The organism is Janthinobacterium sp. UMAB-60 (assembly GCF_900095235.1).
GTDB lineage: Bacteria > Pseudomonadota > Gammaproteobacteria > Burkholderiales > Burkholderiaceae_D > Janthinobacterium.
Genome location: NZ_LT607482.1, coordinates 406,141 through 463,811, shown reverse-complemented (window position 1 = coordinate 463,811; position 57,671 = coordinate 406,141). Strand labels below are relative to the sequence as shown.

Below are 57,671 nucleotides of genomic sequence, written 5' to 3'. Positions count from 1 at the left end.
TCGAAGGCGTGATGGAAGTGCGCGCCTCGGCCGGCGACAATTTTTTGGGCGGCGAAGACTTCGTCACGGTGCTGGTCGACGCCTTTTTGGACGGCAGCGGCTTGCGCGACGCGGCCGGCAGCCGTTTATTCGACCCGCGCCAGCAGCAGTTGCTGCGCGATGAAGCCGAACGCGTCAAGCGCCTGCTGTCGGAGCAGCCATCCGTGCGCATGGCCACGCGCTACCAGGACAAGGAATACAGCTGGGAGATCAGCGAAGACAGACTGGCGCAGTTGTGCGAACCGCTGCTGGCGCGCCTGCGCCTGCCCGTGGAACGGGCGCTGCGCGACGCCACCATTCGCGCCGCGGAACTCGATGAAGTGGTGCTGGCCGGCGGCGCCACGCGCATGCCGCTGGTGCGCAAACTGGTTTCGCGCATGTTCGGCCGCTTCCCCGCCATCCACCTGGACCCGGACGAAGCCGTGGCGCTGGGCGCCGCCGTGCAGGCGGGCCTGAAGATGCGCGACGCGGCCCTCGACGAAGTGGTCATGACGGACGTGGCGCCGTATTCGCTGGGCATTTCGATTTCGCGCCAGGTCGGCGCGAACCAGTATGAGGGCGGGCATTACCTGCCCATCATCGAGCGCAACTCCGTGGTGCCCGTCTCGCGCACGGAAAACATCACCACCATCCACGACAACCAGAAGGAAATCAACGTGGCGATCTTCCAGGGCGAGTCGCGCCTGGTGGCCGACAACGTCTTCCTCGGCAAGATCAGCTTCCCGATCCCCGCGAAAAAAGCGGGTGAGATCGGCATCGACGTGCGCTTCACCTACGACGTCAGCGGCGTGCTGGAAGCGGAAGTGACGGTACTGGCCACGCAGGAACGCCACAAGATGATCATCAGCGACAATGCGGGCGTGATGACGCCGGAACAGATCGAGCAGCGCTTTGCGGAACTGGCCGACCTGAAGATCCACCCGCGCGAACAGATGGAAAACCGCACCCTGGTCACGCGCGCCGACCGCCTGTATGAACAGTCGCTGGGCGACGTGCGCCAGTACCTGGCGGCGCACACGGCCAATTTCCAGGCCGCGCTGGAAACGCAGGACCCGAACACCATCCGCAAGGCGCGTCAGGCGCTCGACGAAGTGTTGCGTCAGGTCGAGAGCGAGAGCTTCCTGTAAATGGACGGCGGCATGCACAACGGACAGCGCAGCCTGTGGGCAATCCTGGGCACAGAGCCGACGGGCGACGAACGCGCCCTCAAGCGCGCGTACGCGAAGCGCCTGAAGGTGACGCGTCCCGAAGACGATCCGGCCGCCTTCCAGGAGCTGCGCGAAGCGTATGAGTACGCGCTGCGCCATGCGCACCTGTTTGCCGAGGAACTGCCGGAAGCGCAAACGGCCGAAGCACCAGAAGCGCGGCCCATGGAACCGGCCGACCTGTGGGGCGTCATCGACGAACCCGCACAGGAGCCGTCCGCAGAACTGTGGGGCGTCATAGCCCAGGAGCCCGCAGCGCCGCCGGAACTATGGGGCGTGGTCGCCGTCGATCCCGTCCAGGAAGCGGCCAGCCTGTGGCAGGCATTCCTGGAGCAGTCGCGACGCCGCAACGGGGCCGCCCTGCTGCCCGGCTTCCTCGAGCGCGAAGAATTGCTGAACCTCGACGTGCGCGAGGAATTCGAGCTGTGCGCGCTGCGCTATTGCGCCGGCGCCGGCTATGACCAGTCGCTGCGCCAGGCCCTGTTCGAGCAGCTGGGCTGGGACCGCGATTTTTCCTACCTGGCGCGCAGCCACGCGGATCTGGTGCGCAGCGCCGTGCAGCGCTACCGGGCCGACCGCTCGTTCGCCCATTTCAGCGACAACCGCGACAGCTACCCGGGCCTGGACTGCATCATGTCGCAGCAGGCACCGTCGGCCTATGCGCGCCAGCTGTTCGACCAAAAATTCAACCTGCAGCTGCGCGAACTGCTGCAGACGATACGCTGGCAGCATGCTGAAATGCTGGCGTATAAACTCGATACGGATCTATTCGCGCAATGGGAGCAGGCGATCCTCTCCAAACGCTACTTCAAGCAGACGGCGCTCGCCTCGTTTGGCCTGGGATTCGTACTGCACTTCATGCTCGCGGGTGTGCTCGATGCGGCCGGCTTCAAGCTCGGCGACGCGGCCGCCTATGCCAGCCTGCTGGGATTCCAGGCACTAGCCTTTGCCCTGCTTGCCATGCACGCCCTGCGCTGGCCCGCACCGCTGTTCACGCAGCTGGAGTCGCTGCAGGAAACGCTGCAGGAAACGCTGCAGCGGCGCCTGCCCGTGCTGCAAGCGCGTCCCGGCCTGCTGCACCTGGCCTGGATCGCGCCATATGTGCTGCTGGCCTTGCTTCTATTCCTGCCAGCATGGCATGACAGCGTGCGCCTCATCACCTCGGCCGGTCTGTGCGCGTCGGCTCTGATCGCTTATGCGATGAACCGCCAGCTGATGAATGGCATGCTGATGGTCCTGACGGTGATCGCGTCGCTGTTCGTCGGCATGTTTTTGAGCGGCGCAGGCTCCGCCGCCCTCGCCATCGGCAATAGCGCGCCGCTGATGTTCTGCCTGATCATGCTAGCCCTGCGCACCGCCACCGGCCTGTATGGCGATTGCGGCTTCCCCGAGGCGCTCTTGCCCCGCCTGCGCGCGGCATGGCTGATCGGCTGCGCGGGCTTGCTGTCGCTACTGTATGTGCAGCAGCTGCCGGCCGCCCTCGTCGGCGCCGCGCTGTATGCCTGGTCGTGTGCCGGCTTGCTGTTTTCCCCCACCGATTTCAAATGGAAGACGATCTGGCCGGTGGTGCTGGTGCCGTCCCTCGCCAGCTTCGTGCTGGCCGGCCACGCCCCGTCCATCCGCGCCATGCCGATGATGCATAACAGCGTCGAGCTGGCCGTGGCCGTGCTGTATCTGACCTTGCGCTATATGTATCTGACGTACGGCAAGTCCTTTTCCAAGTCCAGGCTGTCATAATCAGCCCCACGAATTCAACCGCAACCACTTAACACCGAAACAAGCGCCATGTCCACACAAACCAATTTATTTGACGATGCCCAGCCTGAGCCTATCGAGCCGGATGAACCGGTATTCGACGGCGAAGCGCTGACCCTGTCCACCTTTGCCGAGCGCGCCTATCTCGATTACGCCATCTCCGTCGTCAAGGGCCGCGCCCTGCCCGACGTGTGCGACGGCCAGAAGCCCGTGCAGCGCCGCATCCTGTATGCGATGAATGAGCTGGGCTTGAATTCCACGGCGAAGCCGCGCAAATCGGCGGCCGTGGTCGGCGACGTGCTGGGTAAATTGCATCCGCACGGCGACCAGTCCGTGTACGACGCGCTGGTGCGCATGGCGCAGGATTTCTCGCTGCGCTACCCGCTGATCGATGGCCAGGGCAACTTCGGCTCGCGCGACGGCGACGGCGCCGCGGCCATGCGCTACACGGAAGCGCGTCTGACGCCGATCGCCAAGCTGCTGATGGATGAAATCGGCATGGGCACGGTGGATTTCCAGCCCAACTACGACGGTTCGACGGAAGAACCGAAGCTGCTGCCGGCGCGCCTGCCGATGGTGCTGCTGAACGGCGCCTCCGGCATCGCCGTGGGCCTGGCGACGGAAATCCCGTCGCACAATCTGGCGGAGGTGGCGAAAGCGGCTGTCGCCATGATCCGCGATCCGAAGATGACGCACGCCGAGCTGATGGCCATCATTCCCGGCCCCGACTTCCCCGGCGGCGGCCAGATCATCACGCCGCCATCGCAGATCGCCGACATGTATGCGAGCGGCCGTGGCAGCATGAAGGTGCGCGCGCGCTGGAAGATTGAGGAGCTGGCGCGCGGCCAATGGCAAGCCGTCGTGACGGAACTGCCGCCCGGCACCTCCTCGCAAAAGGTGCTGGAAGAAATCGAGGAGCTGACGAATCCGAAGATCAAGCTGGGCAAGAAGGCGCTGTCGCCGGACCAGGTGGCCCTGAAAGCGCTGATCCTCAATTCGCTCGACACCATCCGCGATGAATCGGGCCGCGCCGCGCCCGTGCGCCTGGTGTTCGAGCCGAAATCGAAGAACCAGGACCAGACGGAATTCATGCTGATGCTGCTGGCGCACACCTCGCTGGAATCGTCGACCTCGATCAACCTGGTGATGATAGGCGGCGATGGCCGTCCGCGCCAGAAAGGGCTGGGCGACATCCTGCGCGAGTGGATCGATTTCCGCTTCGAGACCGTCACGCGCCGCACCGGCTACAAACTGGGCAAGGTCAAGGACCGTATCCATATCCTGGAAGGGCGCGAAGCGATCCTGCTCAATATCGACAAGGTGATCCAGATCATCCGCAATTCGGATGAACCGAAGGCGGCCCTGATCGACGCATTCAAGTTGTCCGAGCGCCAGGCCGACGATATCCTGGAAATCCGCTTGCGCCAGCTGGCGCGCCTGGAAACGATCAAGATCCAGCAGGAGCTGGCCGAGCTGCGCAAGGAAGAAAAGTCGCTGCAAGATCTGCTCGACAACCCGGGCTCGATGAAGCGCGCCATCATCCGCGAAATCGAAGCGGACGCCAAGCAGTTCGGCGACGCGCGCCGCACCCTGATCGAGGAAGCGCAAAAAGCCGTGGCCGAACAGAAGGTGGTCGATGAACCGGTCACCGTCATCATTTCCGAAAAAGGCTGGGTGCGCGCGCGCACCGGCATCGGCCACGATGCGGCGCAATTCACCTTCAAGGCGGGCGACACGCTGCATGGCGCCTTCGAATGCCGCACGGTCGATACCTTGCTGGGCTTTGGCAACAACGGCAAGATTTACTCGGTTCCCGTCTCGGCGCTGCCCAACGCGCGCGGCGACGGCGTACCGATCACGACCTTGTGCGACCTGAGCGGCGGCACGCCGGGCAACGCCGTGCGCATCCTGCACTACTTTGCGGGCAATGGCGCCACCAATTTGCTGCTGGCGTCGAGCGCCGGCTACGGTTTCATCGCCAAGGCGGGCGACATGAGCAGCCGCCTGAAAGGCGGCAAGGCCTTCATCACCCTGGACGATGGCGACGTGCCTCTGGCGCCGAAAGTCATCCCCGAGGCGGCCAGCGCCCTGGCCTGCCTGACGGAAGGCGCGCGCCTGCTGGTGTTCGGCCTCGATGAAATGAAAACCCTGACCAAGGGCGGCACCGGCGTCAAGCTGATCGACCTCGATGCCAAGGACAAGCTGCTGGCCGTGCAGCCGATCACCCAGCGCGGCGTGGTGGTCTCGGGCATCGGCCGCGCGTCGAAGCCGCAGGATGCGTCGCTGGGCGCCACGGCCCTGACCGAGCATTTCGGCAAGCGCGCGAAGAAGGGCAAGGCGCTGGCGGCCAAGCTGAAACCGGTGTCCATGGCGGCCATCGGCTGATCGCCATCGATCCATACGAAAAGACAGGTTCGCCTGTCTTTTTTTTCGTCCGTCGCACCTGGCGGCAGGGCAAAATAATTTTACAGATAGGCGCCGTGCTCCCGTTATCCCTGCAGGCATGCCACCGGCATGCCGCACACGGACAGGAGAGCAGGTATGACAAACACCGTTTCAGGCAGGCCGCCATGCAGCGCCTGACCCCGGCCGAGCGGCTGGTGGCGGCCATGGCAGCCGAAGGCTTGCCGTATAAAAGCATCGCCAGGGAATTGGGCAAGTCGCCGGCCACCGTGCGCAACCAGCTGCATGCGATTTACCAGAAACTCGGCGTGGGCAACCGCACGGCGCTCGCCTGCAAACTGCGCGGCCAGCCTTAACGCCGCGCCAGGCGCAGCACGTCGGGCGTGGCTTCGACGATATCGATCACGTCCCGCGCCCCGCTGGCATCACCGAACGCATAGCGGCCCATGCCCAGGGGCACCAGCCGGGTAACGGGACCGGCGCGGGGACGGTCGTCGGGGCCGGGCGCCATGGACGTCAATGTCGCCTCCCCTTGCGCCATGGCGCCGGCGGGCGCGCCGAACTCCAGCACCTTGCGCCCCTTGCGACTGGGAGGAAAGGCGAAGGTGGCCGTGGGCCGGTACACCTCGATACCGTCCGCATCCTCCTCGAAGGAATGCGTCCAGCTACCGCTGGGCAATGCCGTTGTCATGCCGTGCATGCCGCCTCCCGTTTAACGCATTGACGCATTGACGTCAGAAACACGATACCACGCCGCCCAGGCTTTCATAGCCGCTCACGGAGGGCGACCAGGCCGTGCCGTTCCATGCCTTGTGGAACAGGGCGCCATTCGTGCCCGTGACAAACACGTCGAGGCGGTTGGCCGCCCAGGCCGTGGCGCGCGGACGCGAGGTGCACACGCCGCCCAGGTTGTCAAAGCCCGTCAGCGACGGACTCCAGGCGCTGCCGTTCCAGGCCTTGTGATACAGGGCGCTATCGGTGCCGATGACGAACAGGTCGAGCCGGTTGGCCGCCCACGACACGGCCTCCACCTCGCCCACGCAAATGCCGCCCAGGCGCTCGAAGCCATCGATGGACGGCCCCCATTTCGCGCCATCCCACCACTTGTGGTACAGCGCGCCATCGGTACCGGTGACGAACACGTCGAGCCGGTTCGGTCCCCATGCCACGGCCTTCGGCGACGAGGTGCAAATGCCCCCCAGGCGCTCGTAGCCCGTCAGCGATGGTCCCCAGGCCGTGCCGTTCCACCACTTGTGGTACAGGGCCCGGTCCGTGCCGATGACGAACACGTCCAGGCGGTTCGGTCCCCACGCCACCGCTTCCGGCTGGCCCAGGCACAGACCGCCTATGGCTTCATAGCCCGTCACGGACGGCCCCCAGGCGGAGCCGTTCCACCACTTGTGATACAGGCCGCGGTCCGTGCCGACGACAAACACGTCGATGCGATTCGGTCCCCAGGCCACGGCGCGCGGGTCACCCACGCACAAGCCGCCCATCGCTTCATAACCGGTCAGGGACGGCGCCCACGCCGTGCCATTCCACGATTTGTGAAACAGACCGCTGTCGGTGCCCGTGACGAACACATCGAGCCGGTTCGGCGCCCACGAGACCACTTGCGGCGCACTGGTACAAATACCACCCTGCCCTTCATAGCCGGTGACCGATGGCGCCCAGGCCGAGCCATTCCAGGCCTTGTGATACAGCGCGCGGTCCGTGCCCACCACGAAGACGTCGAGGCGGTTCGCGCCCCAGGCCACGACGGGCGAGGAACTCTGGCGCGGCGTGGCGCCCGTGCCGCCCGTTCCCGTGCCGATGCTGGCGCGCGGACCATCGAGGCAGGCCTGCATGCGCGCCACCTGGCCCGCCGTGAACATGAACATGGCGGGATCGTCGACATAATCCATGTAGTTCATGAACATGTCGCCATTCGGCCCGTTGCTGCAGGAAATGTGCGGGAACGAAGGCTGGCCCGTGTTCGGCCCGCCCTGGTTCGGCGTGTCGGCGACATTGTCCGTGCCCGAGCACCCGGTGCCATCGTCACCCCAGATATGGTTCAGGTTCAGCCAGTGGCCGATTTCATGCGTGGCCGTGCGCCCAAGGTGGAACGGCGGCGCCGCCGTGCCGCTCGTGCCGAAGGCCGATTGCAGGATCACCACGCCGTCGGTGGCGGCCGGGCCGCCGGGGAACTGCGCGTAACCGAGCAAGCCGCCGCCCAGCTGGCACACCCAGATATTCAGGTAACTGTCTGCCGGCCAGGCGTCCATGCCGCCCGTTGCCTGCGACTTGACGGCATCATCGGCGCCAAACGAGGCCACCGCCGTCTGGCGCCGCTCGATGCCGCTGCTAGCCGCACCGTTCGGATCGGTGGTGGCCAGCGCGAATTCCACGCGCGCATCGGACGTCAGCGGCAGGAACGGCGCCGGCGTGCTGTTCACATCCGGGTTGACGCGCCGGAAATCGCGGTTCAGCACGTCGATCTGACTGGCGATCTGCGCATCCGATATATTCTGCGCGGCCGTGTTCCACACCACATGCACCACCACCGGTATCTGCGTCACGCCCGAACGGCCGGCGATGCCGCTGTCGCCCTCGTACAGTCCGGCCAGGTTTTCGATATCGGCGCGTATGTTCGCATAGGAGGGATCTTCGGTCAGCAGGCGGCGATGCACGTCCATCGTGGCGCAGGTGCGCACTTGCGGCGTGCCGCCGCCCTGCTCACCTCCACCGCCCATGCCACCTGCACCGCCTCCGCCTCCCCCGTCATCGCGGTCGCCCCCCATGCCGCCGCCATCGCCCACGTGCATGCAACTGGCGCCTGCCATGCCCTGCGATGCCTGCTGCATGCCGCCGCCCGGCATGTCGCCGGTATGCGCGGCGGCCGCGCCCTGGGTGAGCGCCGCCTGATCCGCGTACGACACGCCCAGGCGCGGCCCTGGCATGGCGTCGCCGCCGGCCGCATCGGCGTCGGCCTGCACGTCGCCTTCGACCGGCATGGACTGCATGGCGGACATGGCTGGCGCGCCTTCCGCTGAACCGGTGGCCGGTGATTTTTTCGTTTTAGCGGTGCTCATGATGTCTCCCTTCGTCTGTTTGCCAGTTCACTATGGCACGGCGAAAAGAGGAGCATTTGCGCCAGATCAAGACTGGCAAGCGGTGCCAAAGAAAAGTGGCAGACGAAAAAAAAGACAGCCGAAGCTGTCTTTGGGGCTTGCAGGCCGTGGCCCGCAAACGGGGAATTACTTGGCGGCGGCGGCCTTGACTTCAGCGTCGGCTTTGGCCTTGGTTTCTGCCGTCTTGGTGGCGGCGAGGGCTTTATCGGCGTTCGCTTCCACTTTTTCCTTGGCGACCTTGGCGTTCGCTTTCACGGCCGTCTTGGTGGCTTTCGCATCGGCCTTGGCATCGGTTTTATCGGCCTTGGCTTCCGCTTTCAGCTTGTCTTCCGCATCGGCGCTGACGACTTTGTCGTGAGCCTTGGCCTTGGTTTTATTGGCCTTGTGATGGGCGTCGGCTTTCTTTTCGTCAGCCTTCATTTCAGCCTTGGCGACGTTGGCGTCAGCCTTGGCATCGACTTTGGCTTCCGAAGCGGCAGCCTTGTTGACATCTTTTTGCGCGGAAGCCTGGGCTTTCACGACAGCTTCGGTAGCCGGCGCGGTTTGAGCGAAGGCGGCGGTAGCAAACAGGGTGGCGATCAGGGCGGCGAGTAATTTGTTCATGATGAGACCTTTCAATATGGTTTAATTTTATTCTTACTAAAGGCGGGCAAAATGTTCAAAGTTTGCCAGGCATCGCGCTGTTTTTTGATGTAGCGCAATGGCATGACTTCATAGTAAAGATAATTGGCAAACCACACAGTGCGGTAGCGCACTCAACGAGAAATATGTGCAATTCGGCAAAATTTCTCATCGAGCGCCGCCTGCCGCTTCAGATCCTCATGCGCCCACGGCCAGCGCCGCATGGCGCGCCGCCACCCACTCTTCATTGGCCGGTTCCACGCCCACCACGATGCGGCTGGCATCGGTGGAAATACGGCTGGCGTTGCGCGCATTGGCCTGAACATCGAGCACGGGGCCGATAAAACCCAGTTCGGCGCAGATGCGCTGGCGCAGTTCGGCGCTATGCTCGCCGATACCGGCCGTAAACACCAGCATGTCCAGCCCACCGAGCACGGCCGTCAGGGCGCCGATTTCACGCACGATGCGGCGGATATACAGGGCCAGCGCGGCGCGGATGCGTTCGCCCGTGGCATCCTGCCGGTCCTGCTGCGCCAGCAGCACCGGCGGATCGGCCGACACGCCCGACACGCCCAGCAAGCCCGACTCGTGGTACAGCACATGCGCCACTTTTTCCAGCGACAGTTTTTCGATTTCCATCAGGTAGATCACGGCGCCCGGATCGAGCGAACCGCAGCGCGTGCCCATCATCAGGCCGTCGAGCGCGGAAAAGCCCATCGTGGTGGCCACGCTGTGCAGGTGCTCCATGGCGCACAGACTGGCGCCGCTACCCAGGTGGGCCACGATGACCTTGCCGCGCGCGACAGCGCCAAAACGCTGCTCCAGCACCAGCGACTGGTATTCGTACGACAGGCCGTGGAAGCCATAGCGGCGCAAGCCCCGCTCCCACGCATCGTAAGGCAGGGCCAGCATCTGCTCGACCTGCGGCACCGTGTGGTGGAAGGCCGTGTCGAAGCACGCCACCTGGGCGATGTCGGGGCGCGATTCGAGCAGCACCTCGATCGCCTCCAGCGCGAACGGCTGGTGCAGCGGCGCGAGCGGCACAAAACTTTTCAGGTCAGCCAGCACCTTGGCATCGATGCGCACGGGGGCGAAATACTTGCTGCCGCCATGCACCACGCGATGCGCCACGGCGCGCAGCGGACGCCCGTCCAGCTGCGCCACCACTTGCGCGCGGATGTATTCGAGCGCCGCGTGATGCGGTTGTTCAGGGTCCAGCTGCAAGGCGACCGCCGGCAGGCCGCCGGCGCGGTAAGTGGCGTTTTCGCGGCCGATACCTTCGACCTTGCCACCCCATTGCGCCTGCTGCGGCAGCACGCCGTCCGCTTGCTCGAACAGGGCGAACTTGATGCTCGACGAGCCGCAATTGAGCACCAGGATCAGGGCGCCATCGGCGGCATGTTGGACGGGTGCGTTCATGGCGGCGTGCTCCGGTAATGATTGGCCAGCATCACGGCGATGGCGCACGAGGCGATGCGACTGGCGCGCGAATCGGCGCGGCTGGTGAGGATGACGGGGATTTTCGCGCCCAGCACGATGCCGGCGCTGTCCGCATCACCCATGTATTCAAGCTGCTTGGCCAGCATGTTGCCGCTTTCCAGGTCGGGCACCAGCAAAATATCGGCGCGGCCCGCCACCTCGGAGACGATGCCCTTGACGGTGGCGGCGGCGATCGACACGGCGTTGTCGAAGGCCAGCGGGCCATCGAGGATCGCCCCCGTGATTTGGCCGCGGTCGGCCATCTTGCACAGGGCGGCCGCGTCCAGCGTGGCCGGCATGTCCGCGTTCACCGTTTCCACGGCGGCCAGGATGGCCACGCGCGGGCAGGCCACGCCGATCACGTGCGCCAGGTCGATGGCGTTGCGCACGATGTCGGCCTTCATGGCCAGGTTCGGCGCGATATTGATGGCCGCATCCGTGATGATGAAAGGACGCGGATAGGCGGGCGTCTGCATCAGGAAGCAGTGGCTGATGCGGCGCTTGGTGCGCAGGCCGGCGCTGGCGGCCAGCACGGCCGACATCAGTTCATCCGTGTGCAGGCTGCCCTTCATCAGCGCCTCGACTTCGCCCTTGCCCGCCAGTTCGGCGCCGCGCGCGGCGGCCGCATGGCTATGTTCTACGTCTTCGATGGCGATGCCTTCCAGGCTCAGGCCCGCTTCCAACGCCACCGCTTCCAGGCGCGCGCGCGGCGCCACCAGCACGGGCGTGATCAGACCGGCCGCATGGGCGTCGAGCGCGCCCGCCAGGCTCAGTTCATCGCACGGGTGGATCACGGCGACCCGGATCGGACCCAGCGTGCGCGCGTGTTCCAGCAGGCGCCGCGTGCCGTCGCCGTTATGCAGGCGCACTTCGGGCAGAGTGGCGCGCTTGCGTTCGATCTGTTCGGCGGGCGCGATCACCTGCGCTTCGCCGTCGAGCACCACGGCGCCATGCTGGTTGACGCAGCGGCAGGCCAGGGTCACGTGGCGGTTGCGCGGCTCGCGCGCGGTGACGGTAACGCTGATGGCCAGCGTATCGCCCACGCGCACGGGCTGCAGGAAACGCAGGGTCTGGCCCGTGTAGACGGTGCCGGCGCCGGGCAGGCGCGTGCCCAGCACGGCCGAAATGAGGGCCGCGCCCCACATGCCGTGCGCGATGACGCCCTGGTAGCGGCTGGAGGCGGCAAATTCGGCATCCAGGTGCTGCGGGTTGTCATCGCCCGACATCACCGCGAACAGGGCGATATCGTCCATGCTCAGGGTGCGCGTGATGCTGGCGGTGTCGCCGATGGCGATCTGGTCGAAGGTGCGGTTACGCACGATATGCAAATCATCGTCTTGGGTGGTAGTCATCATGGTCTTCTAGGCAGAGGTAGTGTTTTTGGCAGGTTTGGCCTGGATAGCAGGCTGGGACGCAGTTTGAGATGCATGCACGGCCGGTGGCAGCGCCTTCGCGTGCGCCTTGATCGCACGCTCGAATACCGCCAGCATTTGCTGCAGGCTCGCTTCCTCGTCCGGCGTCGGCGCTTCGGGCACTTGCAGCACTTGCTGCAGCCATTCGCCCAGCGCGCCGATGGCATCCGGTTCCGCACGCGACAGCAAAGTCGGCAAGGCGGCGATGGCGGCATCGAAATCATGCAGCATCAAACGCGCCTGCTGGCGCACGATGCCGCGGAATTCTTCCATGCTGAAGCCCTGCGTGTACTGCGGCTTGACCAATTTGAGGGCCAGGTTGACGCGGCGCTCGTCGGCGATCATGCGGAAGCGGTAGATGTAGAACAGCGCGCGCACGGCCGCCTCCACCAGGCCCCCATGCTGCATGTCCTCGTCCATCTTGCGCGTTTCGCAACGCACGTATTCGCAATGCTCGGGCGAGATACCGGGATGCGGGCGCGGCGGCGTGGTGTCGCCGAGGGCTTGTCCCGTCAGCGCCTGCACCAGGGGTGAGCCATAAATCATGTCGAAAGTGGTTTCCTGCACCGTATCGCGCCAGTCGCGCCAGCTGTTCAAGCCGGCCGTGATGGCGCCGGAAATGGCTTCCTGCATGGCCAGCAGCGGGTTGTCCGGCGCCACCGGCTGGCGCTGAGCGCGCACTTTTTCCGCCTCCTTGGCCACCAGCTTGGCCAGCGGATTGTGGTCCGTCCAGCGCTCGTACGAGACGCGCAGCGGATGCGTGAGCTGCAGGAAGCGCGCCGACTGCGGCGTGACCATGGCGCGCACCCACGGCTGCGCAAACGTGCGGTACAAAGCCAGGTTCACTTCGGACACGCGCGCGGCGGCGGCGAACTTGCGGTCATTTTCCACGCTGGGCTGCACGATGGCGCGCACATCCTCGATGCCGCGATGCTCGACCTGCAGCACGTAGTCGCCGCTGGCCAGGTCCGCGTTCGGCGTATCGGGCGTCTTGTCGACGATCCGCGCTTCGTAGATGCCGGCCGGCAGCAGGTTGATCAGGTCGATATTGCTGGCGAATTTCTGGTGTTCCTTGTGCCCCACCTTGGCCGAGACGAAAATGCCCAGGTGGCCGATGCTGTCATGCACGGCATACACGATGGTCTGGTCGTGCAGCAGCACATCGTTGTCGTCGCGGTACAGGTCCGTGATCCAGCCCAGCGCCTGCGGCGGCGGCGTGATGTTGTCGCCGTTCGAGCAGAATACGACGATGGGCGAACGGATATTGCGCAAGTCCAGACGCACGCCATCGGAAGTGATCAACTCCGCCGTGGCCAGGCGGTTGCCGATGAACAGATTGTCGACGATGTACTGCATCTCGACGTCGTTGAGGAACACGTGACCGCCCCAGTATTTTTCAAATTCCAGATAACGGGGCGCTTCCGTATCGATGTTCGCGTACAGGTTGTACTGCTTGCTCCACAGGGTGTTGGCCGGGTTCAGCTTCTCGAAATTCTGCACCAGGCTGGCGCCGTCGAAACGGCCCTTGCCCAGGTCGCCCGCCAGGGCCGTGGCCCAGCTGCCGCCCATCAGGCCACCCGCATAGCGCATCGGATTGCGGCCATGCCAGCCGGCCCAGTACGACACGGGCGCGCCGGCCACGATGATTGGGCCGAACAGCTCCGGGCGCATGGCCGCCGTCATGAGGATTTGCCAGCCCGCCTGGCAATTGCCGATGACGACGGGCTTGCCCTCGCTGAGCGGATGCAGGGCGATGACTTTTTCCAGGAAGGCCGCCTCGGCGTGCATCACGTCTTCCACCGTCTGTCCCGGCACGGGATCGGGCAGGAAGCCGATGAAGTAGCACGGATGGCCGGCGCGCAGGGCCACGCCGATTTCGCTCTCGGCCTTGAAGCCGCCGATGCCGGGACCATGGCCGGCGCGCGGGTCGACGACGACGAATGGCCGCTTCGATGGATCGGGTTCCGGCGCATCGGGCGTCAGGATGCGCGCCAGGCCGTAGTTGACGGGACGCGCCAGTTCCAGGCCCGACATCACCAGTTCGGCGGGGAAGTCCAGCACGTTCGGCACTTCCTCGGCCATGTGCTCCTGGTACTGGTTGCCGCGCCGGCGCATCACGTCCGCGTACAGCACGATGCGCTGCCACGAGTCGCGCGCATAGTCGCCCAGCACGCCCAGCGACGGCAAGCCGCCGGTGGAGAAAAATGGTGCAGTTTCGATCTTCATGGCTATCCTTTTCATGCAAAAAAACGCCGGACCATTCCGGCGCGGGGGGCTACGCCATCTGGCTGATGGTCTTGCGAAAGCGCGCCAGCGCGAAGGTAAACAGGGCCGTGCCGATGGCCAGCAGGGCCAGGAACGGTTTCCATACCACGTCGATGCCGGCGCCCCGGTACAGGATCGCCTGGCTCAGTTCGACGAAATGCGTGGTCGGTGCGATCAGCATGATGTTCTGCACCAGTTCGGGCATGCTTTCGCGCGGCGTGCTGCCGCCCGAGAGCATCTGCAGCGGCAGCAGCACGAGGATCAGCAGCATGCCGAACTGCGGCATGCTGCGCGCCACGGTGGCGAGAAAAATGCCCATCGAGGTGGTGGCAAACAGGTGCAGGGCCGCGCCGCACAGGAACAGCGCGATCGAGCCTTCGATCGGCACGTGCAGCATGCCGCGCACCACCAAGTTCAGCGACAGGGCGGCAGCCAGCAGCACCACCAGGCCCATCGACCAGACCTTGCCCAGCATGATTTCGGCCGGCGTCACGGGCATCACCAGCAAATGCTCGATGGTGCCGTGTTCGCGCTCGCGGATCAGCGCCGCCCCCGTCAAAATGATCGACAGCATCGTCACCTGGTTGATGAGCTCCATCAGCGAGCCAAACCACGCCTGGCTCAGCGATGGGTTGAAGCGCGCGCGCATCACCAGCTCCACCGGCGAGACCGTCGCGCCGCGATAGCGTTTGGCGAATTCGGATATTTCACCGGCGACGATCTGCTGGATGTAGCCGCTGCCGCTGAAGGCCTGGCTCATGCGCGTGGCGTCCACGTTCAGTTGCAGCTCCGCCTGGCGCCCGCCCAGCACGTCCGCCTGCAGCTTGGGCGGGATCGTCAGCACGAAGGTGTACCGGCCCGCGTCCAGGCCCGCATCGACCTGGCTCTGGTTGATCATGGCCGGCGGCGTGAACTGCGGCGGGAAGAAGGCCGAGGCGATGCGCCCGGACAGCGGCGAGCCATCCTCGTCGACGATGGCGATCGACGCCATGTGCAGGGTTTCCGGCTTGGCTGTGGCGGCCACGTAGATGGCCAAAGTGAAGGTGTAGAGGATCAGGATCAGCATCATCGGATCGCGGATCAGGCTCCAGATTTCCTTCACGCCCAGGCGGTAGATATTTTCAAGATGGCGCATACGCTTACGACTCCTGTTTCTTCAGCAGCGCCACCGTCACGCCGAGGATCACGGGGATCGCCACGAGCAGGGGCCAGAACGAGGCGTGCAGGTCGCCAAAGCCCAGCGCCTTGTTGAACACGCCGCGGCTGATATTGAGCATGTGCGTGGCCGGATACATCAGGCCGATCGCCTTGCCCACGCCTTCCATCGACGAGACGGGATTGAGCAGGCCGGAAAACTGGATGGCCGGGATCATGGTGCCGATCATGGTCACGAACAGGGCCGCGATCTGGCTGCGCGTAAACGTCGAGGCGAACAGGCCGATGCCGGTGGCGCAGATATTGAAGATGAAGGTGGCGCCGATCAAGGTCAGCAAGCTGCCCTTGACCGGCACACCGAAGGCGGTGACCGCCAGCAGCGCCATGAGGGCGAAGTTGAACATGGCCAGCACGACGTACGGCACCTGCTTGCCGAGCAAGAATTCCAGGCGCGTGACGGGCGTCACATACAGGTTGATGATGGAGCCGAGTTCCTTTTCACGCACCACGGACAGCGCCGCCAGCATGGCCGGCAGCATCAGCAGCAGCAGGGGAATCACGGCCGGCACCATGGCCGGCAGGCTTTTCACATCCGGGTTGTAGCGGTAGCGCGTCTGGATGGCGACGGGATTGTTCATCTTGATGCCATAGCGGTGCAGGGCCTGGTCGGCCAGCCACAGCTGATGCATGCCCTGCACGTAGCCCTGCACGGTTTCGGCGCGCATCGGCATGGCGCCGTCGATCCAGGCGCCCACCTGGGCTGGTGCGCCGCGCTGCACGTCGCGCGCAAAGCCGGGCGGAATCTCGATGGCCAGCGACAGTTCGCCGCTGCGCATGCGCTTGTCGATATCGGCATAGTCGCGCAGCGGCGGGCGCTCGACGAAGTAGCGCGAACCGGCCAGGTTGTTCGTGTAATTCTGGCTCAGGGTGGTCTGGTCGTGGTCGAGCACCGCATAACTGAGGTCTTCCACATCCAGGCTGATGCCGAATCCGATGACGAACAGCAGCAGCACGGAGCCGCCCAGCGCCAGGGTCAGGCGCACGGGGTCGCGCCGCAATTCCAGCGTTTCGCGCCACATGTAGCTGAGCATGCGCCCAAGACTGAAGCGGCTGCGCCGGTGTTCCTGCTGCGGTGCGGCCACTTCAGCCTTCTGCGCGGGCACCTCGCTTTCCTGCTCCGCCGGCGCCGTGCCGCCGCCCGCCTCTTCCAGGTAGGCGATGAAGGCCGCTTCCAGCGACGGTGCCCCCTTCTTGCGTACCAGTTCGGCCGGTGCATCGCTGACCAGCACTTTACCCGCGTGCATCAGCGAGATGCGGTCGCAGCGCTCGGCCTCGTTCATGAAGTGGGTGGAGATAAAGATGGTGACGCGGTCGCGCCGCGCCAGCTCGATCATCAGGCGCCAGAAATTGTCGCGCGCGATCGGGTCGACGCCGGACGTGGGCTCGTCGAGGATCAGCATTTCCGGCTTGTGCACCATGGCCACGGCCAGCGACAAACGCTGGCGTATGCCCAGCGGCAGGCTGTCGGGCAGGTCGTCCATCACTTCGCGCAAGTCGAAGCGCTGCGCCATTTCGTCGATGCGCGCGGCGATTTCCGCTTCCGGCACGTGGAACAGGCGCGCATGCAGCACCAGGTTCTGGCGCACCGTCAGTTCGCTGTACAGGGAAAATGCCTGCGACATGTAACCGACCCTGCGGCGCGTGTCGATATCGCTGGAATCGACTTCCTTGCCGAACAGCCAGGCCTTGCCTTCCGTTGCCGGCAGCAGGCCCGTGAGCATCTTCATGGTGGTCGACTTGCCGCAGCCATTCGAGCCGAGAAAGCCGAAGATCTCGCCGCGACCGATGCGGAAATTCACATGGTCGACGGCCGTGAAATCGCCGAAGCGCATGGTCAGATCCTTCGCCTCGATGGCGACGTCCTGCGCGCTGGCCGCGTCCAGCGGCGTGATGACCACGGGCTGGTGGCCTGCGCGCTTGGCTTCCGGCAGCAGCTTGATGAAGGCCGCCTCCAGGTTGTCGCTTTGCGTGCGCGCCAGCAGTTCGGCCGGCGTGCCCGTATCAAGCACCTTGCCGTCATCCATGGCTACTAACCAATCGAAGCGCTGCGCCTCGTCCATGTAGGCGGTGGCGACCATCACGCTCATTTGCGGGCGCTGCACGCGAATGCCGGCGATCAGGTCCCAGAACTGGGCGCGCGCCAGCGGATCGACGCCGGTGGTCGGCTCATCGAGAATGAGCAGGTCGGGATCGTGGATCAGCGCGCAGCACAGGCCCAGTTTCTGCTTCATGCCGCCCGACAGCTTGCCCGCCGGGCGCGCCAGGAACGGGTGCAAGCCCGTGCTGCGGGTCAGCTGGTCGATGCGGCGCCGGCGTTCGGCGGCATCGTGGCCGAACAGGCGCGCGAAAAACTGCAGGTTTTCCTCGACAGACAAAGTCGGATACAGATTCTTGCCCAGGCCTTGCGGCATGTAGGCGATGCGCGGACAGACATCGTCGCGATGGCGCGCATCGCGCATGTCGCCGCCCAGCGCCATCACGCTGCCCTGCTGCACGGCGCGCGCGCCGGCCACCAGCGACAGCAGGCTCGATTTGCCCACGCCATCGGGCCCGATCAAGCCCACCATGCAGCCGGCCGGCACATCGAGGTCGATGGCGTCGAGCGCCACCGTCTTGCCGTAATGCTGGCTGACGCCCTTGATACTGACGACAAATGGGGTCACGTCCATGGTCACTGCGGGACCTTGGCCGTCAGTTCAGCCGGCCATGCCTGCTTTGCATCGAGACGCACCCAGGCTACGCCGGGCAAGCCCACTTTTACCAAAGCCAGATGCTTTTGCAGCAGCTCGCGGCTGATCTGCGCTTTCACGCGGAACATCAGCTTCTGGCGCTCGCTGGCCGTTTCCACCGTCTTCGGCGTGAACTGCGCGCTGGCGGCGACAAACGAGATCGTCGCCGGAATCACGTAATTGGGCGCCGCATCGAGGATGATGCGCACTTCGCCGCCCATCGCCACCTTGCCGGCCGCCGTCTCGGGCAGGAAAAAGGTCATGTAGACGTCCGACAGGTCGACCAGGTTGAGCACCTTGCCACCACCAGCCAGCACTTCGCCCTGCTGCGCCACCAGGTATTGCACGCGGCCGTCGCGCGGCGCCGCCAGCTGGCCATCGGCCAGGTCGGCGTCGATGCGCGCGGTGGTCGCCTCGGCGGCCGTCACGGCCGAACGCGAACCCACCACTTGCGCCTTGGCCGCGTCGATGGCCGCCTGCGCCGCAGTCACCTGCGCCTTGGCCGCATTCAGGGCCGCGGCCACGCTGCGCACGCGGGCGCGGTCGTCGTCGAGTTCCTGCACCGAGGAAGCGCCCTCTTTCGACAAGGTTTCCGAGCGGGCCAGGCGGCGGCGGGCCGCATCGAGTTCGCTTTCACGCTGCGCCACCAGGGCCAGCGCGGCCGCCTTGTCGCTCTCGCGCACGGCCACCTGCGCCTGCGCGCCGACCACCGCGTCGGACGCCTGCTGCTGGCGCGCGCGCGCCTCGTCGCGCTGGGCCGTCAACGAGTCCACCTGCATGGTGGCCAGCGGCTGCCCCGCCTTGACGAAGTCGCCCTCGCGCACGAGGATCTCCTTGACGCGGCCGGCCAGCTTGGTGGCGACGTCGATTTCCGTCGCTTCGATGCGGCCATTGCCGCTGACAAAACCCTCACCGGGGCCGGTGGGACGCATTTTTTGCCAGGCCACATAGCCCAGCACGAGAACGGCCACGACGAGTGCCGCGGGGATGAGTTTTTTCTTCAGTTGTGGAGTCATGGTATCGGGGCGATCAAATTAGTGGGTGGAAGCGGCGGCAGAGGCGGCGGGCGCGCCACCGCCCAGGGCCGCATACAGGCTGACCTGGCTGGAGAGCAGCGCGCGGCGCGTCTGCACCAGTTGCTGCTCGACCGTCAGCAGGTCGCGCTGCGCATCGAGCACTTCCAGGTAGGGCGCGGCGCCATTGTCATAGCGCAGCTTGGCCAGGCGCGCGCGTTCGCTCTGCGCGGCCAGCGTGGTCTTGCCGATGTCGACCTGCAGCGCCAGCCAGCGCCGGTTCGACAACGCATCGGCCACTTCGCGAAACGCGCCCTGCACGCTCTTTTCATAATTGGCCACGGCCACGTCGCGGCGTACCTCGGCCAGGTCCATGTTGGCGCGGATGCGGCCCGCGTCAAAGATCGGCAGCACCAGGCGCGGCGCGAAATTCCAGGCGCCGCTGCCCGAGTCGAACAGGCCGCTCAATTCCGCGCTGGCCGTGCCGTAAGCGGCCGTCAGCGAAATGGTGGGAAAGAAGGCGGCGCGCGCGGCGCCGATATTGGCTTGCGCGGCGCGCAGTTGATGCTCGGCCGCCATCAGGTCGGGACGCTGCGTGAGCAAGGCCGAGGACAGGCCCGCATGCAGCGGCTGCAGCACGCTGGCGTCGTCGAAGCGGCGCGTGTCCGGAGTCAGGTCGACCGGGCCGCCCACCAGCTGGGCCAGCGCGTGCGCCTGCACGGCGCGCGCCTGCTCCAGCTGCGCCGACAGCGACAAGGCCTGGCTGAGCAGGGTTTCCACCTGCGTCAGGTCCAGCTTGGAAATCGACCCGACCTCGAAGCGACGCGTAAAGATGCGCAGCGACTCGGCGCGGCTGTCGACCGTGGCGCGCGCCAGTGCCACCCGTTCATCGAGTTCGCGCAGGCCCAGGTAGCCATTGGCGACCTGCGCCACCAGGGCCACGCTGACGGCGCGGCGCGCCTCGTCACTGGCCAGCAGGGTTTGCAGCGCGCTGTCCTTCAGGCTGCGCACGCGGCCCCAGAAATCGAGCTCCCAGGCGCTCACGTTCAAGCCCGTCTGGTACTGCGCGCTCGTCATGGGGCGGCCCGTCACGCTCAGGTCACCAGGCACGCGCGCACGGCTGCCGGAGGCGCCCAGCGCAATGGTGGGGAATTGTTCCGCGCGCTGGATGCCATACGCGGCGCGCGCCTCTTCCACGCGCAGGGCGGCGATGCGAATATCGCGGTTGCTGGCCAGCGCCTGCGCAATCAGCGCCTGCAGGCGCGCGTCGGCAAAGTAGGCTTGCCAGGCGATGTCCGCCGCGTGCGCGCCGGCGGGATCGGTTTCCGGATACTGCGCCGCCACGGGCAGCGGCGGTGGCGCATACGGCGGCGCCATCGAGGCGCAGCCGGCCAGGGCCAGCGTGGTGGCCAGTGCAGTGGCCAGCGCGGCCATCCTGGCGCACGCAGATAAAGCGGGAACAGGCATGATCATCTTCTTCCAGTCAATTCAGAATGTTGTAGCCGCCATCGACATACAAGGTGCCGCCCGTGATGGCGCGCGCGCCGTCGCCGGCGAGGAAGGCGCACAGCGCGCCCACGTCCTCGATGGTGGCCAGGCAGCGCATGGGCGAGCGTTCGATGGCGTCGGCCATCAGGCGGTCGAAATGGGCAATGCCGGAAGCGGCCCGCGTTTCCAGGGGCCCCGGCGAGATGGCATTGACGCGGATGCCTTGCGGACCCAGTTCCGCCGCCAGGTAGCGCACCGATGCTTCCAGGGCCGCCTTCACTGGCCCCATCAGGCCATAGTCGGCGATGACTTCCTCGGCGCCCAGGTAACTCATGGTCATCAGGCTGCCGCCGTCCGGCATCAGCGGTTCGGCCAGCTTCGCCATGCGCATGAAGGAGTGGCACGAGATATCCATCGCCTGCGCGAAGCCGTCAGCCGAACTGTCCGTGACGCGGCCATGCAAGTCTTGTTTGGGCGCGTAAGCGATGGAATGGACGACGAAATCGAGCCGCCCCCACTGCCGCTCGATCTGCGCAAACAGCGCTTCGAGCTGGCCTGGCACGGCCACGTCGAGCGGCGCCATGATGGCCGCCTGCACTTGCTGCGCCAGCGGTTCCACATGCGGACGCGCCTTGTCATTGAGCCAGGTCACGGCCAGTTCGGCGCCGGCCGCGCGCAATGCGCTGGCGCAGCCCCAGGCGATGCTTTGCGCGTTGGCGATGCCCACCACCAGGCCCCGCTTGCCCTGCAAAGGCAAGTGTGGGCGCAAGTCGGCCGTCATGCCTGGACTGGGCGCAGGGCGGGCCACGGCGTGGCCGCATGCACGCAGCGCACCGCGCCGGCGCGCATGGCGGCCGCGCTCATGGCAAGGGTCACGCCGCCTGCGCGCGCGTACGGCAAGGCAATCGGTGTGTGGGGATGGAGGGTATTGCACGCGTCAGGCGCGGGGGTCTGCATCTTCATGAATCGGCTTCCGTCACTGAAATTCGAGGCCGGCACCAGTGCATTCTCAGGGAACTGGTACGGGGCGAAAATTACTCTACAGCATTTAGATACGTGATTCGCGATGAGTCCGGTCCGCATGCTTATCGTTTTGAGCTAGGTCAACTATAAGTGCGATTGCGGCAATGCAACATTGATATACATCAAATTCTACATCAATATTATTTAAATGAACTAATTGATAAGCAATCGAATCGCGGTGCTTATTTGATAATATCGCGGGGCTGGCGCATAGAAAAGCGGCCGTGCAAAAGAAGGGGAGATTGCCTGAAACACAAGCTGCGCGGCGCCGTGGCGCGAGGCGCAAGGCGGGGAACGGTAAAACTGGGGACCATGCTATTGCGTTGCAACATGGCCCACCATGCCTTGCGGCACTGCACTGAAAGGATTATTGGCGCGGCGCCGCGGGACGCGAATACAGGTCGATGATGGTGCTGATGCCATCCTGGCATACGGAGCAGAAGGTCTCGCTGCGGTCGAACATGATGCACTGCATCTCGGGCCGGTAGTAGCCGGACGACTCGTAGTTCGCGCCTTCGAAGGCGCCCACAGCATGGCGCTGCGGCGCCTTCGAGAACAGCTGCTGCGTGTACGCCAGGTCGGCCTTGAACAAATCGCTCATCTCGCTTTCCGGGCGGTTGGCCGCGCGCAGGGCGGCGCGCTGCTTCTGGTACTCGCGCGCATGGCTGTCGTAGGCTTCCTTCGGCCATGGCGTCGGCAGCGGCGTGCCCGCCTTGACGTGGCTCTGCCATTTCAGTTTGGACGGATCGCGCAGCGCCGTGGCGTTCGGCTCCCACGGTTCCTGCCGCTCGCCATTCGACTGATAGGCCACGGGCGAAGTGTAGTACTCGTCGGCCAGGCCGGCGAAATGGTGGCCGAATTCATGCACGAACAGGTAATTGGCCCAGTCGTTGTTGGCTGCCGCCGTGCTGAACTGGCCGAAGATGCCGCCACCGCCGTAGGTGTCGTTGTTGACGAGGATTTCGATGAATTCATACGGCGCGTATTGCGCCAGGTCGCGCAGGGCGCGGTTGTCCGTCGTCAGCACATAACGCTCGCTGCCGAAAATATCGTAGCGCGTGCCCAGCGGCGACGCATGGTGCACGCCCGTCGATGGACGCGACACGCCCGATTCCTGCGTCGGCGCGGCCATGGCCCACACGTTGAAGTCATTGGCCCGCTCGCGGAACGGCGACACCGTAAACAGGTGCTCGGCCAATTTCCGCGCCGTCGCTTCGAACTTGCCCATTTCGGCGGCCGTGTAGCCGTCGCCCATGATCAGCAGGTCGACCTTCCCGGACGAGGGGCCACTGATGCGGATCGGGATCGGCTTGACGGGCGCCGGCGGCTGCTTGCGGATCACGTCCTGCGCCGCCGGATCGACATCGGTGCTCCACACAATGGAAAACAGGCCGCGTTCGTCGCGCTTGAGAATGCGCACGCGCACGGGGTGCTCGGGCTGCGGGAAACGCACGGATTCCTGGAACGCGCGCGTGGTGGTTTTCGCTTCGTCGGTGCTGGCCCATTCACCGAAAATGGTGGAGAAGCCGCGCGAATACAGCACCTTGCCCGACTGGATATCGACCACTTCCAGCAGGTTGTTGCCGCGGTTGCTGTCATCGATGGGACGCGCCAGATTGCCCGGCCATGGCAAGGGTTCGACCAGCACGCGCTCGACCGCATAATGCTCGCCCAGCGCATTGCCGCTGTGCTGGTAATCGAGGCGCATGGTGGCCGGCTGGGCGGCACCGGCAGCCTGCGCGGCAGGGACGATGCCGGCGGCCAGCGCCAGCGCGCAGAGGAAGGATCGAATCGGGGTCTGCTGCATTTCATTCCTGACACGGTAGAAAAACGGGTAAAAGAAGCGGTTTTCCAAACAAACAGCGGCGCCAGCGGCGGGCATGGAAAAATCCGGTGCGGCATATTGTAGCGACAGGAATACGCACTGCAAAGCACCCGCTTGACCGCGCCACGCAATCCATTTATATTAGACTGACTAGTCGATTAATTAAAAGGGGAGCAAACCGCCATGCGCACCATCGATCCCGGCAAACACGCGGCCCGTCGCGACGCCATTCTCGCCGCCGCGCGCAGCTGCTTCGCACGCAAGGGCTTTCACCAGACCAGCACCGCCGCCATCTGCGCGCAAGCGGGCATGAGTCCCGGTAACCTGTTTCATTACTTCCCCACCAAGCAAGCCATCATCGCCGCCATCGTCGACCAGGAAGACGGCGAGACGGCCGCCTATTTCGCCGGCGTGCAAGGCAGCGCCGATGCGTACGGCGCCCTGCTCGATTTCATGGACCTGGTGCTGGCGCTGGCGGCCGACGGGGATTTTGCGGGACTGGCGCTGGACATTGCCGCAGAAGCGATGCGCGATCCGGATATCGCAGCCAGGGTGGCGCGCAACGATGCCGTGCTGCGCGCCGGCGTGCAGGCGCTGCTGGAAAGCGCTGCGGCACAAGGTCAGGTTGACGCCGCGCTCGACCCCGCGCAAACGGCCGGCTGGATCGCCGCGCTGATCGACGGCATCTTCAACCGGGTCGCCGTCGATCCCGATTACGCACCGCTGGCGCAACGCGCCAGCCTGCACCTGTTATTGGCGCGCTTCCTGCGCCCTGCCCTGGCATGAGCACCGCCATGCAAACCCAGCCCACGCGCATCGCCGATGTCGACGCACTGCGCGGCTGCGCCCTGTTCGGCATTTTGGTCGTCAATATCGGCGCCTTCGCCACGCCGTGGTTCGGCCTGGGTTTGACCGATCCCGCCTTTCACGGCGGCGTCGACCGCGCCACGCATTTTCTCGTCGCGCTGCTGTTCGAGACCAAGTTCTATCTGCTGTTTTCCTTTTTGTTCGGCTACAGCTTCACCTTGCAGATGCAGGCGGCCGCGCGCGCCGACGCGCCGTTCGTGCCGCGCATGCTGCGCCGGCAAGCGGGCCTGTGGCTGATCGGCGCCCTGCATGCCGTGTTCCTGTTTCATGGCGACATACTCACCACCTACGCCCTGCTGGGCATCGTGCTGCTGGCGCTGCACCGCTGCGGCAAACGCCAGGCACTGTCCCTGGCCTTGATGCTCGTCACCGTCTGCGTGGGGTTCTGGGCCGGCATGGCCTGGCTGCAAAGCCTGCAGCCGGCGGGCGACGCGGCGGACAACGCCGTGGCAATGGCGCAGAAGGCGGCGACCGCGCTGGCCGCCTACCGCGCCACGCCGGCCGCCGTCGTCCATCAGCATTTGCGCGAACTGAGTGACATCTGGATCGTCCTGCTGCTGGTGCAGGCGCCGTGCGCACTGGCCATGTTCCTGTGCGGCCTGGCCGCCGGCAAGCGCGAGATGCTGCTGCACGCCAGCGATTACCTGCCGCTGCGCCGCCGCCTGCTGTGGGCCGGGGCGCTGGTGGGACTGCCCGGCGCCGCCTTGTATGCGTGGACCTCCGTATATGCGCAAAGCCAGGCATGGCAGGTGGCGGGACTGGCCGTGGGACTGGCGAGCGCGCCGCTGCTGGCCGGCGCCTACCTGGCATTGGCGCTGGCCCTGTTCGAGCGCCTGCGCGACGGCACGCTGTTTGCGCTGCTGGCCGATACGGGCCGCATGGCGCTGTCGAACTACCTGCTGCAGTCGGCCATCTGCGCCTGGCTGTTCCTCGCGTATGGCGCGCGCTTGATGGGCAGCGTCTCGCCGCTCGGTGCGCTGGCGCTGGCTGTCATCATCTTCAGCCTGCAGCTGCCCCTGAGCCGCTGGTGGCTGCGCGGCCACGCGTATGGCCCCGTCGAGTGGCTGCTGCGGGCCTTGACGATCGCCGCGTGGCCGCGCTGGCGGCGCAGCGGCGCCGCTTACTTGTAGCGGTACAGCGGCTGGCGCAGCTGGATCGGGCGGATGTCGAGGCGCAGCTTCAGCACCGAATACGCTTCCGCCTCGGTCGAACTGTAGCCGACGCTGTTGACCGTTTTACTGAAGCGGAACTCGAAGCCCAGGTCCGGGTACGGGTCGCGCGGGTTGCCGAAGGCGATGCCGATGGCTTCCTGCTGCGCGTTGTCGATCAGGTTGCCCATCAGGTCGAGCACGGCGTTGTTGCCGAGGATATCGTTGGTAAACACGGGTTCGCGCATGTCGGGCTGGTTCGGATCGAGCTTGTTGTCGGCCTTGTCCGGCGAGGGTGTAAACACGCGTGTGACGAGGTTGAACTTGTCGCCCCGGTCCAGGTAGCTGATGGCCGCGTTGCTGATATTGAAATTTTTCACGCCACGGTCGCTGATGGCGCCCGACAGGTCGATCAACAAGGCGCCGCTGTAGCCGATGACTTCCACGTCGCGCATGGCGTCGACCACCATGGCGCTGTTTTCATCGATACCCAGTCCCAGGTGATAGCCTTTTTTCAGCATCACGGGAATCATGCGCGCAAAGCGCCCGCGCACCAGCAGATGCTGGTCCACGAAGACATCGCTGCCGATGAAGCCCAGGCCCGGCGCAATCTCGCGCCCGTCCGTGACGCCCATCTTGAGCATGTCGAGCACGGGCTTGGCATCGTAGAACATGGTGGTGCTCATGATGGCCGCGCCGGCGCTGGAACCGGCGATCACGCCGCCGTTGCGGTAGACCGACCAGATGGCTTCCAGCGCGGCCGTGCGGCTACCGTCCGGGCGCAGCAAGGCTTGCGTGATGCGCCCCTGGTCGCCGCCGGCAAAATAGATGCCGGTGGCCGACTTGATCTGCGTGACGATGGCCGGATCTTCGGCCGCCTTGCGGTAATCGCGATTGGCCAGCTTGACGGCCAGCGGCACGAAAAAGGCATCGGCGCCATATTGATTGAGTTTTTTGATGATGCTTTCACCCGATTTTTCCGGATTCATCGCGGCCGAGGCCAGCACGGCGATGCGCGCGCCCGGTCCGCCCGACAACTTGACGATGCGCTGCCAGACTTCGGCATTGTCGGCGCGCAGGCCGCCGCCGATGATGACGAGGGTGCCCTGCGGGGCGCTGCCGATGGCACTGCCGCCAGGCGCCGCCACGGCATGGAAGCTGCACAATGCCAGCGCGAACAGCAGCGCGGCGCGGAAGGTGTGATACAGGCTTGACGATGATTTCATGGTGCCTCTCGAATACATGGAAAGGGGCACGCGCCTGGCGCGCGCCCTTGCTGCCAATACTGCTGCTTGCAACCCAACGCCATCGAGCTACGATACTACCCGCTGCGTGTGACAGCCGTATTGCGGTATCTCCTGCTTTGCCGCCTTATTTGAAGCTGTAATTGGCGCTGGCATAGAAGCGCCGGCCGCGCGGGTCCGAATAAGTAGGGTCATAGCCGGACAGGAAGAAGTACGCCTGGTTCGAGTACGGCGGGCTGGTATTGAACAGATTCTGTATGCCCGCGCGCAGCTTGAACTGCTTGCTGACCGCATATGCACCCGACATGTCCCACAGCGTGTAGGCCTTCACCCGGTTCGGCTTGACCACGCTGCCGTCGTCCGTGTTGATGGCCGAGTTCTGGTCATCGTAGCCGCTCGAATACGTGTTCGACAGGCTGGCCGAATACGGGCCGTTGTCCCAGTCCAGCGTGATTGTATGGCGCCAGCGCTGCACCACGCCGTCCGTGACGAATTTATTCAAGTTACTGATAAACACGTCTCCAGGGCTGGTCTGGATTTTCGAGTCGAGCACGTAGGTGCCGCTCAGGTGGCCGCCAAAACGCCCCCACGCCGTTTTCACGCCATGCAGGTCGGCCGTGATATCGATGCCCGCAGCTTTTTGCGCGCCGCGGTTCTCCTTGCGCAGCTCGATGTAGCGGATTTCATTGTCTTCGTCGCGGTGCACCAGGTTGCCGTACTTCGACAGGTTGCCCAGGATGATGTCGTCGCCGATCTCGCTGATCAGGTCCGTGCGCTTGATGTTCCAGTAGTCTGCACTGAAGGTCCAGTGCTGGCTCGGTTCGAGCACCAGGCCGGCCGAGAACTGGCGGCTGCGCTCCGGTTTCAGCTTGTCGTTGCTGTAGCGGCGCGTGTCCCAGTTTTGCGCGCAATCGGCATAATTGTTGTCCACGGTGGCGCACAGCACGGGATCGGGCAAGGTCGCCGTACTGCTGTAGACGGTGGGGCGGTGCAGGTCCGACATCGACGGTGCGCGGAAACCCTTGCCGGCCGAGGCGCGCATCAGCACCTGCTTGCTGGGCATGTAGGTCAGGCCCACCTTGGGGCTGAGGGCGCCGCCCACCTGCTCGTAATGGTCATAACGGCCAGACAACTGCGCCTGCCATTGCTTGGTAAACGGCAGCAGCAGTTCGCCGTAGATGGCTTGCACATTGCGGCTGTCGCTGGTGCCCTTGCCGCCCTCCGGTGCCGCATCGTTGTTGATATTGTCACTCATCAGCAATGCCGATGGACGGAACTCGGTGCGTTCGCGCCGCACTTCGCCGCCCAGGGCCAGCGCCATGTCGCCGCCGCCCAGGGCCATCAGTGCGCGCGAAGCCTTGAAATCCAGCCCATCCATGGTGCCGCGCGCATGGCGCACCTCGTCGTCAACCTGGATGCTGTCGAGCAGCGCCCGGCCTTTCGCGCTGGACGGGCCGAAAGGATTGATGTCGCCAGCGGCGATACCCGCGAGCAGCTTGTCGTACAGGACGTAGCCATGCGTATCGCGGTCCCTGACGGTATTGACGCTATGGTTCAGGCCCACGTCGTAATCCCAGCCGGCGAGCGTGCCGGTGGCGCCCACCACGATACGCTGGCTTTCGCTGGTCAGTTGGCTGGTGCGCATGCCCGCCTCGTTCAGTCGCATGCGCAGTTCCAGTTCGCGCCCTACCGGGTCGCCATCTGCATCGACCGCCGTATCGAAGCCGGCATTGGCCAGCTGCGGCACCTTGCTGTAATCGAGGTAGCCAATCACGCGCGCCGACGAGCCCACGTAATAGCTGCGCGAGCGGCTCAGTGCCACTTCCGCGTACAGCTGGTGGTCGTTATTCAGTTTCAGCACGCCGCGCGTGAGCAGGTTCTGCTTGTCCGTCTTCGGATAGAGCTCCGTGTCGCCCATATAATCGTAGGTACAGGCGTCGACGCCGCCCGTGCCCGCCGGCAAATACAGATTGGCCGGCGGCGCGCAGTTCGGGATCGAGAGATTGATCTGCCGGTTGGTGATCGGCTGGCCATTGAGCTGGAAGCCATTCTCCTGCAAGTGCGCGCGCTGGGCGTTGGACAGGCGGATATTCGCCGGGCTGGTAAAGTTCGACAGCAGATGCCCCAACCGCTGCGGAATCTGCAGGTTCGGGATGAACTTGCGCTGCGAGGAGCTGAGGCGGTCGGTTTTTTGCAGGTCGACCACGGCAAAGATATTGTAGCCATCCGTCGCCAGGTCACCCGTGCCGGCCGTGATGCTGGCCGTGCGCTTGCCGGCACCGCCTTCCTGCGTGCCGCTGCCGTAGACATTCAGCTCCACGCCCTGGTAATCCTTGCGCGTAATAAAATTGATGACGCCGCCGATGGCGTCCGTGCCGTACAGGGCCGAGGCACCGTCGAGCAATACTTCCACGCGCTGCAGGGCGGCGGCGGGAATGTTATTCAGGTCCACGCCCGCATCGTCGCCGGGCGAGGCAAAGTTCGCCATGCGCCGGCCATTGAGCAGCACCAGGGTCGATGAGGTGCCCACGCCGCGCAGGTTGGCGCTGTTGAAGCCGCGCTGGTCACCGCCCACGTTGATACTGGCGCCATCGGTCAGGCCGCCCACGTTGGCCGACACGCGCGCCATCAGTTCGGCCGCCGTCGTCACGCCCGCCTTCTCGATATCGGCGCGCGTGATGACCTGCACCGGCAGCGCCGTTTCCGATTCCAGCCGCTTGATGGCCGACCCCGTGATCTCCACGCGCTGCATTTTTTTCGGCGCCGGCTCCCCGTCCCGCGCCTGCTCCTGTTCCTGCGCCTGCGCGCCGCCGGCCAGCATGCCCAGCGCCGCCGACACGCTCAAGGCGCCCAGCGCCAGGCGCACGCCTTGCGCCAGCAGCGACTCGCGTGGCAATACGGAACGGCCGTCCTGTCTTTTCATGTGCATTGCATCTCTCCCCAATGGTGTATGTCTGATTTTTATCATGATTTTTGTACTGCCTTGCGCTGCCTGGATACTGCTTTCCGGGGCCCCGGCACGCCATGCTCGCCGCCGTACAGATAGGCGGCGATGACTTCGCTCAGGCGGGCCGCCTTTTCAACGTTCTTCTTGTTCGACACCATCAGCGCCACGGCCAGCGCCTCGATCATGGCCAGCGCCGTGCTGGCGCTGCTGGGCAGGACGGGATGCGTGCTTTGCGCATACAAGGCATGATCGGCCAGTTCGGCCAGGGGCGATGCGGGAGAGTCGGTGAGCGCCACGATGCAGGCGCCGCGGTCGCGCGCAAAGCTGGCCAGGCCGATGCAGTCGAGCGTATAGCGGGGGAACGAGATCACCAGCAGCACGTCGTGCGCCGTCAGGTTGACCAGATGCCCGGCCGCCACTTCCGAACCGCCGATGCCCACCACTTCCACCACATGCGGGCAAAACGGCTGCAGATGCTGCACCAGCATGCCCGCCAGGTTGGCCGACAGGCCAAAACCCATCACATATACCACCTTGGCGCGCGTCAGGCGCCGCACCACGGCCTGCATGGCCGGCGGCGACAGGGCATCGGAGGTGGCGACGATGTTCGCGGCCGCATACTCCAGGCTTTCCGTGACGGGTGATGTGGCGCGCGCGCGCCGTTCTATCGTGCGGCGCAATTTGTCGACTGGCTGCAACAGCGATTGCAGGGTTTCGGCCATGGCGCTGCGCATGGCCGAATAATTCTTCTGGCCGATGTCGCGCGCGAAGCGGCTGATGGTGGCCGTCGATACCTGGCAGCTGTCGGCCAGTTCCTCGATGCCCAGCGCCGTCACGCGCATCTGGTTGCGCAGCAGGTAATCGGCGATCTGCCGCTGCGAGGCCGAGCCGCTGGCCAGCACGTGCATCAGCGTTTTCCCCAACGGCGATTGCGCGAAGGCGGCATCGGGCGACGACAGGGCGGCGGCCACTGGCGTGCGGGAGCTGTTACGGGCAGGACTGGCGGATGATTTCATATCACTGGCGGCCTGTGTTCTTGTGCATGGCGGATGACGGATAAAAAGGCGAAAACGGGTCGCTGGAACTTACTCTACTCATATCAAAAAGAAAACTCAACAAATATTTGTAAAAGGATTTTCATTGATTTACTTCGTGAAAATAATGCTACATAATCGACCGAAATCCATCAACCGCGCCCCGTTTTGGGGCGAATTCACCATGCAAGTACAACAGCACCCCATCTCCAGCGCGCACGCCAGCGTATCGTGCCAGTTGAGCAGCTTTCACTTTGGCACGGCGGCGGCCGGCAGCCGCAGCGGCAAGAAAGTCTACATCCAGGCAGCGCTGCACGCGGATGAAGTGCCGGGCATGCTGGTATCGCAATTTTTGCGCCGCGAACTGCTGGCGCTGGAGGCGGCGGGCAGGATCCACGGCGAAGTGATCCTGGTGCCGGCCGCCAATCCCATCGGCCTGGCGCAAGCCATCCATGGCGCGCCATTCGGCCGCTTCGACCTGACCACCGGCATCAACTTCAACCGCGCCTACCGCCACGTGGCAGATGAACTGAAAACCACGCTCGATGGCAAGCTGGGGCAGGATGCGCAAGCCAACGTGGCGCTGATACGCCAGCATGCGCGCGACGCCGTCGCCGCCTGGCGGCCGTCCACGGATGCGGAGACGCTGAAAAAGACCTTGCTGGGCATGGCCATCGATGCCGACATCGTGCTCGACCTGCATTGCGATAACGAGGCGGCCCTGCATATCTATACAGGCACGCCGTTGGCGGCGCAGATCGCCCCCCTGTCCGCGCTGCTGGGCGCGCGCGCCGTGCTGCTGGAACTGGCAGCCGGCGAAGAGCCGTTCGACGAAGCCTGCAGCCGTCTGTGGTGGGACCTCGACGCGCACTTCAATGGACGCTATCCGATTCCCGCCGCCTGCCTGTCGACCACCGTTGAATTGCGCGGCGAAGTGGAAGTGAGCTATGCCCTGGCAGAGCGCGACGCCACCGCCCTGCTGCGCTTTCTTGCCATCGAGGGCGTGCTGGAGATCGCCGGCGCCGGCGACGACCTGCCCGCACCGCAATGCCAGCCCACGCCGCTGGCCGGCGTGGAACCGATCCTCGCGCCGCATCACGGCGTGCTGGTGTATCTGCGCGAAATGGGTGAGGTGCTGGCCGCCGGCGATGCGCTGGCCGACCTGATCGATCCGGTCAGCGGCGAGACGACGACCTTGCGCTGCAGCGTCGCCGGTGTCTTCTTTGCGCGCAGCGCCCACCGCCACGTCTTGCGCGGCATGAACGTCGGCAAGGTCGCCGGCGCCATCGCCTTCCGCGGCGGCAGCCTGCTGAGCCAATAAATGTCACCCATGAAAAAATTCAAGCTGCCCAATACCTTCGTCCTGCTGTGCGCCATCCTGGCCATGATCGCCCTGGCGACCTGGCTGGTGCCGGGCGGGAAATTCGACACGCAACTGGTGAACGGCAAGCAGCTGATCATTCCCGGCACGTTTCACTACGTGGACAACAAGCCGCAGGGACTGGCCGCGCTGATGATGGCGCCCATCAAGGGCTTCGTCGACGCCAGCCTGGTCATCGGCTTCATCCTGATCGTCGGCGGCGCCTTCGCCGTGCTGCAAAAGACGCAAGCCTTCGATTCGCTGATCAAGGCCATCGCCAAGGCGCACACCAGTTCGCGCTTCGTGCGCGCCGCCATCATTCCCGTCTTCTTCACCATGTTCTCGCTGGGCGGCGCCACTTTCGGCATGAACGAGGAAGCCATTCCCTTCATCCTGATCTTCGTGCCGCTGGCGCTGGCCCTGGGCTATGACACCATCACGGGCGTGTCGATTCCCTTCATCGGCTCGCAGGTGGGCTTTTCCGCCGCCTTCCTGAACCCGTTCAATGTCGGCATCGCGCAAGGGATCGCCGGCGTGCCGATCTTTTCCGGCATCGGCTACCGCCTGATCGTGTGGGCCATCGCCACGGCGGTCAGCATCGTGTTTTTGATGTGGTACGCGGCGCGCATCAAGCGCCATCCGGAAAAAAGCCCGACCTACCTGCTCGATATCGAAAAGCGCAGCGAGCATTCGATGGACCTCGACAGCTTTGCCGGCATGACGCGCACGCACCGCGCGGTGCTGTGGATTTTCATGGCGACCTTGCTGACGATGGTCGTCGGCGTCGTCAAGTACGACTGGTTCATCGATGAAATCGCCGCCCTGTTCCTGGTGATGGCCATCGTTGTCGGCCTGGTCGGCCGGCTCGACATGGACAGCCTGGTGGCATCCTTCGTGCAGGGCGCGCGCGACATGGTCAGCGTGGCGCTCGTCATCGCGCTGGCGCGCGGCACCATGATCCTGGCGCGCGATGCGCAGATCATCGACACCATGCTGCATGCATTGACGCCCCTGGTGGCGTCGTCAAGCCCCGTCTTTGCCGCGCAAAAGATGTTCTTCATGCAGTCGGTGATCAACTTCTTCATCCATTCCGGCAGCGGCCAGGCCGCGCTGACCATGCCGATCATGGCGCCGCTGGCCGACCTGGTGGGCGTGACGCGCCAGACGGCCATCCTGGCTTTCCAGTTCGGTGAATTCACCACGCCGATGATCCCCACCTCCGGCATCACCGTCGGCGTGCTGGCGCTGGCGCGCGTGCCGTGGATTACCTGGGCCAAGTGGATGATTCCGCTGCAGCTGATTTACCTGGTGCTCGCGCTGCTGCTGCTGATTCCACCCTGCCTGATGCACTGGCAATGAAAAAAGCCACGGCGCCGCACAGTCGCCGTGGCTTTCTCCTTATTTGCGATACGCCTGTCCGTACTTTCCATCGACACCCCCCTTTGCCCAGTCGGCCATCAGATCGTAAAACCCTGGCGTGATGATGGTGGCTTTGCGCGTTCCATCCGATGCCTGAGCATAGCTGCGCATGCCGTGATCGGCCTGCGGGAAGAGGTAGACCGAGATAGCCTGCCCCTGGCTGCGCAACGCCATCAAGCGCTCCACGGTGACCGCCGGCGGCGCCTGGCGGTCTTCCTCTGCCAAGGCCCATAACTGCGGTACCGTGACTTGGCGCAAGACCTGCACCGGATCTTGCGACCAGTCGACACCGAGCTTGTCGAACTGCGGCACGCCATTCTTGCGCAGCTCCTCGAACGGCATGCCCAGGAGCACGCCCGTGTAGCCTCCCTTGATGAGGACAAACCACGGTTCCTTGCCAAACTGCTGCCGGAATGCCAACAAGTCATCCAGGCCATCCTTGTAGCCGGATTTCACCAACCGCGCCGTGATATCCGTCACGCTGCGGGCCTTGGCGATGACGTCGCCGCCATAGCCTTTGTCCTGCAGTTCCTTGGCAACCTGCGCCGCATCCTGCTCCGTGATATCGACCGCTAGGCCATAGCCGATGCCAATAAATTCCGCCTTGGCACGCGCTTGCGCCAGTGGAGCGATCCAGCCGCCCTGGCTCACGCCTATCAGGCCGAAGCGGCCGTAACGGCCTTGCGCCAGCCGTTTGGCTTCGCGCGACGCGGCCACCAGGTCATCGGCCAGGCGCGGAAAGTTCTGCGTATATTCCCCTTCGGACTGCCCGGTACCACGTTTGTCATACACGAAAACGGACACGCCCCGTCCGACCATCTGGTAAGGATCGCGCGCTCGGTCGATCCAGCCGCTGCCTTCGGAACCATGGGCATACACGACCAGCGGCGTGTCCTTGCCTGCGCCCGGCGCCTCCATCAAACGTCCCGCGAGCATGATGCCATTCGATTCAAAACGCGTATTCGATTCGGCCAGTGCCACTTTCGGCCAGCGCCCCTTGCCACCGACAAGCACGGCGTCTTTTCCGCACGCGAGCAGCGCCCCGACATCCTGGGTGTTGCCGACGGTCCCGTCGCTGAAGGTGTAACTGTATCCCTTGCCCCCATGGGTAATGGCGACGAAGTCCTTCTGGTCGTGGCGAAAAATGCCCGTCTCGCAAGGCGCCGGACTGAATACATCTGGCATGGGTGCGCCAGTCGCCGTGAGCGAAACGACAAAGAGAGGCAAGAGAAGGGAAGAGGTCATGGAGTCAGGTTCCGATAGGGGGCTGTCGCGTGGTTGATCAAAAAAATCGCAATATCAGTATCAGGCAGGACCCGGGCCGCGCACACAGCGCCGGCTGTTCAACGCAGATAAATATCGGGAAAATACCTCTCCATCAGCGTCTCCGGCCTGAGCGCCGCCGTAAAGCCATTGCGCGCATACAAACCATGCGCCGTGCTGGTGGCCAGCATGAAACGGCGCAAGCCCTGCAAGTCGGGATGTGCCATCACGGCTTCCATCAGGCGCTTGCTATAGCCGCGGCCCCGGTACTCTTCCAGTACATACACGTCGACCAGATAGGCAAACGTGGCGTAGTCGCTGACCACGCGGGCGAACGCCACCTGGCGGCCGTCAAGCGTGCCGCCAAAGCATAGAGAATGGTCGATGGCGCGCCGTACGGTAGCCAGCGGGATGCCGATGGCCCATGTCGATTGCGTGCTGAGAAAATGGTGGATGGCTGGAACGTCGAGTTCCGCCTTGTCGGTGCTGATCATCAAATGTGACATCGCGCAGGCCCTGCTATCGTTAAAAGCACGATCATCGGCCTTTTTGCTGCGTCTGTCACCAGGGCTGGATAGAACCGGGGGCGCCGCCCGTTCTGCCTGTCCGTGATGCGGTGTTGCTGTTTGCTGCCGATGCTTCTTGTACTGCCGGCACTGCCATCGCCGCGCTTACAGGGCGGCTTTTTCTTCTGCCCTCAGACGCTTGGCGCTGACGTACACGGTGTGCATGGTGGCTTGATCGGCGCTGGCGGCGATGGGGGCTGGCGCGGCGCGGAATTTCGGCACGGCGGCGGTGGCCAGGCTGGTGGCGGCGGCGATGGCGATGATGGCAACGAAGATGGCTTCCATGTTTTTAGCGATGTTCATGATGGTGTCCTTTGAGTGGCTGGTTGTGTGTTGCGATGATTGAACTGTAGGCCGATCGCCCTTGAACTGCCATCGGATTGCGACCAAACGCACGATTCGCGGGACAGAATACAAAAAGCCCGGATGGAACGCACAACAGCGTCCGCAGCGTGGCATTTGACGCGTGCAAGCCCCATTCCCGGCCATTTCAGCGCCCTGCAAGCCCCTAAAAGCCCTACCGCAGGCCAACCTTGTTTATAATCGCCGTACACTAAAGGACTTCTTTCATGACTGATCAATTCTCCAAAAAGGGCGAAGCCTGGTCGGCCCGGTTTTCCGAACCGGTCTCGGACCTCGTCAAGCGCTACACAGCTTCTGTATTTTTTGACAAGCGCCTGGCGCTGTTCGACATCGAAGGTTCGCTGGCCCATGCGGAAATGCTGCATGCGCAAGCCATCATCAGCCCGACCGACTACGCTGAAATCGTGCGCGGCATGGCGCAAATCTCGCAGGAAATCGCCGCCGGCCAGTTCGAATGGCTGCTGGATCTGGAAGATGTCCACCTGAATATCGAAAAGCGCCTGACCGAACTGGTAGGCGATGCGGGCAAGCGCTTGCACACGGGCCGTTCGCGCAACGACCAGGTGGCCACCGATATCCGCCTGTACGTGCGTTCCGCCATCGACGACATCACCGCCCTGCTGGCGACGTTCCGCAGCGCGCTGACGGACCTGGCCGAACAGCATGCCGACACCATCATGCCGGGCTTTACCCACATGCAGGTGGCCCAGCCGATCACCTTCGGCCACCACATGCTGGCGTATGTCGAAATGTTCGGCCGCGATGCCGAGCGCATGGCCGATTGCCGCAAGCGCGTCAACCGCCTGCCGCTGGGTGCCGCCGCCCTGGCCGGCACCACCTTCCCCATCGATCGCCTGCGCGTGGCAAAAACGCTGGGCTTCGACGACGTCTGCCACAACTCGCTCGACGCCGTGTCGGACCGCGACTTCGCCATCGAATTTTGCGCCGCTGCCGCCGTGCTGATGATGCACGTGTCGCGCATGGCCGAGGAACTGGTGATCTGGATGAGCCCACGCATCGGCTTCATCGACATCGCCGACCGCTTCTGCACCGGCTCGTCGATCATGCCGCAAAAGAAAAACCCGGACGTACCGGAACTGGCGCGTGGCAAGACCGGTCGCGTGTATGGCCACCTGATTGGCCTGTTGACCCTGATGAAAGGCCAGCCACTGGCCTACAACAAGGACAACCAGGAAGACAAGGAACCGCTGTTCGACACGGTCGACACCGTCATCGATACCTTGCGCATCTTCGCCGACATGGCCGGCGGCATCACGGTGAAACCGGAAGCGATGCGCGCGGCAGCCCTGCAGGGTTATGCCACGGCGACCGACCTGGCCGACTACCTGGTCAAGAAGGGCTTGCCGTTCCGCGACGCCCATGAAGCGGTGGCCCTGGCCGTGCGCGCCTGCGTCGACGCCGGTTGCGACCTGGCCGACCTGTCGCTGGAGCAGTTGCGCGCCTTCTCGCCGCTGACCGGTGAAGACGTATTCGAGGTGCTGACGCTGGAAGGCTCCGTCGCCGCGCGCGACCACGTGGGCGGCACCGCGCCGCGCCAGGTGCGCGAAGCGATCGCCCGCGTGCGCACGCAGCTGGAAAAATAAACCGCGCTTGCGCGCTCAGGCGCCCCGCTGCAGCGATGCAGCGGGGCGTTTTTCATTGCGCGACGATTTTCGACAGCACGGAAAAAGCGGCCCCCGTCTGCGATGCTTCCAGCAGCAAGGTCAGCTCCGTATACGTGCAGATGATATTGATCAGGTTGATGCGCTCCCAGGCCAGGCGCTTGAGGATGGCGTGATACACGCCCGGCGTATAGCAGGTTTCGGGCGCCAGATGCAGGGTCACGGCCGTCACCCGTTCCAGGCGCGCCAGTTCCTGCTCTTCGCCGAAGACCTCTTCCACCAGCGTATGCAGCGAACGGCTGCAGATCACCATCACCTCGTTGACGCCGCGCGTGACCGTGATGAACGTGCCCCGCTGGGGCGCTGCCAGCGCCAGCAACTGGCGCTGGCAGGCATACGTCTGGTCGGAATAGCGGTAGGTAACAACCATCAATTCGCTGCGCGTGGACAGTTCACCCGCGCGGTGCGCCAGCACGATCTCGCCGCTTTTCTGCTGCGGCATCCGCTCGGCCAGGCGGCGCAGCGCCATCACCACGGCGGCCTGCCCCACCGGTTTCCATAAGTCGGTCTGCAATTGCGGCTGCAGCTGGCGCGCCAGTTCCGACAGGTTGAGCAAGCCCCGGCCCAGCCCCTCGCTGAGAAACGCCGATTCCATCACGATCTGTTCCACTTTGGTCGCTATCGAAAGCATAGTTCTTCGGGCCGGTGATTCCGGTGCACGCACCAGGAGCCGGCAACCCTTCCTGAAAAAGAGAATGCACTGCGCCAGCGGCCACGCCGGGCGGCGCGGTCGGACTCACGAAAAGCCCCCGTCGCAGGGGGAGGAGCCGGATAGCGGCGGCTAGGAAGGCGGATGCAGCATGCAGGCCGCTCCAGAGGGGAAATGGCTGAAACCAACAGCAGAAAACAGAATTGATGTCATGTGAAACTCCCGATTTTTTCCCGATGCGCTGTATCTGGACGCGGTCATTGCCGCGTGCGCTTTTTTTTGTCTTCGCGTGCGCCACTGCGGACAACGCGAAGACCTAGTGTAGATCGCAACATTTAGAAAACGCAACAGTGTTTTTCCAACAGAACACGTCATTGAGGGAACGGGTCCAAAACAAAATTTGCAGCTTGCGATACATCAAACTTTGCGACGATACAGCGCCGATAAATGTTCAATTCTTAACAAAAATTCGCGTAGTGACCCATTTCTTGAATTTTTTGACATGGCGATCTCGACAAGTTTAGTGTCCCCTTACCCGACGTCATGCCACCACAAAACGGCAGGCTATCCGCTCGCCGCCAGGCACGCCGGGGTGGCCATCAGGCATCGCGGCCAGCTCATTCACCATTTCCTTAACCGATACCATGGAGCAGAAATGAATTTACGTTTGACGATAGTTGCCGCATCCATCGCCGCCCTGCCGCTGGTGGCCACCACGGCCGATGCCGCCACGCCGCTGCCACAGACCCTGATGGCCGCGCCGGTCGCCCTGGCGTCTCCACAAGAAACCGCCAGCCTGGTCAACAAGCTGGCCGCGCAGGCGCGCAGCCGCGGCCTGAATACCGAGCATGGCTTTGCCGTCGGCGCCCAGCACCCGGGCGTCAGCGGCACCCGCGTGAGCCGCGTACAGCACACCTACAAGGGCTTGCCCGTCTTCGGTTCCGAGACGGTAGTGGTCAGCAACAGCGCCGGCGACATCGTCAGCGAATCCGTGTCGGACCGCGCGTCGGGTCTCGGTAGCGGCGGCGTCAATGCCGTCACCCGCAGCGCCACCACCGATATCGACACCACGCCGGCCGTCAGCGCCGCCGCCGCCATCGCCGCCGCAGTGAAAAGCATCGGCGTGCCGGCCGTCGACCACGTGCCGCCGCATGCGCAATTGCTGATCTACCCCGTGATGAAAACGGTGCGCGTGGCAGGCGCCGAGAACAAATCGGAAGCGGCACTGAACGCCCTCGACGTGCAGGACGTGGTCGACCACTACGAGCTGGCCTACCTGGTGCAGACGCGCATGATCAGCGGCAACAAGCCCGTCTACTACGACACCATCGTCAGCGCCAAGGACGGCCGCATCCTGCGCCAGTGGAAAGCCCTGAAAACCGTCGCCGGCATCGGCAACAGCCAGTACAACGGCCAGGTGCCGCTCAACACCACGCTCACGGGCAGCACCTACACCATGAAGGATCCCAGCCGCGGCACGGGCGGCAGCTTCGGCGGCATGGCCATCACGAATGCCAACCACGGCACCACCTCGGGCAGCGTATACAGCAGCACCAGCAATACCTGGGGCGACGGCCAGCAATACATCAGCGGCGGCAGCACCACCAACGCCAACGGCCAGACGGCGGCCGTCAACGCGATGTGGGGCCTGATGAACACCTACGACACGCACAAGAATGTGCTGGGCTGGTCCAGCCTGGACGGCAACAACACGGCTACCCACATCGCCGCCCACGTCAACACGGCTTACGACAACGCCTATTACGACAGCAACTGCAAATGCATGTACATCGGCGACGGCGGCAGCTCGTTCAACAACCTCGGCTCCATCGACGTGATCGGCCATGAGATGGGCCACGGCATCACGGATGCCACCTCGGGCCTGATCTACTCGCAGGAGTCGGGCGGCTTGAACGAATCGAGCTCCGACATCGCCGGCGAAATGGTGGAAGCGTATGCGCGCGCCGGCGGCACGGGCACCAGCATCCCCAACACGGGCAACGATTGGATGACGGGCAAGGAAATCGCCAAGAATGGCCAGCCGCTGCGCTGGCTGTACAAGCCGAGCAAGGATGGCAGCAGCCCGAATGCGTGGAGCAGCACCATCAAGAACCTCGACGTCCACTACAGCAGCGGCCCGAACAACCGCATGTTCTACTTCCTGTCGCAAGGCTCGAACTCCACCGCCAGCAGCGACTACTACAGCTCCTACCTGAACAAAAGCCCGCTGGCCATGACCGGTATCGGCAGCGACAAGGCTTACCGCATCTGGTTCAAGGCCGCGACCACCAAGTTCACTTCGTCAACCAACTACGCCGACGCGCGCAACAAGGTGCTGCTGGCCGCCGAGGAACTGTATGGCGTGGGCAGCGCCGAATCGATCGCCGTCAAGCGCGCGTATGCGGCCATCAACGTGGGCACCGACGTCGATGAATCGACGACGGGCGGCGCGGTGAGCATCACCAGCCAGCCGGCCAGCATCACCGTCGCACCAGGCGCCACCGCCTCGTTCGCCGTGGGCGCGGGCGGCGGCACGGCGCCGTACACCTACAAGTGGTACCGCAACGGCGCCGTGATCAGCGGCGCCACGTCGCCGGCCTACAGCTTCACGGCCGTGGCGACCGACAGCGGCGCCGTCTTCAAGGCGACGGTGACGGATTCCTCGTCGCCCGCCGTGACGGCCACGTCGAACAACGCCACGCTGACGGTGGGCACCAGCAGCGCCACCGAACGCGTGACGAACGGCGGCTTCGAGTCCGGCGCCACGGGCTGGAGCGGCACCACAGGCGCCATCGGCACCTTCACGGGGCAAACCGCGTATGAAGGCACGCAGTACGCCTGGCTGGGCGGCAATGGCGCCACGACCAGCGAATCGCTGACGCAAAGCGTGGCCATTCCGGCCGCGGCCACGTCCGCCAGCTTGAGCTTCGCGCTGCATATCGACACGGCGGAAACGGGCAATACCGCGTACGACAAGCTGGTCGTCACCGTGAAGAACAGCGCCGGCACGGTGCTGGGCACCCTGGCCACCTACTCGAACGTGAACAAGGCGGCCGGCTATCAGATCCGCACCTTCGACCTGATCGCCTACAAGGGCCAGACCGTGCAGATCTCGTTTGCCGCGACCGAGGACGCCTCGCTGCAAACCTCGTTCGTGATCGACAAGGTCAGCCTGGTCACCCAGTAAGCGGCTGAACATGCGGGCAAGCCATCGATACAAGGGCTTGCCCGCGCATGCAACACCGCACGATTGATTTTCTGGCAATTCCAGTCTACCCTGAAGCAACTCATTGCCTCTTGCTGCTGCCGGTACCCGCGACGAATTGAACTTTTTTGGATTGTTCCCGACCGATGCCTACTTTGACCGCACGCACCTTCCCTCATAGCAGCCTGTCCCTGTCCCTGTCCGCTTCCGTCGCCATGCTCGCCTGAGCCGACGATGCAGTTCCACCTCCAGGTGCAGGGCCCGGCGGGCAGCCGGGCGCTGGCCATCGACGCCGCCAGCGAGGCCGAGGCGATCCGCGCGGCCGTGCGCGGCGGCTGGCGCGTGCTGGCCGTCGACGCTGGCGCCGCGCCGGACGCGGGTGTCGCGCTGCGCCCGGGCAAACAGGGTCTGCCCTTGCTGCAATTCAGCCAGGAGCTGCTGGCCCTGCTCGAAGCGGGCCTGAACCTGGGCGAGGCCATGGCCACCCTGCACAACAAGGAAACGCGCCCGGGCGCGAGGAGCACCCTGGCCGCCATCGTGCTCACCCTGCAGCAGGGACAAAGCTTTTCCGATACCCTGGCCGGTTTCCCCGATATCTTCCCCGACATTTACATCGCCACCGTGCATGCGGCCGAACGCTCGGGCAACCTGCCCGAGGCGCTGGCGCGCTTTGTCGGCTACCAGCTGCAATTCGACGCCATCCGCAAAAAACTCATTTCCGCCGCCATCTACCCGTGCATGCTGCTCGTCGTCGGCGGCCTGGTGACCCTGTTCCTGCTCGGCTACGTGGTGCCCAAATTCAGCGTCGTCTACGAAAGCTCGGGCCGCGAGATTCCCTGGATGTCGCAAATGCTGCTCGGCTTTGGCCAAACGCTGGCCGCGCATCCGCTGCTGTGCGCCGGCGCGCTGGCCGCTGCGGTGGCCGCCGTGGTCTTTGGCCTTGCCAATGCCGGCGCGCGCCAGGCCCTGGTCTTGCGCCTGCTGCGCCTGCCCGTGCTGGCCGACAAGGCGGCGGAATTTCGCCTGGCGCGCTTCTACCGCGCCCTGAGCCTGCTGCTGCACGCCGGTATCCCGCTGCACAAGGCGCTGGCCATGGTGGCACCCATGCTGCTTCCGGCGCAGCAGGAACAGCTGGCGCAGGCGCGCCGCGCGGTACAGGAAGGCATGCCGTTTTCCACCGCGCTGGAACACGCCGGCATGGCCACGCCGGTGGCGCAATCGCTGCTGAAAGTGGGAGAAAACACGGGCCGCCTGGGCGACATGCTGGAACGCTCGGCCAAGTTCCACGACGAGGAATTCGCCCGCTGGGTGGACTGGGCGTCGCGCCTGCTCGAGCCGCTCTTGATGACCATCATCGGCGTGGTGATCGGCGGCGTGGTGGTGCTGATGTACATGCCGATCTTTGAACTGGCCGGGAGCTTATCTTGAAGGTCATGTCATGAATGCACGCGACGAAGAACGGGCCGTCCTCGATGCGGCCATGCTGCGCCGGGCCCACGCCCGCGCGCTGGAACATGGCCGCCCGCAGATGGCCGTGCTGCAGGAAACGGCGGCCCTGCCGCCCGAAGTCTTTTTGCGCCAGCTGGCCGCCCTGTTCCGCTATCCGGCGTGGACGATGGCCGAGCTGCAGGCCGCATTGCCCGCCTTTGCCCTGCTGCCCTACACCGATTGCGCCCAGCGCGACTGCGTGCTGCTGCACCCAAGCGCTCCCGGCGCGCCGCCCGTGCTTGTCATCGGCAACCCATTTGCGGAAGACCTGCTGCAGTGGGCCGACTTCACCCTGTCCACGCCCTTCACGGTGGCGCTGGCGCACCCGGACGACCTGGCCGCCTATCTGCTGCAGCAGGAAAGCGTGCAGCAGGCGATGCAGGAAATGCAGCACGGGGATGACATTCCAGGACTCGACCAGAGCATCGAAGACATCTCGCTGATCCGCATCAGCGAGGACAGCAGCCCGGTCGTGAAACTGGTGAACTCCACCATCTACGACGCCCTGAAATTCCAGGCCAGCGACATCCACCTCGAATGCGACGTGGCCAGCCTGGTCATCAAGTACCGCGTCGACGGCGTGCTGGTGCAGGCGGGCCAGGTGCAGGGGCTGGCGATGGCCGAACAGATCATCTCGCGCATCAAGGTCATGGCCGATCTCGACATCGCCGAACGCCGCATCCCGCAGGATGGCCGCTTCAAGGTGCGCGTCAAGGGGGCGGAAATCGACTTTCGCGTCTCCATCATGCCGAATATTTTTGGCGAGGACGCCGTGCTGCGCCTGCTGGACCGGCGCGCGCTGACGGAGGCGGCGCAGGCGCTGCGCCTGGAAAGCCTGGGCCTGAACGAGGACGCCATCGAGCAGATCCGCCGCCTGGCGGCCAAGCCGCACGGCATGCTGCTGGTGACGGGGCCCACCGGTTCCGGCAAGACCACCACCCTGTACGCGGCCATCACGGAAATCAATACGGGGCGCGACAAGATCGTCACCATCGAAGACCCCGTCGAATACCGCTTGCCGCGCGTGCTGCAGATCCCCGTCAATGAAAAGAAGGGGCTGACGTTCGCGCGCGGCCTGCGCTCCATCCTGCGCCACGATCCCGACAAGATCATGATCGGCGAAATCCGCGACGACGAGACGGCGCAGATCGCCGTGCAGGCGGCGCTCACGGGTCACCTGGTGTTTACCACCGTGCACGCGAACAATGTGTTCGATGTGGTCGGCCGCTTCCTGCACATGGGCGTCGATGCCTACAGCTTTGCGGCCGCCCTGAACGGCATCGTGGCGCAGCGCCTGCTGCGCCTCAATTGCGCCCATTGCGCCGTCGACGCCAGCGCCGAGGTGCTGGCCGACGCGCAGCAGCTGCGCGACAGCGGGTTGGCGCTGCACCAGGTGCAGGACTGGCAATTCATGGCCGGCAAGGGCTGCGGTCACTGCCGCGGCACCGGCTACAAGGGCCGCAAGGCCGTCGCCGAGGTCTTGATGCTCAGCGACGCCATGCGCGAAATGATCTGCACGCGCGCGCCCCTGAGCCAGATGAAGGAAGAAGCGGCGCGCAACGGTTTTCGCCTGGCGCGCGAGGCGGGCCTGGACCTGGTGCGGCGCGGCGAAACCACTTTAGCGGAGCTCAATCGTGTCACTTATTGAACGCCTTACCCGCGCCACCGTGTGCCTGCACCTGGCGCCGCACGGATTGTACGGCGTGCTGCGCCGCGCCGGCCGTCCCGTGGCCGACAGCGCCTTCCACCTGCCGATTGCGAATCCCGATGCCAGCTGGGAAGTAACGCTGGCGGCCCTGCGCGGCTGGCTCGAACAGCACAATGAAAAAAAAATGCCGCTGGCCGTCAGCCTGGCCAGCCGCTGGTGCGCCATGCTGATGGTGCCGTGGAGCGGCGCCCTGCTCGACCGGAGCAGCGCACAGCGCTTCCTGCACAGCCAGTTCGGCGCCGTGTATGGCGAAAGCGCGCGCGCCTGGCGCCTGGCCGCCGACGACGCGCCCTATGGCAAGCCGCGCCTTGCCTGCGGCATCGATGGGGACTTGCTGCAAGGCGTGCAGGATGCGGCGGCAGCACATGGCCGGCGCTGCCTGTCCATCGAACCCATCGTCGGACCGGCCTGGCGCAGCATCGCCGGTAGCAAACCTGCCGCCTTCGCCCTGGTGGAAGCGGGACGGCTGCTGCTGGCGACAAGCAGCGGCGGGCGCATCACGGCCCTGCACAGCCAGTCCTGCGACGCCGCCTGGGGCGAGGAACTGGATAGCGCGTGGCGGCGCTGGAACTTGCGCGCGCCGCAGCTCGACGCCATCGAACACGTGACGCTGATCGACTTGAGCGGCGTGCCGCAAGCGGAGGTGCCAGAACGCTTCGTGCCCATCGCCGTGGCCAGCGGCGCCCACCTGATGCGGGAGGCCGCATGGGCCTGAGCCGCCTGGAATTCCTGCCGCCCGGAGCAAGGCAGACCTTCAAGGGCTGGCGCCTGGCCCTGTGCCTGGCGGGCAGCCTGATGCTGCTGCCGGCCGCCGTGTACTGGCTGGTGCAGGCGCAGGAAATGCGGCGCCTGGAAGCCCAACTGGCGCAGCTGCAGCCCGCGCGTCCTGTGCGCGCGCCCCTTTCGGCAAGCCAGCAGCGCGAGCGCGACCTCGAACTGAAACAGGTGGCCGCCGCCGTGCGCCAGCTCAACCTGCCCATCACGCGCCTGGTCAGGACGGTGCAGGCGCCGCGCGACGTGCGCGTGGCCCTCTTGGGGCTGGACCTGAACGCGCAGCAGGGACAGGATGGCGCCAGCGTGCTGAAAATCGCCGCCGAAGCGGAAACGCCGCAGGACATGCTCAACTACCTGGCCTTCCTGAACCAGCAGCCCATGTTCAGCTCCGTGTATCTGCTCAAGCACGAGATGCACGCCAACGCCCCCGAACACCCTTACCGTTTTCAGCTGGAGGCGCAATGGCGGCAATAAAACCGGCACTAAAAGCCAGCGCGCCCGCAGCCCGCCCGCGCCCGCAGCTGCGCCTGCCGCCGCGCCTGGCATGGGAAGCGGCGCGTCTGTGGCATACCCTGGGCTGGCCCAGCGCCATCGGCGCGGCTTGCCTGGCGCTGGCCGCCGCCGCCATGCAGCAGGGCGAAGCGCTGGCCGCACACCAGCAGCAATTGACGGCGCAACTGGCCGCTGCTGCCAGACAGTCGGCATTGCCGCCGGCGCCCGTCACACTCGATGCCGACGCCGACAGCCTGGCCGCCTTTCACGCCTACCTGCCCGCGCATGACAGCATTCCCGAGCAGTTGAAGGCCTTGCTGGAAGTGGCGCAAAAGAGCGGCGTCACCCTGGCCAAGGCCGACTACAAGCCGCAGGAAGACGGTAACACGGCCTTTTTGCGCTACCAGATCACCCTGCCCGTGAAGGCCGAATACGCGCAGCTGCAAACCTTTATCGTCGACGCCCTGCAGACGCTGCCCACGCTGACGCTCGACTCCGTCCTCTTCAAGCGCGAGCAGATCGAAGCGGGCGAGATCGACGCGCGCATCCAGTTCATCCTGCTGGTGAAAAAGGCGGAGGTACGCCGATGAAAAAAGCCGTACTCGGAGGCGCCGCCGTGGCGACCTTGCTGGCCGCCCTCTTCGCCCCCGAGGATGAAGGCAGCATCGTGGGGCCGGCCACGGCCACGCCGCGCCAGGTGGAACGGGTGGCGGTCGCGCCGCTTGCTGCAGTCACCGCGCCGCAGACCAATCGCGCGCTGGCCATCCATCCGCGCCGGGCGCTGGAAGACGAGGAAGCGGCCACCCTGTTCGCCAAGCAAAGCTGGCAACCGGAGACGCCGAAAAAGATCATGCTCGACCAGCAGGCCGCGCAGGCCACGCGCACTGTTGTCGCCGTCGACGCGAACGCGCCGCCGCCTTTGCCATTCCAGTTCCTTGGCCGCTTTGTCGACGAAGGCAAGGCCGCCTACTTCCTGCAGGCGGGCGAACGCAACGTGGTGGCACGGCCCGGCGATACACTGGAAGAGCGCTACCGCTTCGACGGCGTGGTGCAAGGCGCCCTGCAATTTACCTATCTGCCGCTCAACCTGAAACAGACACTCGCCGTAGGGGACCTCAATTGAAACGACGCACACCACGTACTGGCATCACCCTGCTGCCGATGCTGTCCCTGCTGGCCGCCTGCGCCGGCAACCAGGCCTATACCGACGGCCAGGCCATGCTGGGCGCGGGCCGCACGGAACAGGGCCTGGCCCTGCTGGAACAGGCGGCGCAAGCCGAGCCGACCAACGCCAAGTACCGCATCGCCGTCACCAACGGCAGGATGCGCGCGCTGAATAGCCTGAATGGCCGCGCCGAGGCGCTGCGCCAGCAGGGCAAACTGCCCGAAGCGCAAGCGCAGTACCAGCAGGCGCTGGTGCTGGACGCCAGCAACGATGTGGCACAGCGTGGCCTGGCCGGCGTGGCGCAGGATGAACGGCACCGCAAGCTGGTGCAGGAAGCGCAGGCCAGCTACCAGCGCGGCGGCGAAGCGAATGTCGCGCAAGCGCAGGAAGCCTTGCGCCAGGTGCTGCAAGAGCGTCCCGCACAGCGCGAGGCGCTGGCCCTGAAAAGCCGCATCGGCGACGAGCAGGCCAAAAGCCGGCCGGCCAGCGGCAAGCTGGCGGCCGCCTACCGCAAACCCGTGACCCTCGAATTTCGCGACGCGCCGCTGCGCTCCGTGTTCGACTTCATCAGCAAGGTGTCGGGACTGAACTTCGTCTTCGACAAGGAAGTCGACCCCGCCCTGCGCGCCACCATTTCCGTGCGCGACACCAGCATCGAAGAGGCGATTGCCATGCTGCTGGGCGCCAACCAGCTGGAGCAAAGCGTCACCAGCGACAAGTCGATCACGATTTACCCGAACACGCCGCAAAAGGTGAAGGATTACCAGCAGCTGGTGGTACGCACTTTTTTCCTCGCCAATGCGGACGTCAAGACGGTGGCGTTTTCCATCAAGACCCTGCTCAAGGCCAAGGACGTCGTCACCGACGAGCGCCTGGGCATCATCATGCTGCGCGATACGCCGGAAATGGTGCGCATGGCCGAGCGCATCATCAACGTGCAGGACCTGGCCGACCCGGAAGTGATGCTGGAAGTGGAGGTGCTGGAAGTCAAGCGCACGCGCCTGATGGAACTGGGCGTGCGCTGGCCGGACCAGGCCAACCTGACACTGGCCGGCATCGGCAGCGGCTTGGGTGGCCTGAAGGTGGCCGACCTGCACCGCATCAATGGCGACAATATCAACCTGGGCATCGGCGGCGTCACCCTGAACGCCAACAAGACCGATAGCGACAGCAATATCCTCGCCAACCCGCGCATCCGCGTGCGCAACAAGGAAAAGGCCAAGATCCTCATCGGCGACCGCGTGCCCGTCATTACCGTCACGACGAACAACGGCGTCAGTTCCGACAGCGTCAACTACATCGAGGTGGGACTGAAGCTCGACGTGGAGCCGAACGTCTACCTGGACGACGAGGTGGCCATCAAGATCAACCTGGAAGTGTCGAACGTCGTCAAGGAAGTGATCAGCAAAACGGGCACGCAGGCTTACCAGATCGGCACGCGCAGCGCTTCCACCGTGCTGCGCCTGAAGGATGGCGAGACGCAGGTGCTGGCAGGCCTGATCAGCGACGAAGACCGGGGCACGGCCAACAAGGTGCCCGGCGTGGGCGAGCTGCCCGTGTTAAACCGCCTGTTCGGCAGCCAGAAGGACGACGCCATGCGCAGCGAGATCGTGCTGTCGATCACGCCGCGCCTGCTGCGCAGCATCCGCCGCCCGGACCTGATGACGGCCGAGTTCAACTCGGGCACCGAGGCATCCGTGGGCGGCCGCGCCAGCGTCGGCGGTACGCTTGACGCCATCGTCACGCCAGAGCAGGCCGCGCCGCGCACCGGCTCGCCCATGACGGGCGGCGACGAGGCGCCCGCCGCCGACAAGACAAGCAAAGGTGGCCAGTGAAGCATAAAGGCTTTACCTTCATCGAACTGATGATCACCCTGGCCATCATGGCGACGCTGGCAACGGTGGCCGTGCCGATGGCGCAGGTGGCCTTGCAACGGGCGAAGGAGCAGGAATTGCGCAGCGCCCTGATCGAGATACGCGAAGCCATCGATACCTACAAGCGCGCCTCGGACAATGGCCGCATCAAGCTGTCGCTGGGCGCCTCCGGCTATCCGAAAAAACTTGAGGAACTGGTCGAGGGCGTGCCCGACCAGCGCAGTCCCTCGAAGCAGAACATCTATTTTTTGCGCCGCCTGCCGCGCGACCCATTCCAGCCCAGGGAAGAAGGCAGCGCCGCCGACAGCTGGAGCAAGCGCGCCTATGCCTCGCCGCCAGACAATCCCAGCGAAGGCGAGGACGTATTCGACGTCGCCTCGCGCTCGACCAAGGCAGGCCTGAACGGCGTGCCGCTCAATCAATGGTGACCGCCATGCATACCACGACCATACGCCGCGGTTTTACCCTGGTCGAATTGCTGGTGGTGCTGGCGATCATCTCGCTGCTGCTGACGATTGCCATTCCCCGCTATTTCGGTTCCGTGGAAAAATCGAAGGAAGTCGCGCTGAAGGAAAACCTGCAAGTGCTCAGGAGCGGCCTCGATAAATACTACGCCGACAAGGGAGAATATCCGGCCGCGCTGGCCGACCTCGTGACCCACCATTACTTCCGCAGCGTACCGCTGGACCCCGTCACGGAGTCCGCCGCCACCTGGCAGTTGATCCCTTCTCCGAATGGCGAGATCAGCGGCGTGGCCGACGTGCGCAGCGGCGCCAAGGGCAAGACGCGCGAGGGCATCCCCTTTGAGCAGCTCTAGTTTTCGACGCCGCGCGCGGGGCTTCGCGTATATCTGGACCCTGATGCTGGTCGCCTTCATGGGTGTCGGTCTGGTGTTGGCCAGCGAATTGCATGCCACGGCCGCGCGGCGCGAGAAGGAGCGCGAGCTGCTGTTCATCGGCCATGAATTCCGCAATGCGCTGGGCCGTTACTACGACAGCACGCCGGGCGACGGGCGGCCCCGCTACCCCTTGACGTTGCAGGAGCTGCTGCGCGATCCGCGCTTTGCCAACGCCCGGCGGCACTTGCGCCGCCTGTATGCGGACCCGGTCACTGGGAAGGCAGAGTGGGGCGTGCTGCGGCAGGAGGGACGCATCGTCGGCATCCATTCGCTCTCGCCGCAGATCCCCATCAAGCAGGACAACTTCCTCGACGAAGATGCCAGCCTGCGCCGCAAGCAGCGCTACGCGGACTGGCATTTTACCTATCCGCACGACCTGATGCTGGCCCAGCCCGATGCCGCTGGCGGCGCGCCGGGACTCAAGCCGAAAGGCGCAAACTGATATCATGCGTCCTTTCCGTATCACGCATCGAACAAAGGAGCAGGCATGAGCATAGGTGGCACTTCCATCGAACAGGCATTGGCATCGCTGTCGGACATGACGGGCGGCATGGTCGCCATCGGCAAGGCCGAACATGCGCAACGTATCGCCAGGGCGCAAGCGTTCATGCGCGACCAGGGCATCACCGCGATCTACCTGAACGCGGGCGCCAACCTCACCTATTTTACGGGTACCAAATGGTATGCCAGCGAACGCATGGTGGGCGCCATCCTGCCAGCCAGCGGCGAGATCGAATACATCGCCCCTGCCTTCGAGGAAAGCACCTTGACGGGCTTCATGCTCATCGAGGGCAAGGTCAATTGCTGGGAAGAGCATGAAAGCCCGTACCAGCTGTTCGTCGACGTGCTGGCGCGCATGGGGGTAGCCCAGGATGCGAATCAACCGCCGCGCGTGGGCATCTGCGAAAGCGCCGCCTTCTTCATCTATGACGGCATCCGGCCGCTGGCTCCCGGCTACGCGCTGGAAAACGCACGCGCCGTCACGGCGTACTGCCGCAGCCGCAAGTCAGCCGCCGAAATCGCCCTGATGCAGCGCGTGATGGACATGACCCTGGCCGTGCACGTGGCCACGGCAAGCATGCTGCACGAAGGCATCACGACGGTGGAAGTGGAGGAATTCATCCAGCGCGCGCACCGCAAGGTGGGAGCGCCACGCTCGTATTTTTGCATCGTGCTGTTCGGCGAAGCGACCGCCTACCCGCATGGCGTCAACTACGTGCAGACCTTGAAGGCGGGCGACACGGTGCTGATCGACACGGGTTGCCAGGTGATGAACTACATCTCCGACATCACGCGCACCTATGTGTTTGGGGCTATCAGCGAACGCCAGCGCAGCGTGTGGAACAGCGAAAAGGCGGCCCAGGCCGCGGCTTTCGCGGCCGCCCAGTTGGGCGTGCCGTGCGGCGACGTGGACCGCGCTGCCCGCGTGTCGCTGGAAGCGGACGGCTTCGGTCCCGGCTACAAGCTGCCGGGCCTGCCGCACCGCACGGGCCACGGCATCGGCCTCGATATCCACGAGTGGCCTTACCTGGTGGGCAACGACACGACGCCGCTCGACGTGGGCATGTGCTTCTCGAACGAGCCGATGATCTGCATCCCCGGCGAATTCGGCATCCGCCACGAAGACCATTTCTACATGACGCAAGACGGTCCGCGCTGGTTCACGCAGCCGGCGCACAGCATCGACGATCCGTTCGGCTTGCGCGCGTAAGCCTGTGCTCCTGTGTTGGATTACGCTGCGCTAATCCAACCTACGCATATGCCATGCAGGTCAAGCTGGTATCACCGCAATGCCAGGTAGGTCGGATTAGCGCTCTGCGCGTAATCCGACACAGCGCCCCCCTGCGCCAGCTTGAACACGGCCAGCGCCGCGCCCAGTTGCACGGCCTGTTCCTGCAGCGATTCGGCGGCCGCCGACGCCTCTTCCACCAACGCGGAATTTTGCTGCGTCATCTGGTCCATGCTGCCGATGGCCACGCCGATGTCGCCGATGCCGGCGCTTTGCGCCTGGCTGGCTGCACTGATCTCGGCCATGATGTCGGCCACCTTTTTCACGGAATCGACGATCTGCCCCATGGTCAGCCCCGCCTCGTCGACCAGCTTCGAACCCACGTTCACCTTGGCCACCGAATCGCCGATCAATTGCTTGATCTCGCGCGCCGCTGCCGCGCTGCGCTGTGCCAGGTTGCGCACTTCGGATGCCACCACGGCAAAGCCGCGTCCCTGTTCGCCCGCGCGCGCCGCTTCCACGGCCGCGTTCAAGGCCAGGATATTCGTCTGGAAAGCGATGCCGTCGATCACGCCGATGATGTCGACGATGCGTTTCGACGAATCGTTGATCTCGCCCATGGTGGTGACCACCTGGCTGACCACTTGCCCGCCCTTCACGGCAACCGAGGAGGCCGACACCACCAGTGCATGCGCCTGCCCCGCATTGGCGGCGTTGTCGCGCACGGTGGAAGTCAGGCTATCCATGCTGCGCGCCGTCTGATCCAGGCTGCCCGCCTGCGATTCCGTGCGCGCGGCCAGGTCCGCATTGCCCTGCGCGATTTCAGCGCTGGCCACCTGGATGGTTTCAGCCGATGCCTTGATGTCGGAGACCATGCCACCGAGCTTGGCGCGCATGTCCTTCAGCGCCGCCAGCAAGCTGGCCTGGTCGCCCGCTTCGGTCTCGATGTGCATCGAGAGGTCGCCATCGGCCACGGCGCGCGCGATCTGGCGCGCATATTCGGGTTCGCCGCCCAGCTGCTGCCAGATGGCGCGCACGACGAAATGCGATACGGCCACCAGGCAGACGATCACGGCCAGCGCCACGGCGATGCTGGTATTGAGCGCATTGCGCACGTTGGCGGCGCTGCGCTCGATGCCCCGCTTGAATTGCAATTGCGCCTGCTCGTTGGTCTTTGCCAGGTCCGTGTTGAGCACCGCCAGCGCGCCCTGCATGCGCGCCACGGTCGCTTGCGGGTCGCCCTCTTCCATTTCCAGCATGATGCGCGCCGCGCTCAGCGCCGGCGCATAGTAGGCATCGAATTCCTTTGCCAGGCGCAGGCCCTGTTCGCGCTGGCCGGGGATCGCCGCAAAGTCGCCCAGCTTGGCGCGCAGCTTGACGGCCTGGCCGCCGACTTGCCCGATGCGCTCCTTGTCGCCTTCGCTGACGGCATCGCGCAGGGCGTCGCCGACGGCGGCCACGTCCAGGGTCAGCGACTTGGCCATGTCGAGCACGGGATAGTCGGCACTTTCGGTAGCGTGAATGGAATTGAGCGTGGCCGTGGACAGATAGGCACTGACGGCCAGTCCCAGCCCGAAAATCACGGCCGAGACGACGGGCAGCGCCCATATCTTGCGTTTGATGCTCATTGCTGTCTCCTGATTTGATGAATTATCGGGCCGCCGCATGGCGTGCGGCCCGAACCGGCTTTATGGCGCCGTCAGCACCACTTTGACGGTGCCGTCGACGGCACTCTTCTCGATATAGCCGATGGCTTTCGGATCGGCCGCCACGGCCTTCTTCACGTCGGCGCTATTGGCTACTTCCTTCGGCAAGGTCGCCTTGCCCGTGAAGACCAGCTTGGACCACAGGGCCTTCGCTTGCGACGGTTCCTTGTCCGTCACCTTCTTGTAGAACTCGGCGCGCACGGGGGCGCTTTCCGGCTGGTCGATCGGCGTCATGGCCGTCGATTTACCGAGGAAAAATTGCGCCACCTGTTCATTCGTCATCGCGCCGGCGGCGCTCTTCGGATTGACCACCACGACCACTTCGGCCATGACGGGCACGCTCATCGACAAGGCCAGCAAGGCAGCCACATTCACAATCAATGGTTTCATGCGGCACTCCTTAGAAAACGAAATCGATGGCGGCGGCAGCCACCGTGACAGGGCCATGGAAGCCTGGCTTGGCTTGCACGAACAGGCCCGGGCCATTCTTCGGCCTGATGCGGTCGATCTGCACTTTCAGCGCGGCCGAACGGTGGAAGTCCCAGCGCACGCCGATGCTGTCCGTCGATTGCTCCAGCTGGTTGCGCATATAAGCGAGGGTGTCGACGCCGGCCGACAGGGCGCGCAGGGTCGGCGTGCAGGCGGCCGGATAGCCGGCAGGGCAGGATGCGGGCACGGTGTTGTTCACGCGGCCATCGGCCTTCAGGCTGGCGTGGCTGTAGTACGGCAGGAAGGCGCCGATGCGATAGCCGCCCATCACGTACCACGAGGTGCTGTCGCTGACATAGCTGTCCGTCTTGCGCTTCGCATATTCGGACTGCAGCAGCACATTGTTCCAGTCCAGGCCCAGGCCCACGGACGTGAAGGACGCTTTCTTGTCCTTGACTTCCAGCGCATCGGCCAGGGCGCCCAGCTGGGCGATCTTGTAGCCGCCGCCGGCCGCGCGCAAGCTGCCCATCAGGGTGTTCAGGCTGGGCGAATCGTTGATCGTCAGCTTGGTCTCGGCGCGGCCGAAACGCACGGTGAGGGGGCCATGTTCGGCCACCACGTTGAGGGCGACGATGGACTTGCCTTCCACCTGCACGGTCGAAGCGGGTCCCGTGGCCAGGGTGGCCTTGGTGCGGCCCAGCGCCAGCTGCGTGGTGATGCTGGTGTCGCCCGCGCTGAACTGGTAAGTGCCGTCGATGCCGTCGATGCTGTTCAGCGGTACCTGCGAATACATTTCGCCCGGTGGGCGCAGCATGGTGTTGGCATAGCCCACGTTACGGTAATCGGAAATCATGAAGACGGGCAGACCCATGCGGCCAACGCGCACACTGAAGCTGTCCGACACCTTGGCCTTGGCGAAGGCCCACGCCAGTTCGGCGCCGAAATCATCTTCGCCATCCTTGCGCGCCAGGCCTTGTACGGTGGCCGACAACCAGGGATTGACGGTGACATTGGCCTGCAATCCCAGGTTGGAATCGACGCCCGTGCGGGCGGTGCGGCCCGCACCGGCAGCCTGGTTCGGGCGCGCGAACTGCGCGTTGTCGGTATCGGCCACAGTCAGCGCGGCGGTGCCGAAACCGCTGATCTTGACGGTCGGGCCGCTGGCAGCATCTTCAGCGTAGGCATGACTGATGGCCAAGGGCATGGCCATCAGAAAAATCAGGACGTGTTTATTCATAGTAATTAAATACCCGTAACGGTGAACATTAATCGTGGAGTGGACTCGAGGTCGATGGCTCACCGGCCGTAAAAGGCCGGGTCCGTTTTTTTCGCGCCGCCAGCGCGGCGTGGAGCGTGCTTGGCGGTGTGACCAGTGAGTAAAACCATGCTACAGAGAAAAGGTTTTACGTTGGAAAGTTTTCTTGAGGCAATGAGCGAATTGCCCCCTTTTCACGAAAAAAGCACGCGTTCTAGAGGGGTTTATCTAAATAGCACGCCGTGCAAAACCACACTTTCGCTATATTTTTCATACACTTATGGATAATTCAAGAGAAAAATAATTAGCCTGCACCTGAACCGTGTGGCGCCCATAAAAAAGCGCCGCCCGCGCGAAGATCGCGGGCGGCGCCGTTCAAACCAGTCCTGCAGAAGACGCTTATTCGCGCTTCGACACCAGGGTCAGAATATCGTAGCTGGCCACTAGTTCTTCGTTCTGGTTCGTCACCTGCACGTCCCACGCCACCACGCCCTGGCCCACGCCGAAGACGTCCTTGCGGTTACGGTCGACCTTGCGTTTGCAGGTCAGGCGCGCGCGGATGGTGTCGCCGATGGCGACGGGGGCGACGAAGCGCAGGTTGTCCAGGCCATAGTTGGCCAGCACGGGACCGACGCCAGGCGAGACGAACAGGCCGGCGGCGGCCGACAGCACGAAGTAGCCGTGGGCGATGCGCTTGCCAAACTGCGACTCTTTCGCCGCGATTTCATCGAAGTGCATGTAGAAGAAATCGCCCGAAATGCCGCCGAAGGCGACGATGTCCGCTTCGCTGACCGTGCGGCGGTGCGTAAGCAGCGAATCGCCCGTCTTCAGGTCCTCGAAGTGCTTGCGGAACGGGTGGATCGGACTTTCGTTGACATCCGCGCCGCGCACGTATTCGCCCGTGATCGCCGCCAGCATGGTCGGCGAGCCTTGCACGGCCGCCCGTTGCAGGTAGTGGCGCACGGCGCGCACGCCGCCCAGTTCCTCGCCGCCGCCCGCGCGGCCAGGGCCGCCGTGCTTCAGCTGCGGCAGGGGAGAGCCATGGCCCGTCGAATCGACGGAGGCCACGCGCTCGAGCACATGCACGCGGCCATGCGTGGCCGCCACGTGCGGCACCACGCGCGCGGCGATCTTCGGATCGCGCGTCACCAGAGTGCTCACCAGGCTGCCCTTGCCGCGCGCGGCCAGGGCCAGCGCTTCATCGATGTCCTTGTAGCCCATCATGGTGCTGACGGGGCCAAACGCTTCCACGTCATGCACGGCGTCGTTGCCAAACGCGTCGCGGCACAGCAGCAAGGTCGGCGAGAAGAAGCTGCCGTCCTGCGCGCCATCGCCCAGGGGACTGAAACCGTCGGCCGCGCCGAATACCACCTCGTTACCCTGCGACAGCGTGGCGACCCGTTCGGCCACGTCGCTTTGCTGTTCCTTCGACGCCAGCGCGCCCATGCGCACGCCCTCGATGGACGGATCGCCCACCACCACCTTGGCCAGGCGTTCGCGCAAGCGCGTGCCGACGGCGTCCATCAAGTGCTCGGGCACGATGATGCGGCGGATCGCCGTGCACTTCTGGCCCGACTTGCCCGTCATTTCGCGCACCACTTCCTTGACGAACAGATCGAACTCCACATCATCGGGCGTGACGTCCGGCGCCAGGATGGCGCAGTTGAGCGAATCGGCTTCGCCGTTAAAGGGCACGGACTGGGCGATCAGGTTGGAATTCGTGCGCAGCTTGGCGGCCGTGGCGGCCGATCCCGTAAACGTGACGAAATCCTGGCCATTCAGGCGGTCCAGCAAGTCGCCCGTGGAACCGATCACCAGCTGCAAACTGCCGGCCGGCAGCAAGCCCGACTCATGCATCATGCGCACGACGGCTTGCGTCAGGTAGCTCGTCGCCGTGGCCGGCTTGGCGATGCAGGGCATGGCCGCCAGGAAGCTCGGCGCGAATTTTTCCAGCAAGCCCCAGATGGGGAAATTGAAGGCGTTGATGTGCACGGCCAGGCCGCCGCGCGGCACCAGGATGTGCGTGCCGGCGAAACCGCCCTTCTTGCCCAGCGCGATGGCCGGGCCTTCATGCAGCACGTTCGACGACGGCAGCTCGTTGCTGCCCATGCTGGCGTAGGCGAACAGCGTGCCCGTGCCGCCTTCGATATCGACCCAGCTATCAGCGCGCGTGGCGCCCGACAGGTGCGAGATCGCATACAGTTCTTCCTTGCGCTCGACCAAGTACAGGGCCAATGCCTTCAGGCGCGCGGCGCGCTGCTGGAAATCCAGCGCCATCAGGCCCGGCACGCCCGTCTTGCGCGCATACGTGACGGCTTCGTCGAAGTCGATCTTTTCCGCATGCGTGTGATAGATGACGCGGTTGTTCAAGGCGCTATGCAGGGGCACGGCGGCGCTTTCGCCCAGCCAGCGGCCGGCGATCAGGCTTTGCAAAGTGGATATGTGAGCCATGTGGTTTCTCCGTAAAACGAGGGTGTTGGTGACGTTGGTGGTGGTGTCGGATTACGCGGGGCGCTGCCCCGCTAATCCGACCTACGCCCATATTATTTATTGCGCGGCGGCGTTCTTGTGCAAGTGCAGCGGCAATGCGGATTCAAAATTGAGGCGCTGGCGGTTCGCCTCGACTTCCGTCAAGGCGTCCACCTCGCGCATCGTCTGCATCGAGCGCACGGCCAGTTCGTGGTACTGGCCCGTGCCCGAGCTTTTCCATTTGATTTCATCGTCGGTCAGCGACCGTATCGCCTTGGCGGGCGTGCCGACCACCATGCTGCGCGGCGCGACGATCATGCCCGCCTTGACGAAACTCATGGCGGCGACGATGGAT

46 protein-coding genes (2 of these 46 only partly in view) are annotated in these 57,671 nt (G+C 64.7%); 21 read left to right on the top strand and 25 right to left on the bottom strand.

Annotation, left to right across the window (positions count from 1 at the left end):
* The 4 genes from K0F86_RS02100 to K0F86_RS02085 form a co-directional block, all read left to right on the top strand.
* Positions 1-1,166, top strand: partial view of a molecular chaperone HscC gene (locus K0F86_RS02100; RefSeq protein ID WP_306823171.1) — the 3' portion only. Its footprint begins 544 nt before the window's first position; only the last 1,166 of its 1,710 coding nucleotides appear in the window; its start codon lies beyond the left edge, outside the window; its stop codon occupies positions 1,164-1,166.
* Positions 1,167-1,178: 12 nt separating this feature from the next.
* Positions 1,179-2,981 carry a J domain-containing protein gene (locus K0F86_RS02095; protein WP_219132716.1) on the top strand — a complete coding sequence of 601 codons (1,803 nt, stop codon included), beginning with the start codon at positions 1,179-1,181 and terminating at the stop codon, positions 2,979-2,981.
* 48 nt (positions 2,982-3,029) lie between these two features.
* A complete protein-coding gene (parC, locus tag K0F86_RS02090) occupies positions 3,030-5,384 on the top strand; it encodes a DNA topoisomerase IV subunit A (protein WP_219132715.1) in 2,355 nt (784 codons plus the stop codon).
* A 185-nt stretch (positions 5,385-5,569) separates the two neighbouring features.
* Positions 5,570-5,758, top strand: a complete 189-nt coding sequence (locus K0F86_RS02085; RefSeq protein WP_219132714.1) for a helix-turn-helix transcriptional regulator — start codon at positions 5,570-5,572, stop codon at positions 5,756-5,758.
* On the opposite strand, the gene K0F86_RS02080 is transcribed toward K0F86_RS02085, so the two are convergent.
* From K0F86_RS02080 to K0F86_RS02020, 13 genes are all read right to left on the bottom strand, one after another.
* On the bottom strand, positions 5,755-6,102 hold the full coding sequence (locus tag K0F86_RS02080) for a hypothetical protein (protein WP_219132713.1): 348 nt from the start codon (positions 6,100-6,102) through the stop codon (positions 5,755-5,757). The genes K0F86_RS02085 and K0F86_RS02080 overlap by 4 nt on opposite strands.
* A gap of 34 nt (positions 6,103-6,136) precedes the next feature.
* Positions 6,137-8,473, bottom strand: a complete 2,337-nt coding sequence (locus K0F86_RS02075) for a zinc metalloprotease (RefSeq protein ID WP_257571947.1) — start codon at positions 8,471-8,473, stop codon at positions 6,137-6,139.
* 165 nt (positions 8,474-8,638) lie between these two features.
* Entirely contained in the window at positions 8,639-9,115 is a 477-nt protein-coding gene (locus K0F86_RS02070) for a hypothetical protein (RefSeq protein ID WP_219132712.1), read from the bottom strand.
* 216 nt (positions 9,116-9,331) lie between these two features.
* Positions 9,332-10,552: an acetate/propionate family kinase gene (locus K0F86_RS02065; protein WP_219132711.1), complete on the bottom strand. Its 1,221-nt coding sequence runs from the start codon at positions 10,550-10,552 to the stop codon at positions 9,332-9,334.
* On the bottom strand, positions 10,549-11,964 hold the full coding sequence (locus K0F86_RS02060; protein ID WP_219132710.1) for a bifunctional enoyl-CoA hydratase/phosphate acetyltransferase: 1,416 nt from the start codon (positions 11,962-11,964) through the stop codon (positions 10,549-10,551). The genes K0F86_RS02065 and K0F86_RS02060 overlap by 4 nt, the downstream gene beginning before the upstream one ends.
* A 9-nt stretch (positions 11,965-11,973) precedes the next feature.
* A complete protein-coding gene (locus tag K0F86_RS02055) occupies positions 11,974-14,250 on the bottom strand; it encodes a DUF3141 domain-containing protein (RefSeq protein WP_219132709.1) in 2,277 nt (758 codons plus the stop codon).
* A gap of 49 nt (positions 14,251-14,299) precedes the next feature.
* Positions 14,300-15,424, bottom strand: a complete 1,125-nt coding sequence (locus K0F86_RS02050) for an ABC transporter permease (RefSeq protein ID WP_219132708.1) — start codon at positions 15,422-15,424, stop codon at positions 14,300-14,302.
* Positions 15,425-15,428: 4 nt separating this feature from the next.
* Positions 15,429-18,173, bottom strand: coding sequence for a ribosome-associated ATPase/putative transporter RbbA (gene rbbA / locus K0F86_RS02045; protein ID WP_219132707.1), 2,745 nt, complete (start codon positions 18,171-18,173; stop codon positions 15,429-15,431).
* A gap of 2 nt (positions 18,174-18,175) precedes the next feature.
* On the bottom strand, positions 18,176-19,249 hold the full coding sequence (locus tag K0F86_RS02040; protein ID WP_219132706.1) for an HlyD family secretion protein: 1,074 nt from the start codon (positions 19,247-19,249) through the stop codon (positions 18,176-18,178).
* Positions 19,250-19,267: 18 nt separating this feature from the next.
* A complete protein-coding gene (locus K0F86_RS02035; protein ID WP_219132705.1) occupies positions 19,268-20,719 on the bottom strand; it encodes an efflux transporter outer membrane subunit in 1,452 nt (483 codons plus the stop codon).
* A gap of 10 nt (positions 20,720-20,729) precedes the next feature.
* On the bottom strand, positions 20,730-21,515 hold the full coding sequence (gene fabI, locus K0F86_RS02030) for an enoyl-ACP reductase FabI (protein ID WP_219132704.1): 786 nt from the start codon (positions 21,513-21,515) through the stop codon (positions 20,730-20,732).
* Positions 21,512-21,697: a hypothetical protein gene (locus K0F86_RS02025; RefSeq protein WP_219132703.1), complete on the bottom strand. Its 186-nt coding sequence runs from the start codon at positions 21,695-21,697 to the stop codon at positions 21,512-21,514. The genes fabI and K0F86_RS02025 overlap by 4 nt, the downstream gene beginning before the upstream one ends.
* 427 nt (positions 21,698-22,124) lie before the next feature.
* The gene (locus K0F86_RS02020; RefSeq protein ID WP_219132702.1) at positions 22,125-23,564 is read right to left on the bottom strand and encodes an IgA Peptidase M64; all 1,440 of its coding nucleotides are present in this window, start codon (positions 23,562-23,564) and stop codon (positions 22,125-22,127) included.
* Between the two features lie 201 nt (positions 23,565-23,765).
* Between K0F86_RS02020 and K0F86_RS02015 the strand changes: the two genes are divergently transcribed.
* Positions 23,766-24,368 carry a TetR/AcrR family transcriptional regulator gene (locus tag K0F86_RS02015; protein ID WP_219132701.1) on the top strand — a complete coding sequence of 201 codons (603 nt, stop codon included), beginning with the start codon at positions 23,766-23,768 and terminating at the stop codon, positions 24,366-24,368.
* Between the two features lie 8 nt (positions 24,369-24,376).
* Positions 24,377-25,579 (top strand): DUF418 domain-containing protein, encoded by a 1,203-nt coding sequence (locus K0F86_RS02010; protein ID WP_257571946.1) that lies wholly within the window; start codon positions 24,377-24,379, stop codon positions 25,577-25,579.
* On the opposite strand, the gene K0F86_RS02005 is transcribed toward K0F86_RS02010, so the two are convergent.
* From K0F86_RS02005 to K0F86_RS01995, 3 genes are all read right to left on the bottom strand, one after another.
* Positions 25,570-26,823 (bottom strand): cyanophycinase, encoded by a 1,254-nt coding sequence (locus K0F86_RS02005; protein WP_219132699.1) that lies wholly within the window; start codon positions 26,821-26,823, stop codon positions 25,570-25,572. The two genes, K0F86_RS02010 and K0F86_RS02005, sit on opposite strands and share 10 nt — an antisense overlap.
* 145 nt (positions 26,824-26,968) lie before the next feature.
* Positions 26,969-29,770 carry a TonB-dependent receptor gene (locus K0F86_RS02000; protein ID WP_219132698.1) on the bottom strand — a complete coding sequence of 934 codons (2,802 nt, stop codon included), beginning with the start codon at positions 29,768-29,770 and terminating at the stop codon, positions 26,969-26,971.
* Positions 29,771-29,805: 35 nt separating this feature from the next.
* A complete protein-coding gene (locus K0F86_RS01995; protein WP_219132697.1) occupies positions 29,806-30,804 on the bottom strand; it encodes a MurR/RpiR family transcriptional regulator in 999 nt (332 codons plus the stop codon).
* A 202-nt stretch (positions 30,805-31,006) separates the two neighbouring features.
* On the opposite strand from K0F86_RS01995, the gene K0F86_RS01990 reads away from it, so the two are divergent.
* The gene (locus tag K0F86_RS01990; RefSeq protein WP_219132696.1) at positions 31,007-32,143 is read left to right on the top strand and encodes a succinylglutamate desuccinylase/aspartoacylase family protein; all 1,137 of its coding nucleotides are present in this window, start codon (positions 31,007-31,009) and stop codon (positions 32,141-32,143) included.
* Between the two features lie 9 nt (positions 32,144-32,152).
* Positions 32,153-33,541: a YfcC family protein gene (locus K0F86_RS01985; protein WP_257571945.1), complete on the top strand. Its 1,389-nt coding sequence runs from the start codon at positions 32,153-32,155 to the stop codon at positions 33,539-33,541.
* Between the two features lie 39 nt (positions 33,542-33,580).
* Here K0F86_RS01985 and K0F86_RS01980 read toward each other — a convergent pair whose 3' ends face one another.
* The 3 genes from K0F86_RS01980 to K0F86_RS01970 all read right to left on the bottom strand — a co-directional run bounded on the left by K0F86_RS01980 (position 33,581) and on the right by K0F86_RS01970 (position 35,733).
* Positions 33,581-34,846, bottom strand: a complete 1,266-nt coding sequence (locus K0F86_RS01980) for a S9 family peptidase (protein WP_219132694.1) — start codon at positions 34,844-34,846, stop codon at positions 33,581-33,583.
* A 98-nt stretch (positions 34,847-34,944) separates the two neighbouring features.
* On the bottom strand, positions 34,945-35,370 hold the full coding sequence (locus K0F86_RS01975; RefSeq protein WP_219132693.1) for a GNAT family N-acetyltransferase: 426 nt from the start codon (positions 35,368-35,370) through the stop codon (positions 34,945-34,947).
* Between the two features lie 165 nt (positions 35,371-35,535).
* Complete coding sequence (locus K0F86_RS01970) at positions 35,536-35,733, bottom strand: hypothetical protein (protein WP_219132692.1); 198 nt, start codon at positions 35,731-35,733, stop codon at positions 35,536-35,538.
* 266 nt (positions 35,734-35,999) lie between these two features.
* Between K0F86_RS01970 and argH the strand changes: the two genes are divergently transcribed.
* Complete coding sequence (gene argH, locus K0F86_RS01965) at positions 36,000-37,397, top strand: argininosuccinate lyase (protein WP_219132691.1); 1,398 nt, start codon at positions 36,000-36,002, stop codon at positions 37,395-37,397.
* 52 nt (positions 37,398-37,449) lie between these two features.
* Here argH and K0F86_RS01960 read toward each other — a convergent pair whose 3' ends face one another.
* On the bottom strand, positions 37,450-38,106 hold the full coding sequence (locus K0F86_RS01960) for a hypothetical protein (protein WP_219132690.1): 657 nt from the start codon (positions 38,104-38,106) through the stop codon (positions 37,450-37,452).
* Positions 38,107-38,779: 673 nt separating this feature from the next.
* On the opposite strand from K0F86_RS01960, the gene K0F86_RS01955 reads away from it, so the two are divergent.
* The 12 genes from K0F86_RS01955 to K0F86_RS01900 all read left to right on the top strand — a co-directional run bounded on the left by K0F86_RS01955 (position 38,780) and on the right by K0F86_RS01900 (position 51,439).
* Complete coding sequence (locus K0F86_RS01955; protein ID WP_219132689.1) at positions 38,780-41,311, top strand: M4 family metallopeptidase; 2,532 nt, start codon at positions 38,780-38,782, stop codon at positions 41,309-41,311.
* A gap of 252 nt (positions 41,312-41,563) precedes the next feature.
* Positions 41,564-42,757: a type II secretion system F family protein gene (locus tag K0F86_RS01950; RefSeq protein ID WP_219132688.1), complete on the top strand. Its 1,194-nt coding sequence runs from the start codon at positions 41,564-41,566 to the stop codon at positions 42,755-42,757.
* A 10-nt stretch (positions 42,758-42,767) separates the two neighbouring features.
* The gene (locus K0F86_RS01945) at positions 42,768-44,465 is read left to right on the top strand and encodes a GspE/PulE family protein (protein ID WP_219132687.1); all 1,698 of its coding nucleotides are present in this window, start codon (positions 42,768-42,770) and stop codon (positions 44,463-44,465) included.
* Entirely contained in the window at positions 44,452-45,240 is a 789-nt protein-coding gene (locus K0F86_RS01940; protein ID WP_219132686.1) for a hypothetical protein, read from the top strand. The genes K0F86_RS01945 and K0F86_RS01940 overlap by 14 nt, the downstream gene beginning before the upstream one ends.
* Positions 45,231-45,773: a hypothetical protein gene (locus K0F86_RS01935; RefSeq protein WP_219132685.1), complete on the top strand. Its 543-nt coding sequence runs from the start codon at positions 45,231-45,233 to the stop codon at positions 45,771-45,773. Before K0F86_RS01940 ends, K0F86_RS01935 begins: the two co-directional genes overlap by 10 nt.
* Positions 45,761-46,381: a type 4a pilus biogenesis protein PilO gene (pilO, locus tag K0F86_RS01930; RefSeq protein ID WP_219132684.1), complete on the top strand. Its 621-nt coding sequence runs from the start codon at positions 45,761-45,763 to the stop codon at positions 46,379-46,381. Before K0F86_RS01935 ends, pilO begins: the two co-directional genes overlap by 13 nt.
* Positions 46,378-46,914: a hypothetical protein gene (locus tag K0F86_RS01925; protein ID WP_219132683.1), complete on the top strand. Its 537-nt coding sequence runs from the start codon at positions 46,378-46,380 to the stop codon at positions 46,912-46,914. Before pilO ends, K0F86_RS01925 begins: the two co-directional genes overlap by 4 nt.
* Positions 46,911-48,791, top strand: coding sequence for a secretin and TonB N-terminal domain-containing protein (locus K0F86_RS01920; RefSeq protein WP_257571944.1), 1,881 nt, complete (start codon positions 46,911-46,913; stop codon positions 48,789-48,791). The genes K0F86_RS01925 and K0F86_RS01920 overlap by 4 nt, the downstream gene beginning before the upstream one ends.
* Positions 48,788-49,258, top strand: coding sequence for a type II secretion system protein (locus K0F86_RS01915; protein ID WP_257571943.1), 471 nt, complete (start codon positions 48,788-48,790; stop codon positions 49,256-49,258). Before K0F86_RS01920 ends, K0F86_RS01915 begins: the two co-directional genes overlap by 4 nt.
* A 5-nt stretch (positions 49,259-49,263) precedes the next feature.
* Positions 49,264-49,647, top strand: a complete 384-nt coding sequence (locus tag K0F86_RS01910) for a type IV pilin protein (RefSeq protein ID WP_257571942.1) — start codon at positions 49,264-49,266, stop codon at positions 49,645-49,647.
* Positions 49,634-50,170 (top strand): type II secretion system protein, encoded by a 537-nt coding sequence (locus K0F86_RS01905; RefSeq protein ID WP_257571941.1) that lies wholly within the window; start codon positions 49,634-49,636, stop codon positions 50,168-50,170. Before K0F86_RS01910 ends, K0F86_RS01905 begins: the two co-directional genes overlap by 14 nt.
* Positions 50,171-50,215: 45 nt before the next feature.
* Positions 50,216-51,439 (top strand): Xaa-Pro peptidase family protein, encoded by a 1,224-nt coding sequence (locus tag K0F86_RS01900; protein WP_219132681.1) that lies wholly within the window; start codon positions 50,216-50,218, stop codon positions 51,437-51,439.
* A gap of 71 nt (positions 51,440-51,510) precedes the next feature.
* On the opposite strand, the gene K0F86_RS01895 is transcribed toward K0F86_RS01900, so the two are convergent.
* From K0F86_RS01895 to paaY, 5 genes are all read right to left on the bottom strand, one after another.
* Entirely contained in the window at positions 51,511-53,085 is a 1,575-nt protein-coding gene (locus tag K0F86_RS01895; protein ID WP_219132680.1) for a methyl-accepting chemotaxis protein, read from the bottom strand.
* A gap of 60 nt (positions 53,086-53,145) precedes the next feature.
* Positions 53,146-53,553, bottom strand: a complete 408-nt coding sequence (locus tag K0F86_RS01890) for a hypothetical protein (RefSeq protein ID WP_219132679.1) — start codon at positions 53,551-53,553, stop codon at positions 53,146-53,148.
* Between the two features lie 10 nt (positions 53,554-53,563).
* Positions 53,564-54,829, bottom strand: coding sequence for a hypothetical protein (locus K0F86_RS01885; protein ID WP_219132678.1), 1,266 nt, complete (start codon positions 54,827-54,829; stop codon positions 53,564-53,566).
* 417 nt (positions 54,830-55,246) lie between these two features.
* Complete coding sequence (gene paaZ, locus K0F86_RS01880) at positions 55,247-57,298, bottom strand: phenylacetic acid degradation bifunctional protein PaaZ (protein ID WP_219132677.1); 2,052 nt, start codon at positions 57,296-57,298, stop codon at positions 55,247-55,249.
* A 96-nt stretch (positions 57,299-57,394) separates the two neighbouring features.
* On the bottom strand, positions 57,395-57,671 hold the final stretch of the coding sequence (paaY, locus tag K0F86_RS01875) for a phenylacetic acid degradation protein PaaY (protein ID WP_219132676.1). The gene runs 338 nt beyond the window's last position; only the last 277 of its 615 coding nucleotides appear in the window; its start codon lies off the right edge, out of view; the stop codon is at positions 57,395-57,397.

Coding starts and splice junctions, on each gene's coding strand:
- K0F86_RS02095 (WP_219132716.1), top strand. CDS start 1,179: ATGCACAACGGACAGCGCAGCCTGTGGGCAATCCTGGGCACAGAGCCG.
- parC (WP_219132715.1), top strand. CDS start 3,030: ATGTCCACACAAACCAATTTATTTGACGATGCCCAGCCTGAGCCTATC.
- K0F86_RS02085 (WP_219132714.1), top strand. CDS start 5,570: ATGCAGCGCCTGACCCCGGCCGAGCGGCTGGTGGCGGCCATGGCAGCC.
- K0F86_RS02080 (WP_219132713.1), bottom strand. CDS start 6,102: ATGCACGGCATGACAACGGCATTGCCCAGCGGTAGCTGGACGCATTCC.
- K0F86_RS02075 (WP_257571947.1), bottom strand. CDS start 8,473: ATGAGCACCGCTAAAACGAAAAAATCACCGGCCACCGGTTCAGCGGAA.
- K0F86_RS02070 (WP_219132712.1), bottom strand. CDS start 9,115: ATGAACAAATTACTCGCCGCCCTGATCGCCACCCTGTTTGCTACCGCC.
- K0F86_RS02065 (WP_219132711.1), bottom strand. CDS start 10,552: ATGAACGCACCCGTCCAACATGCCGCCGATGGCGCCCTGATCCTGGTG.
- K0F86_RS02060 (WP_219132710.1), bottom strand. CDS start 11,964: ATGACTACCACCCAAGACGATGATTTGCATATCGTGCGTAACCGCACC.
- K0F86_RS02055 (WP_219132709.1), bottom strand. CDS start 14,250: ATGAAGATCGAAACTGCACCATTTTTCTCCACCGGCGGCTTGCCGTCG.
- K0F86_RS02050 (WP_219132708.1), bottom strand. CDS start 15,424: ATGCGCCATCTTGAAAATATCTACCGCCTGGGCGTGAAGGAAATCTGG.
- rbbA (WP_219132707.1), bottom strand. CDS start 18,173: ATGGACGTGACCCCATTTGTCGTCAGTATCAAGGGCGTCAGCCAGCAT.
- K0F86_RS02040 (WP_219132706.1), bottom strand. CDS start 19,249: ATGACTCCACAACTGAAGAAAAAACTCATCCCCGCGGCACTCGTCGTG.
- K0F86_RS02035 (WP_219132705.1), bottom strand. CDS start 20,719: ATGATCATGCCTGTTCCCGCTTTATCTGCGTGCGCCAGGATGGCCGCG.
- fabI (WP_219132704.1), bottom strand. CDS start 21,515: ATGACGGCCGACTTGCGCCCACACTTGCCTTTGCAGGGCAAGCGGGGC.
- K0F86_RS02025 (WP_219132703.1), bottom strand. CDS start 21,697: ATGAAGATGCAGACCCCCGCGCCTGACGCGTGCAATACCCTCCATCCC.
- K0F86_RS02020 (WP_219132702.1), bottom strand. CDS start 23,564: ATGCAGCAGACCCCGATTCGATCCTTCCTCTGCGCGCTGGCGCTGGCC.
- K0F86_RS02015 (WP_219132701.1), top strand. CDS start 23,766: ATGCGCACCATCGATCCCGGCAAACACGCGGCCCGTCGCGACGCCATT.
- K0F86_RS02010 (WP_257571946.1), top strand. CDS start 24,377: ATGCAAACCCAGCCCACGCGCATCGCCGATGTCGACGCACTGCGCGGC.
- K0F86_RS02005 (WP_219132699.1), bottom strand. CDS start 26,823: ATGAAATCATCGTCAAGCCTGTATCACACCTTCCGCGCCGCGCTGCTG.
- K0F86_RS02000 (WP_219132698.1), bottom strand. CDS start 29,770: ATGCACATGAAAAGACAGGACGGCCGTTCCGTATTGCCACGCGAGTCG.
- K0F86_RS01995 (WP_219132697.1), bottom strand. CDS start 30,804: ATGAAATCATCCGCCAGTCCTGCCCGTAACAGCTCCCGCACGCCAGTG.
- K0F86_RS01990 (WP_219132696.1), top strand. CDS start 31,007: ATGCAAGTACAACAGCACCCCATCTCCAGCGCGCACGCCAGCGTATCG.
- K0F86_RS01985 (WP_257571945.1), top strand. CDS start 32,153: ATGAAAAAATTCAAGCTGCCCAATACCTTCGTCCTGCTGTGCGCCATC.
- K0F86_RS01980 (WP_219132694.1), bottom strand. CDS start 34,846: ATGACCTCTTCCCTTCTCTTGCCTCTCTTTGTCGTTTCGCTCACGGCG.
- K0F86_RS01975 (WP_219132693.1), bottom strand. CDS start 35,370: ATGTCACATTTGATGATCAGCACCGACAAGGCGGAACTCGACGTTCCA.
- K0F86_RS01970 (WP_219132692.1), bottom strand. CDS start 35,733: ATGAACATCGCTAAAAACATGGAAGCCATCTTCGTTGCCATCATCGCC.
- argH (WP_219132691.1), top strand. CDS start 36,000: ATGACTGATCAATTCTCCAAAAAGGGCGAAGCCTGGTCGGCCCGGTTT.
- K0F86_RS01960 (WP_219132690.1), bottom strand. CDS start 38,106: ATGCTTTCGATAGCGACCAAAGTGGAACAGATCGTGATGGAATCGGCG.
- K0F86_RS01955 (WP_219132689.1), top strand. CDS start 38,780: ATGAATTTACGTTTGACGATAGTTGCCGCATCCATCGCCGCCCTGCCG.
- K0F86_RS01950 (WP_219132688.1), top strand. CDS start 41,564: ATGCAGTTCCACCTCCAGGTGCAGGGCCCGGCGGGCAGCCGGGCGCTG.
- K0F86_RS01945 (WP_219132687.1), top strand. CDS start 42,768: ATGAATGCACGCGACGAAGAACGGGCCGTCCTCGATGCGGCCATGCTG.
- K0F86_RS01935 (WP_219132685.1), top strand. CDS start 45,231: ATGGGCCTGAGCCGCCTGGAATTCCTGCCGCCCGGAGCAAGGCAGACC.
- pilO (WP_219132684.1), top strand. CDS start 45,761: ATGGCGGCAATAAAACCGGCACTAAAAGCCAGCGCGCCCGCAGCCCGC.
- K0F86_RS01925 (WP_219132683.1), top strand. CDS start 46,378: ATGAAAAAAGCCGTACTCGGAGGCGCCGCCGTGGCGACCTTGCTGGCC.
- K0F86_RS01910 (WP_257571942.1), top strand. CDS start 49,264: ATGCATACCACGACCATACGCCGCGGTTTTACCCTGGTCGAATTGCTG.
- K0F86_RS01900 (WP_219132681.1), top strand. CDS start 50,216: ATGAGCATAGGTGGCACTTCCATCGAACAGGCATTGGCATCGCTGTCG.
- K0F86_RS01895 (WP_219132680.1), bottom strand. CDS start 53,085: ATGAGCATCAAACGCAAGATATGGGCGCTGCCCGTCGTCTCGGCCGTG.
- K0F86_RS01890 (WP_219132679.1), bottom strand. CDS start 53,553: ATGAAACCATTGATTGTGAATGTGGCTGCCTTGCTGGCCTTGTCGATG.
- K0F86_RS01885 (WP_219132678.1), bottom strand. CDS start 54,829: ATGAATAAACACGTCCTGATTTTTCTGATGGCCATGCCCTTGGCCATC.
- paaZ (WP_219132677.1), bottom strand. CDS start 57,298: ATGGCTCACATATCCACTTTGCAAAGCCTGATCGCCGGCCGCTGGCTG.